The 57,671-nt window shown below is 46.9% G+C and carries 59 protein-coding genes (2 of these 59 cut by a window edge); 26 read left to right on the top strand and 33 right to left on the bottom strand.

From position 1 onward, the window contains the following. The 12 genes from flhB to JSU04_14095 form a co-directional block, all read right to left on the bottom strand. Positions 1-209, bottom strand: the start of a protein-coding gene (gene flhB / locus JSU04_14040; protein MBS1971425.1) for a flagellar biosynthesis protein FlhB. Its footprint begins 856 nt before the window's first position; the window shows 209 of its 1,065 coding nt (coding positions 1-209); its start codon is at positions 207-209; its stop codon lies off the left edge, out of view. Positions 210-223: 14 nt separating this feature from the next. Continuing rightward, positions 224-991, bottom strand: coding sequence for a flagellar biosynthetic protein FliR (fliR, locus tag JSU04_14045; protein ID MBS1971426.1), 768 nt, complete (start codon positions 989-991; stop codon positions 224-226). Between the two features lie 23 nt (positions 992-1,014). After that, positions 1,015-1,287: a flagellar biosynthesis protein FliQ gene (fliQ, locus tag JSU04_14050; GenBank protein MBS1971427.1), complete on the bottom strand. Its 273-nt coding sequence runs from the start codon at positions 1,285-1,287 to the stop codon at positions 1,015-1,017. Positions 1,288-1,296: 9 nt separating this feature from the next. Continuing rightward, positions 1,297-2,037: a flagellar type III secretion system pore protein FliP gene (gene fliP / locus JSU04_14055; GenBank protein MBS1971428.1), complete on the bottom strand. Its 741-nt coding sequence runs from the start codon at positions 2,035-2,037 to the stop codon at positions 1,297-1,299. Further along, positions 2,034-2,720, bottom strand: a complete 687-nt coding sequence (locus JSU04_14060; GenBank protein MBS1971429.1) for a flagellar biosynthetic protein FliO — start codon at positions 2,718-2,720, stop codon at positions 2,034-2,036. Before JSU04_14060 ends, fliP begins: the two co-directional genes overlap by 4 nt. A gap of 14 nt (positions 2,721-2,734) precedes the next feature. Then, complete coding sequence (gene fliN / locus JSU04_14065; GenBank protein MBS1971430.1) at positions 2,735-3,139, bottom strand: flagellar motor switch protein FliN; 405 nt, start codon at positions 3,137-3,139, stop codon at positions 2,735-2,737. A gap of 12 nt (positions 3,140-3,151) precedes the next feature. Then, complete coding sequence (fliM, locus tag JSU04_14070) at positions 3,152-4,156, bottom strand: flagellar motor switch protein FliM (GenBank protein MBS1971431.1); 1,005 nt, start codon at positions 4,154-4,156, stop codon at positions 3,152-3,154. Between the two features lie 9 nt (positions 4,157-4,165). Next, entirely contained in the window at positions 4,166-4,762 is a 597-nt protein-coding gene (locus tag JSU04_14075; protein MBS1971432.1) for a flagellar basal body-associated FliL family protein, read from the bottom strand. A gap of 201 nt (positions 4,763-4,963) precedes the next feature. Next, positions 4,964-5,503, bottom strand: coding sequence for a GNAT family N-acetyltransferase (locus JSU04_14080; GenBank protein ID MBS1971433.1), 540 nt, complete (start codon positions 5,501-5,503; stop codon positions 4,964-4,966). 22 nt (positions 5,504-5,525) lie between these two features. Further along, on the bottom strand, positions 5,526-6,476 hold the full coding sequence (locus JSU04_14085) for an HNH endonuclease (GenBank protein ID MBS1971434.1): 951 nt from the start codon (positions 6,474-6,476) through the stop codon (positions 5,526-5,528). 323 nt (positions 6,477-6,799) lie between these two features. Beyond that, positions 6,800-7,450 carry a hypothetical protein gene (locus JSU04_14090; GenBank protein MBS1971435.1) on the bottom strand — a complete coding sequence of 217 codons (651 nt, stop codon included), beginning with the start codon at positions 7,448-7,450 and terminating at the stop codon, positions 6,800-6,802. Positions 7,451-7,510: 60 nt separating this feature from the next. Continuing rightward, positions 7,511-8,329 carry an inositol monophosphatase gene (locus JSU04_14095; protein ID MBS1971436.1) on the bottom strand — a complete coding sequence of 273 codons (819 nt, stop codon included), beginning with the start codon at positions 8,327-8,329 and terminating at the stop codon, positions 7,511-7,513. Positions 8,330-8,483: 154 nt separating this feature from the next. Here JSU04_14095 and JSU04_14100 point away from each other — a divergent pair, with 154 nt between their 5' ends. Next, on the top strand, positions 8,484-9,290 hold the full coding sequence (locus JSU04_14100) for an SPOR domain-containing protein (protein ID MBS1971437.1): 807 nt from the start codon (positions 8,484-8,486) through the stop codon (positions 9,288-9,290). A 53-nt stretch (positions 9,291-9,343) separates the two neighbouring features. Here JSU04_14100 and JSU04_14105 read toward each other — a convergent pair whose 3' ends face one another. From JSU04_14105 to JSU04_14120, 4 genes are all read right to left on the bottom strand, one after another. Further along, positions 9,344-10,099, bottom strand: coding sequence for a hypothetical protein (locus JSU04_14105; protein MBS1971438.1), 756 nt, complete (start codon positions 10,097-10,099; stop codon positions 9,344-9,346). 192 nt (positions 10,100-10,291) lie between these two features. After that, positions 10,292-11,137 (bottom strand): hypothetical protein, encoded by an 846-nt coding sequence (locus JSU04_14110; protein ID MBS1971439.1) that lies wholly within the window; start codon positions 11,135-11,137, stop codon positions 10,292-10,294. 90 nt (positions 11,138-11,227) lie between these two features. Beyond that, positions 11,228-11,800: a hypothetical protein gene (locus tag JSU04_14115; GenBank protein MBS1971440.1), complete on the bottom strand. Its 573-nt coding sequence runs from the start codon at positions 11,798-11,800 to the stop codon at positions 11,228-11,230. Continuing rightward, positions 11,800-13,164, bottom strand: a complete 1,365-nt coding sequence (locus JSU04_14120) for a hypothetical protein (protein ID MBS1971441.1) — start codon at positions 13,162-13,164, stop codon at positions 11,800-11,802. The genes JSU04_14115 and JSU04_14120 overlap by 1 nt, the downstream gene beginning before the upstream one ends. A 99-nt stretch (positions 13,165-13,263) precedes the next feature. On the opposite strand from JSU04_14120, the gene JSU04_14125 reads away from it, so the two are divergent. The 4 genes from JSU04_14125 to JSU04_14140 all read left to right on the top strand — a co-directional run bounded on the left by JSU04_14125 (position 13,264) and on the right by JSU04_14140 (position 17,371). Further along, positions 13,264-15,537: a UvrD-helicase domain-containing protein gene (locus tag JSU04_14125; protein ID MBS1971442.1), complete on the top strand. Its 2,274-nt coding sequence runs from the start codon at positions 13,264-13,266 to the stop codon at positions 15,535-15,537. 71 nt (positions 15,538-15,608) lie between these two features. Beyond that, the gene (locus JSU04_14130) at positions 15,609-16,205 is read left to right on the top strand and encodes a hypothetical protein (GenBank protein ID MBS1971443.1); all 597 of its coding nucleotides are present in this window, start codon (positions 15,609-15,611) and stop codon (positions 16,203-16,205) included. 100 nt (positions 16,206-16,305) lie between these two features. After that, positions 16,306-16,923, top strand: coding sequence for a hemolysin III family protein (locus JSU04_14135; GenBank protein MBS1971444.1), 618 nt, complete (start codon positions 16,306-16,308; stop codon positions 16,921-16,923). A gap of 76 nt (positions 16,924-16,999) precedes the next feature. Further along, positions 17,000-17,371 (top strand): LEA type 2 family protein, encoded by a 372-nt coding sequence (locus JSU04_14140; protein MBS1971445.1) that lies wholly within the window; start codon positions 17,000-17,002, stop codon positions 17,369-17,371. Here the strand turns inward: JSU04_14140 and JSU04_14145 are convergent. Continuing rightward, on the bottom strand, positions 17,368-18,555 hold the full coding sequence (locus JSU04_14145) for a KamA family radical SAM protein (protein ID MBS1971446.1): 1,188 nt from the start codon (positions 18,553-18,555) through the stop codon (positions 17,368-17,370). The genes JSU04_14140 and JSU04_14145 overlap by 4 nt on opposite strands. 257 nt (positions 18,556-18,812) lie before the next feature. Between JSU04_14145 and JSU04_14150 the strand changes: the two genes are divergently transcribed. Next, a complete protein-coding gene (locus JSU04_14150; protein ID MBS1971447.1) occupies positions 18,813-20,237 on the top strand; it encodes a hypothetical protein in 1,425 nt (474 codons plus the stop codon). Between the two features lie 264 nt (positions 20,238-20,501). On the opposite strand, the gene JSU04_14155 is transcribed toward JSU04_14150, so the two are convergent. Next, positions 20,502-20,921, bottom strand: coding sequence for a hypothetical protein (locus JSU04_14155; GenBank protein ID MBS1971448.1), 420 nt, complete (start codon positions 20,919-20,921; stop codon positions 20,502-20,504). Positions 20,922-21,202: 281 nt separating this feature from the next. Between JSU04_14155 and JSU04_14160 the strand changes: the two genes are divergently transcribed. Beyond that, complete coding sequence (locus JSU04_14160) at positions 21,203-21,439, top strand: helix-turn-helix transcriptional regulator (protein ID MBS1971449.1); 237 nt, start codon at positions 21,203-21,205, stop codon at positions 21,437-21,439. A 21-nt stretch (positions 21,440-21,460) separates the two neighbouring features. On the opposite strand, the gene JSU04_14165 is transcribed toward JSU04_14160, so the two are convergent. The 5 genes from JSU04_14165 to JSU04_14185 form a co-directional block, all read right to left on the bottom strand. Continuing rightward, positions 21,461-22,099, bottom strand: coding sequence for a carbonic anhydrase (locus JSU04_14165; protein ID MBS1971450.1), 639 nt, complete (start codon positions 22,097-22,099; stop codon positions 21,461-21,463). A 109-nt stretch (positions 22,100-22,208) separates the two neighbouring features. Continuing rightward, complete coding sequence (locus JSU04_14170) at positions 22,209-23,624, bottom strand: hypothetical protein (GenBank protein ID MBS1971451.1); 1,416 nt, start codon at positions 23,622-23,624, stop codon at positions 22,209-22,211. Positions 23,625-23,647: 23 nt separating this feature from the next. Then, on the bottom strand, positions 23,648-24,298 hold the full coding sequence (locus JSU04_14175; protein MBS1971452.1) for a co-chaperone GroES: 651 nt from the start codon (positions 24,296-24,298) through the stop codon (positions 23,648-23,650). Beyond that, complete coding sequence (locus JSU04_14180; protein ID MBS1971453.1) at positions 24,261-24,533, bottom strand: DUF507 family protein; 273 nt, start codon at positions 24,531-24,533, stop codon at positions 24,261-24,263. The genes JSU04_14175 and JSU04_14180 overlap by 38 nt, the downstream gene beginning before the upstream one ends. After that, a complete protein-coding gene (locus JSU04_14185; protein ID MBS1971454.1) occupies positions 24,530-24,808 on the bottom strand; it encodes a DUF507 family protein in 279 nt (92 codons plus the stop codon). The genes JSU04_14180 and JSU04_14185 overlap by 4 nt, the downstream gene beginning before the upstream one ends. A 9-nt stretch (positions 24,809-24,817) precedes the next feature. Between JSU04_14185 and JSU04_14190 the strand changes: the two genes are divergently transcribed. Then, entirely contained in the window at positions 24,818-27,139 is a 2,322-nt protein-coding gene (locus JSU04_14190; protein ID MBS1971455.1) for a PBP1A family penicillin-binding protein, read from the top strand. On the opposite strand, the gene JSU04_14195 is transcribed toward JSU04_14190, so the two are convergent. The 5 genes from JSU04_14195 to JSU04_14215 all read right to left on the bottom strand — a co-directional run bounded on the left by JSU04_14195 (position 27,136) and on the right by JSU04_14215 (position 30,833). Next, the gene (locus JSU04_14195; protein ID MBS1971456.1) at positions 27,136-27,705 is read right to left on the bottom strand and encodes a hypothetical protein; all 570 of its coding nucleotides are present in this window, start codon (positions 27,703-27,705) and stop codon (positions 27,136-27,138) included. The two genes, JSU04_14190 and JSU04_14195, sit on opposite strands and share 4 nt — an antisense overlap. Positions 27,706-27,796: 91 nt before the next feature. Continuing rightward, positions 27,797-28,249, bottom strand: a complete 453-nt coding sequence (locus JSU04_14200) for an NUDIX domain-containing protein (GenBank protein ID MBS1971457.1) — start codon at positions 28,247-28,249, stop codon at positions 27,797-27,799. Positions 28,250-28,251: 2 nt separating this feature from the next. Then, complete coding sequence (locus tag JSU04_14205; protein ID MBS1971458.1) at positions 28,252-29,232, bottom strand: MBL fold metallo-hydrolase; 981 nt, start codon at positions 29,230-29,232, stop codon at positions 28,252-28,254. Between the two features lie 69 nt (positions 29,233-29,301). Continuing rightward, positions 29,302-29,586: a 2Fe-2S iron-sulfur cluster binding domain-containing protein gene (locus tag JSU04_14210; GenBank protein ID MBS1971459.1), complete on the bottom strand. Its 285-nt coding sequence runs from the start codon at positions 29,584-29,586 to the stop codon at positions 29,302-29,304. Further along, a complete protein-coding gene (locus tag JSU04_14215) occupies positions 29,586-30,833 on the bottom strand; it encodes a hypothetical protein (GenBank protein ID MBS1971460.1) in 1,248 nt (415 codons plus the stop codon). The genes JSU04_14210 and JSU04_14215 overlap by 1 nt, the downstream gene beginning before the upstream one ends. Before the next feature lie 75 nt (positions 30,834-30,908). Between JSU04_14215 and JSU04_14220 the strand changes: the two genes are divergently transcribed. From JSU04_14220 to lspA, 9 genes are all read left to right on the top strand, one after another. Next, positions 30,909-32,618 (top strand): ABC transporter ATP-binding protein/permease, encoded by a 1,710-nt coding sequence (locus JSU04_14220; GenBank protein MBS1971461.1) that lies wholly within the window; start codon positions 30,909-30,911, stop codon positions 32,616-32,618. A 233-nt stretch (positions 32,619-32,851) separates the two neighbouring features. Next, positions 32,852-34,159: a radical SAM protein gene (locus tag JSU04_14225; GenBank protein ID MBS1971462.1), complete on the top strand. Its 1,308-nt coding sequence runs from the start codon at positions 32,852-32,854 to the stop codon at positions 34,157-34,159. Between the two features lie 31 nt (positions 34,160-34,190). Next, a complete protein-coding gene (locus tag JSU04_14230) occupies positions 34,191-34,358 on the top strand; it encodes a hypothetical protein (GenBank protein ID MBS1971463.1) in 168 nt (55 codons plus the stop codon). Between the two features lie 18 nt (positions 34,359-34,376). Beyond that, the gene (locus JSU04_14235; GenBank protein ID MBS1971464.1) at positions 34,377-36,254 is read left to right on the top strand and encodes a CHASE2 domain-containing protein; all 1,878 of its coding nucleotides are present in this window, start codon (positions 34,377-34,379) and stop codon (positions 36,252-36,254) included. Then, the gene (locus tag JSU04_14240) at positions 36,247-37,779 is read left to right on the top strand and encodes a sigma-54-dependent Fis family transcriptional regulator (protein ID MBS1971465.1); all 1,533 of its coding nucleotides are present in this window, start codon (positions 36,247-36,249) and stop codon (positions 37,777-37,779) included. The genes JSU04_14235 and JSU04_14240 overlap by 8 nt, the downstream gene beginning before the upstream one ends. Before the next feature lie 171 nt (positions 37,780-37,950). Continuing rightward, positions 37,951-39,063: a hypothetical protein gene (locus JSU04_14245; GenBank protein ID MBS1971466.1), complete on the top strand. Its 1,113-nt coding sequence runs from the start codon at positions 37,951-37,953 to the stop codon at positions 39,061-39,063. Between the two features lie 205 nt (positions 39,064-39,268). After that, positions 39,269-39,799 (top strand): hypothetical protein, encoded by a 531-nt coding sequence (locus JSU04_14250; GenBank protein MBS1971467.1) that lies wholly within the window; start codon positions 39,269-39,271, stop codon positions 39,797-39,799. Between the two features lie 102 nt (positions 39,800-39,901). Then, positions 39,902-42,682, top strand: coding sequence for an isoleucine--tRNA ligase (gene ileS, locus JSU04_14255; protein MBS1971468.1), 2,781 nt, complete (start codon positions 39,902-39,904; stop codon positions 42,680-42,682). Beyond that, positions 42,682-43,194 carry a signal peptidase II gene (gene lspA / locus JSU04_14260; GenBank protein ID MBS1971469.1) on the top strand — a complete coding sequence of 171 codons (513 nt, stop codon included), beginning with the start codon at positions 42,682-42,684 and terminating at the stop codon, positions 43,192-43,194. The genes ileS and lspA overlap by 1 nt, the downstream gene beginning before the upstream one ends. A gap of 51 nt (positions 43,195-43,245) precedes the next feature. On the opposite strand, the gene JSU04_14265 is transcribed toward lspA, so the two are convergent. Next, a complete protein-coding gene (locus tag JSU04_14265; protein MBS1971470.1) occupies positions 43,246-44,676 on the bottom strand; it encodes a cyclic nucleotide-binding domain-containing protein in 1,431 nt (476 codons plus the stop codon). Between the two features lie 100 nt (positions 44,677-44,776). On the opposite strand from JSU04_14265, the gene JSU04_14270 reads away from it, so the two are divergent. After that, positions 44,777-45,559 carry a prolipoprotein diacylglyceryl transferase gene (locus JSU04_14270; GenBank protein ID MBS1971471.1) on the top strand — a complete coding sequence of 261 codons (783 nt, stop codon included), beginning with the start codon at positions 44,777-44,779 and terminating at the stop codon, positions 45,557-45,559. Here the strand turns inward: JSU04_14270 and JSU04_14275 are convergent. After that, positions 45,500-46,984 carry an MCP four helix bundle domain-containing protein gene (locus JSU04_14275; protein ID MBS1971472.1) on the bottom strand — a complete coding sequence of 495 codons (1,485 nt, stop codon included), beginning with the start codon at positions 46,982-46,984 and terminating at the stop codon, positions 45,500-45,502. The two genes, JSU04_14270 and JSU04_14275, sit on opposite strands and share 60 nt — an antisense overlap. An 86-nt stretch (positions 46,985-47,070) precedes the next feature. Here JSU04_14275 and JSU04_14280 point away from each other — a divergent pair, with 86 nt between their 5' ends. After that, a complete protein-coding gene (locus JSU04_14280) occupies positions 47,071-49,137 on the top strand; it encodes a S9 family peptidase (GenBank protein ID MBS1971473.1) in 2,067 nt (688 codons plus the stop codon). On the opposite strand, the gene JSU04_14285 is transcribed toward JSU04_14280, so the two are convergent. After that, positions 49,100-49,804, bottom strand: coding sequence for a hypothetical protein (locus JSU04_14285; GenBank protein ID MBS1971474.1), 705 nt, complete (start codon positions 49,802-49,804; stop codon positions 49,100-49,102). The genes JSU04_14280 and JSU04_14285 overlap by 38 nt on opposite strands. 236 nt (positions 49,805-50,040) lie before the next feature. Between JSU04_14285 and JSU04_14290 the strand changes: the two genes are divergently transcribed. The 4 genes from JSU04_14290 (at position 50,041) to JSU04_14305 (ending at position 53,051) form a co-directional block, all read left to right on the top strand. Beyond that, entirely contained in the window at positions 50,041-51,501 is a 1,461-nt protein-coding gene (locus tag JSU04_14290) for a DUF1254 domain-containing protein (protein MBS1971475.1), read from the top strand. 150 nt (positions 51,502-51,651) lie between these two features. After that, complete coding sequence (locus JSU04_14295; GenBank protein MBS1971476.1) at positions 51,652-52,398, top strand: hypothetical protein; 747 nt, start codon at positions 51,652-51,654, stop codon at positions 52,396-52,398. Positions 52,399-52,448: 50 nt separating this feature from the next. Next, positions 52,449-52,682, top strand: a complete 234-nt coding sequence (locus JSU04_14300) for a DNA gyrase inhibitor YacG (GenBank protein ID MBS1971477.1) — start codon at positions 52,449-52,451, stop codon at positions 52,680-52,682. 96 nt (positions 52,683-52,778) lie between these two features. Then, positions 52,779-53,051: an HU family DNA-binding protein gene (locus tag JSU04_14305; GenBank protein MBS1971478.1), complete on the top strand. Its 273-nt coding sequence runs from the start codon at positions 52,779-52,781 to the stop codon at positions 53,049-53,051. 80 nt (positions 53,052-53,131) lie between these two features. Here the strand turns inward: JSU04_14305 and JSU04_14310 are convergent, their stop codons facing one another. After that, positions 53,132-53,863: a matrixin family metalloprotease gene (locus JSU04_14310; protein MBS1971479.1), complete on the bottom strand. Its 732-nt coding sequence runs from the start codon at positions 53,861-53,863 to the stop codon at positions 53,132-53,134. Beyond that, a complete protein-coding gene (locus tag JSU04_14315; GenBank protein ID MBS1971480.1) occupies positions 53,863-54,465 on the bottom strand; it encodes a hypothetical protein in 603 nt (200 codons plus the stop codon). The genes JSU04_14310 and JSU04_14315 overlap by 1 nt, the downstream gene beginning before the upstream one ends. Before the next feature lie 64 nt (positions 54,466-54,529). On the opposite strand from JSU04_14315, the gene pfkA reads away from it, so the two are divergent. From pfkA to JSU04_14330, 3 genes are all read left to right on the top strand, one after another. After that, a complete protein-coding gene (gene pfkA, locus JSU04_14320; protein ID MBS1971481.1) occupies positions 54,530-55,504 on the top strand; it encodes a 6-phosphofructokinase in 975 nt (324 codons plus the stop codon). Between the two features lie 360 nt (positions 55,505-55,864). Next, positions 55,865-56,986 carry an ABC transporter substrate-binding protein gene (locus JSU04_14325; protein MBS1971482.1) on the top strand — a complete coding sequence of 374 codons (1,122 nt, stop codon included), beginning with the start codon at positions 55,865-55,867 and terminating at the stop codon, positions 56,984-56,986. 8 nt (positions 56,987-56,994) lie between these two features. Further along, a protein-coding gene (locus tag JSU04_14330; protein MBS1971483.1) for a branched-chain amino acid ABC transporter permease crosses the window boundary here: on the top strand, positions 56,995-57,671 show its 5' portion. 226 nt of this gene lie beyond the right edge of the window; 677 of the gene's 903 nt are visible here — the first part of the coding sequence; its start codon is at positions 56,995-56,997; the stop codon falls past the right edge of the window.

Genomic DNA, 57,671 nt, shown 5'->3' on the forward strand with positions numbered 1-57,671 from the left:
GTCACGAGCTGTGGACCGAATGAGTAATTGAATACTTCATAGATGTTTTGAAAAAAGAAACGACTGAGAGCATAAATGCCCCCAGCAAACGTCAACAATAGCAAGCACGACGCCAACTCTTTCGTTTGCGCCACTTGACCACGTCTACGGAAGTCTTCCCTCCGGGCGTCCGTCGCCTGTTCCGTCTTCTCTTCTTGGTCCTCTGCCACCTAAATGTTCCTTCCTAGAACGCTAAGGCTTTCATTACCAACAACATCTTCGTCTGCGTTAAATCCAAAATCCCGTTCATCTCCATGACGAGTAATGGAATACAGATAAACATCAAAACAAAACCCAACATCAAAGTAACCGGCATACTGGTTACTAAAACGTTGATTTGGGGTACGGCTCTTCCCAAAACCCCCATGGCGATGTTTGTGATCAAGATCGCGCCGATAATCGGAGCGCACATTTTGATGGCCATGACCATCATGTCTTGAACAAAACCCGCCATCTCAGCCATTGGCCCTACGTTGAATTTCAACTGTGCCAAAGGAATCAGCTCATAACTTTGAGCAATTCCCGTCACCAACATGTGGTGGCCATTGACTGCGAAAAAAATCAAAGTCGCGATCGTATTGTAAAACTGTTCCACCGTATTGCTGTTTTGACCCAGCATCGGATTAAAAATCTGTGCTTGGCCCAAACCGATAGAAACCGAAATCAACTCTCCCGTCATGCCCACCGCGAAGAAAAACAAACGGGTCAGAAAACCTAAACTCAAACCGACAGCCACTTCACGGGCTGACAACAGAACCAGATCCTCAGTCAAACGAGCGGCTTCCGCGCCCGAGATGTGAATCGCCGGCATGACCACCATCGAAAACACAACCGCTAAAAGAATCTTAATCGGAACGCTGATATTACCCGAGCCGAAAACCACAGACGAAACCACGAACGCAATCATCCTCAAGAAGATGAGTCCGAACATGATCACTTGTGCTTCCGACATCGTATAGAACAAATGCGTCCCCTTTATTCCCGTACAATCGTTGCAATATTCTCAAACAAACTCACCGTGTAGTTGCTCATCACGTCCATCATCCACGGACCCGCGAGCACAAACACCAGCGCCACGACGATCATCTTCGGAATGAATGTCAGTGTGGATTCATTGATCTGAGTTAAAGCTTGGAAGATACTTACAGCCAAACCGATGACCAACGTGCTCAAGAGCATCGGCGCCGCCAACATTGCCGTCGTGCGAAGTGCGTCTTGTCCTAGCTTGATAATAATCTCTTCAGTCATCGCCTACTCCTACCCGAAACTCTTCACCATCGAACCGATGAGAAGACCCCAGCCATCGACCAAAACAAAAAGCATAATTTTAAACGGCAGTGAAATTACTACCGGCGGCAACATCATCATCCCCATTGCCATTAAGACACTTGAAGCAACGATATCGATCACTAAGAACGGCAAGAAAATGATAAATCCGATCTGGAAAGCCGTTTTTAATTCAGACACAACGAAAGCCGGAACCAAAACGATCGTAGGAACGTCCGCACGAGTTTTTGGCGCTTCGATTTTCGCGAGCTTTACAAACAAAGCCAGATCTTGGTCGCGTGTCTGATGGAACATAAACTTCCTGAGGGGCGCCAGCGAGTTTTCAAGAGCCACGTCCTGGGAAATTTTTCCAGCCAAATACGGCTGCACACCTGTTTCGTTCACTTCTTTAAAGGCCGGACCCATCACAAAGAAGGTCAGGAACAAAGACAAACCCACCAACAACTGATTCGGTGGCATTTGCTGAATACCCATCGCTTGGCGCAAGAAGCTCAAAACGATGATGATACGAGTAAAACCCGTCATCATGATCAAGATCGCCGGAGCCAAAGTCAGCACCGTCATGATCAAAACTAATTTAATGGCATTCACGACTTCATTTGGGTTGTCAGTTGTTTTGAAACCCAAATTCACTGTTGGCAAAGTCACTTGTTGTGCCATCGCCCAGGAGCCAAAAAGAACAATACCTGCCATCAGTAAGAATTTTTTCACTGGAAAGACCTCATGCCTTTCAACTTCTTAGAAACGACGTCTTTTACTCCGCGGATCGAAAACTCTTCTTCGTCTTCAGTTTCCACCGTCGCATCGGGAGCCGTCTTAACTGACGGAGTGTATTTCGTAGCAGGCACGTTCGCGAAAGTATCTGCGAAGTTACCGCTATGAATTTCTTCTGGAACTTCGTCATCCAACAAAGCCAAAGACTTAATCATATTGATGTTTTGATCTGTTACACCGATCAGGATGCTTTCACCCGCAACGCGAATGATTGCCAAAGATTTCTTTGGACCCAAATAGTGCTGAGTCAAAACTTTGATTTCGTTATTCTTACCGGCGGCAAAACTCGTTTTAGAGTATTTGCGCATGTAAATGTAAGCGCCTGTACCAAGGACACCCATCATCGAAACGATCAGAATCAATCTGAAGATAGGAGAACCTTCCTCTGAAGCTTTCTTGGGGGAATTCAGATTCAAAGGAATTTCTGATTCTTTCTTGTTCTCAACAACAGCATCTTTATTCTCAGTCGCGGCACCAACTGCTACCGGAGCCGATTCAGCTTTCGCCGTCTCAGTCACAGCTACTTCCGTCGCTGCTGGAGCAGCCGCAGACTTCGCCGTTTCTTTTGCAGAAACTGCCAAACTTACCATTAATAAAGATGTAACTAGTAACAAGCGCATGAATACCTCGTTAATTATTTCAACTGCTCAATACGTTCGGTCGGGCTAATGATATCTGTCAGACGCACACCGAATTTTTCATTGACCACAACGGCTTCACCGCGGGCGATGAGTTTTTCGTTGACGTAGACTTCCATCGGCTCACCTGCCAATTTCGCAAGCTCGATCACGCTACCTTGAGTGAGATTCAACAACTCGCTCACCGGCATTTTTGTACGGCCCAATTCCACAGTCACACGAAGTGGAATGTCCAAAATCAATTGCAAGTTTTTATCTTTCGGTCCGGCGCCGCCGCCGCTCATGCCGCCAGCACCACCGCCTCCGCCGCCTGCGTCGCCCCCGCCTTTACCAGCGAGCGCGTCGTTCATCGCGGCTGCTTCTTCTGCGAGCTGATCCGCTAGATTCTCTAAATCGTTCATGATGGCTTCCCCCTATTTCTCTATTTGACGTGTGACTTGTACTGCCACCGTTCCGTGATGAATTCCGTAGTAACCTTTAAACTTTTTAACATTTTCAATTTGAATATCGATTTCGCCGGTCGCATCCTGATCGAGAGGAATCACGTCGCCGACTTTCATGTGCATCAGATCTTGTAAAAGAATCTCAGTTTGACCGAGGTTTACTTTCACTTCGCAGTTTGTCTCTAACAACTGCTCTTTGATGATCGCCGTCCAAAGCTTTTTATCTGTTTGATCAGATTCAACTTGGAAGCCGGATTGAAGTTTTTGTTTGATAGGCTCGATGGTTGCGTAAGGCACAACCACTGAAATAGTTCCCGTCGCATTTTCCAATTCCACGTCGAATGTCGAAGCGATAACAACGTCTGTCGGTGGAACGATACCGACGAACTGAGGATTGACCTCAGTTCGTACGAAAGAACAATCGATCTTTTCAACCGATGCCCAAGCATTTTCCAAATCATTGATCGCAAGTTCCACGACCTTTTTAACGATCGAAAGTTCGATCTGCGTAAATTCCTTACCGTCGATCTTTGTATAAGGACGGTCAGCACCACCGAAGAAGCTATCTACCAAAGCATAAGCCAGCTTACTTTCGATCACCATCAAAGCCGAACCACGAAGAGAACCAAAACGCAAAACCGACATACACGTTGGCATCGGTAAGGTATTGATAAACTCACCGAATTTTAAAAACTCAGTGCTTGTCAGGGTGATCGATGCAATCTTACGCAACGTTGATGACAACGAGACGCGGAATGCACGCATGAATTTCTCGTAGATAACTTCGAGTTGCGGTAAGCGACCGCGGATAATACGGTCTTGGCTCGTTAAATCGTAGTTAACGACGTTCTTACCTTCTGTCGCTTTAACCGAACCGGAGCTCTCCGTTTTCGGCGTATCCGCGGTCGTCACCTCACCATCTGAGACGGCGGCTAGGAGCGCATCTACTTCACTTTGTGACAGGACCTGATTCATGCTCGACCTCTAGTTATAGATAAATTCAGTAAAGAACACGTTTGAAATCTTTCCTTTTACTAAGAAAGAATTAATAGTGTCCTTGATTTCATTTCTGAGATTGTCTTTACCCTCTCGAGTTGAAACTTCCTCGTAGGTCTTGCTAGAGAGAATGATAATAATGATATCGCGCACTTGAGCCTTGCGCTTGTCGATCTCTTCCTGAACGGCTGGGCCTTTCACTTCAAGTTCGATGCTCACGCTGGCAAGCTTACGGCCTTTAGAGCCCGCGAGATTGATGATGAACTTCTCTAAAGGAATGATTTGACCGACGAATTTCTTTTCTTCGGAGTTTTCCTTTTCGTGTTCTTGGGCTTCTTTTTCGCCCTTGATCACTTGCTCAATTTTTGGTTCTGCAGCTTCTTTTTGTTTGCCTTTATACAGCATGAAGCCCACGCCGGCGACCACCAACATGTTGATAACTGCCAGAGCAATCAGAATGATATTGTTTTTCCCGCCACCAGATGGCGCCGCTGCTGGTTCTGCTGCCGCTGCCGCCGCTTTTTCCTCTGCCACTTCATCCTCCTTGATGAATAGACACACCGATCTCAGTAAGTTATTAAGCAACGTTAGTGCCAACACGACATCGGTCTGGTCGAGTCACCGTTTTGGCATGTCAGATGGAATGTATGAAAGCTGGGAATTTTTTGCCGCCGAAGCTGGACTAAACAACATCCAAAATCCCGATAGGCAGAGTCATCCTTTTGACGGCATTTTTTGCCGCGCAGACGTTGGTCTGGGGCTGGACTGGACATGTGTGGCAGGAATTTAGTTCAACTGCATTTTCATATCAAAAACCTCAATCGGCTGACCGCCAATTGGGACTTCCTTCATGGAACCTACTTGCTGAAATCCAACAGCTTCATAGAATTTCTTTGCGGTCTTTGTTCCCGTCAGAGAAACCGATTGCACTGCTTTTGATTCGCACTCTTTAAGCATGAGCCCAATCATCTGCTTTCCGAACCCTCGACCAATTGCTTCGGGAACAAAATATAATCCCATAAGCTCAGCACAATCACCTTTAATTTGCAGATGCCCAAAGCCAAAAATATTTTCTACCGAATCGGCAATAACCCAAACAATATCAAGATCCATTGTTTGATGCCAACGAGCTTCCTGAAAGTCACGTCCGGACCAGACTGCAATTTGCTCAGGCGAGTAGTCTCGCGAACAGACTTCGCGAATCGATCTTCGGTGAGCACTAATGATTTTAGACGCGTCCTCTTTTCGTGCGCGACGAATAATCAAATCCATAAACTCAAGCGTATTAAAGTCATGAGAAAAGTCAATGGCCGTTCTAAGTAACAAATGCCTTCGATTCAATTGCCGGTCATAAACGCGCTGATTTTTTTTCCTTCGAAAATATTTTACTCAGCCCCCACTGTTTTGCACATAACAAATTATGAGTGCGACAAAGAACTCTTAAGTTATTTTGGTCATCCTCACCACCACAAGCCAATGGCACACAGTGGTCTATCTGAAGCTGATAATGGCTTTCGCACTTCTTACCCGAGACAGGCTCCACATACTCACAGCAATGACTTGCCTTCTGAAGCAACTCTCTTCGAACTTTCAAAGTTATGTATTTTCGCTTCTGCTTAGTGAAGAAGCCTCGCGTTGATCTTTCGGACCGCAAGCCTTGTTTTTCTTTATCAGGTTGAGTTTTCCCCAAAACCCTTTTCAGATGCGCCTCTGCTAAATAATCCATAACTTCAACCCAACTTCCATCTGGCAATGAATGCGACAGAAGGTCTTTAACTTGATTCCATCTCTCCATTTGCTCCAACGATACAGTGAGCTCAAGCCTCACACTCTGATCTCTTTGTGGTTTTACGACCTCATGCATTTGAATGGGCTGATTGAATTCCATCGCCAAAAATTTTTGAGTTTCAAAATTCGACTTATTTTCAATTTTCTCGAGAATCTCAGAGGCTTTTTCGAGACTCACAGAAACGCCGGCTTTCTTCTCTTCTTTCAGACACTTCTGCACTTGAGTTAACTGAGTCAAATTCAAAGACCCGTCCTCGAGCTTCGCCGCCAAATGAGGAATTTGTTTTAACAACCTTGCCGACTGAATACGGCGATAAGCACTGCTTTCCCCGTAACCGAGATGCTTCGTAAGATACTCATACATCGAACCAAATCCAAGATCCGCATACAGCTTCCGCGATTCCATCTCATTGATGTGCCATAAAACCAAGTGCGTGATTTTTCTCTCCGTCTTTGCCAGCTTCTCAAGGCGAACAAGCAATTCGCTATTTGAAATTTTCGTGAGATCCATCTTCCAACTCCTTCTTTCTAATCATCATCTAAAATGACTGACTAAATTCAAAAGAGTTCTATCATAGGTTTTAAAGCCTTAATTTAACCGATTTTCAGAGGGAAAAATGCAAGATAGATATGCTAATTATTAGCATTGAATAGCTCACAGCTTTGTCTATAAAAAGCTGTACGAGAGCAGACGAACCCCGCCGCGTACTAAAAGAACTCCCTTCATTGAAGCTGGTTTAGCGGCAACAAAATCACGTCAATAACTTTATAAAAATATTTAATTTATAACATCACGCTTCTGCACTAAGCAGTTATTCTCTGACGTATGTGGCCTTAAAACACACCAATCGTCTCTTTCAATTTCTGAAAGATCACGGCATCACGCACGTCACCCGAAGAAAACAGCTTCTGCAAGTTCGCTGGCACTTTATAGCGACCGGTTTTCAAGACATCCAACACATATAGCCCGGCGAAATCAGCGCAGGCCAAAGAGCTCGCGTACTGCGGATCGGTTGAACAATACGGTGGATTCGAGCCTATGCAAATCAAAGTATTCGCCATCTCTTTATCCGACTGACAATAAGAAGGACGAGCGCGTACGCAAGCCAAATCATTGGCAAACCGACGGTCCGACAAACAATAAGAAGGCAAGCTGCCGACACAAGCTAAAGAGTTAGAATAATCCGAATTCGACTGACAGTAAGAGGGACGCGCATTCGCACATGCCAGCTTATTGGCATTGTCACCGCTAATACTACAGTAATCCGGCTTCACTCCCGCGCACGCCAATAAATCCCCCGCCGATGTATCAGAGATACAGTAAGTAGGACGAGTGCCGATACAAGCCAGCGAATCACCGTTAGATTTATCATATGCGCAAAATGTTGGCGGAATCGCGCCGTGAACTGAGCGTGGCATCAGAATCACCACAAGAAACAAGATCAAACCGATTTCAACGAAGAACCACCAAGAATGTCGTTTCATAACTCCGCCCTTCTTCAATCACGCGCGGGCGGAAGTTTCGCGAAGCGCTCGGGCGCAGCTCTAGTCCGTTTCTTCGCTCAGATAAGGCGCCAGCGTTTTCTGAAGCTCATCCACGACCTGCGCATTGCCCGCGATGATTGAGTTCTTATAGGGATTATACTTCTTTCCGCGGTAAGTGACCACTTTTCCACCGGCTTCCTCAACAAGTAACATCCCGGCAGCGCTGTCCCATGGCTGAAGGTTTCTTTCCCAGAAACCATCAAACACACCACGCGCTACGAGAGCTAAATCATAGGCCGCGGCTCCGGGTCTGCGCACGCCACGGCACTTGTAAACAATGTCCGAAAAAATTCGCAATTGCTCTTCGATGACTTTTTGTTTTTCGGCAACAAAGCCAGTCGCAAGAAGCGCATCTTTCAATCCCGAAGCAGAACTGATCTGCAATCTTTTTCCATTCATGAAAGCACCCTGCCCGCGAACCGCGGTGTAAGTCTCGCCCATCTTTGGACAATCGATGACGGCGACTTGAATTTCACCGTTGATTTCCAAGCCTAGACTGATGCAAAAAATTGGAAATTGATGAATATAGTTCGTCGTTCCATCGAGTGGGTCGAGGATCCAGCGGCCCTGCGCACCTGCCGAAGTGAGCTGGACTTTGGCCCCTTCGTAGCTCGACTCTTCGCCCAAAAACTCAATACTAGGAAAATTTTTCCTAAGATAATCTGAAATTACTTTCTCAGATTCTTTGTCTGCCTCACTCACCAAACCAGCCTGAAATTTTTCGGAAATGTGCTGTAGGTTGCCTATATATTTGAGTAGGACCTCGCGGCCGAGCCGGCAGGCCTTAAGTCCCACGTGCAGTGCTCGTCCCAAATCTATTGAATTTGCGCTGTTTTCCCCGGATGTTTCCACTACGAAGGCCTTTCCTAGACTGGTCCTTTATTGACCGACTTTTTGCCTAACGCTAACATAAATATAGAGTCAATGGAATGACTCCAATTCAACTTTTAAGTTACCCCAAGGGGATTCATAAATGGGCGCAAAAACGGACGTAATTGTTAAGTTAGTTCTCGTGTTTTTTATTTCGCTGTTGTCATTTTCCATCGGTACCTTCGTCGGTAAGAAGTACAGCGATAATCAACACAAACTTGCTGCCTTAGAACCAGGCAAAGGTGAGCATGGTTCACGCGAAGTCGCTTCTGAAAATGAACATGGTGCTGCCACTGAGCATGGCGAAGCTGCTAAAGAACACGGCACCACTGCTAAAGCCGGTGAAGGCATGAGCGATGAAGAAATCGCAAAACTGGCTGAAGAGTTCGTAGCGGACGATACAACTGCAACAACCACAGCTTCTGCTCATGGCGAAAAAGCGACGGCAGAAACGGGCCATGGCGAAAAAGCTGAAAAGACAGTCGCAAAAGAAGAAACTCCTGCGACCAACGCAAAAACTCGTTCACTTGAAAAAGCGGAGCCTTTGTCTGCAGCGAAAAATATCGCTCACGGCAAAGCTGCCACTGCAGCGGTTGCTGAAGAGAAAAAAGCTGAGAAAGACACTCGCGTTCCTTCCAGCATTCCAAAAGATGTCGGCCAATACTCTGCAGGTAAATTCACAGTTCAAGTAGGCTCTTACGCAAAAGAGGAAGAAGCTCAGAAAATCGCCGGCGATCTGAAATCTAAAGGCTTCAGCGCTTTCTACATCCCTGCGACAGTGAAAGGCCAAACTTGGTTCCGCGTCAGCGTAGGTCTTTTCGCAACTCCTAAAGAGGCGCAAGACTACAGAACAGAATTGATGAGCAAAGCGAAACTCAACACAGCTTTGGTTCAAAAAATCATTCAGTAATTTTAAAGACAATCTAAAAACTCAAAAGCCCCGGCTCAAACCGGGGCTTTTTTTTATTTGAAAGCAGCTGTGAGAGGCAATCCTGAGAAGGTGCCAAGCAGCGTGTAACCATCGCCTGGATCCGTTGAACTCTTCGTGACAATATTATCAGCGCGGCACTCATAAGGTCCGCTGCGAATGAACCAGCATTTGCGATACGGAGACTGTGGCGCTGCTGTCGCAGTGAAGTTCTTGTAGTAAACCGCACCATTCAAGCAGTTATTAGAATCTCTTCCCGTTACTGACAACACAATCGCGCCATAGCTATCTTGGAAGAACGCTGTGAAGTAAGCTCCGTTATTATACCAGTAATTGTAAGCCGCTACTTGCGTGCCGTTATCTTGCAAAGTATCGATAGAAACGTTGGTGCCCGATGGAGCATCAAAAGTTCCCGCATGGAAAACACCTTGATCATAGTAAGAGATCTGCACAGTACCCGCATAGCGATTGTTGCCGGAGTTATACAAGCTCACCGCCAAGTTCACAGTCGTCGGTGCATACAGATATTTCGCAGCATAATTACTAAGAGTCGAAACCGAAGTGATACTCAAAGGCACGACCTGCGAAGTTCCGCACGTTCCTGTGGTTGGTGTTGGCGTCGGAGTCACTGTCGCAGTCGGTGTCGCCGTCGCAATCGGTGTATCCGTTGTGGTTGTCGTTACAGCCGTCGTTGCTGCCGTCGTGTCATCGACAGAGAAAGATGTATTCGAGCACGCATTCAACAAGAACACCGGTAACAAAGTGATAAAGACAGTCTTGATTTGATCCATAAAGCACCCCTTCATGCTTTACAGAAGTGCGAGCCCCGTGCCGCTGGCCAAAACGCAATGGGCCGCCTGCCGCCAGAGTGTGAAATCACTGTGGCGTCTAAGTTTTGAGGCGCCGACAATAAGCGCTTAAGTATTGAGAATCTATGGATAAATTATTGAAAGATTGTGGAGTCCAAAGACTCCACACAAGGCCTATTTCCAAATGTCAGGAACCGCAGCGGCCGTCTCGTCATTTCTGCCAAGATTGCCAAGGCTCCAGTTATCTTCCACAAGTTTCAGCAAGCTATAGAGATTTAACTCCGTCGCAAAAACTCCGGGAGTCACAGCCGTACCGACAATCGAAGTATAGATGTGATTTCTTTTGGCTCCGCCGCTGCTTTCATCAAACGTGGAGATCAAAATGGTGTCCTTCATGAATTTCGGATTAGATATATATTTTGAAAACTTCCCGCTATACCACTTATCAGCGTAAGCCACACCCGTATCATGTCCACTATTTTTATCATTCGGCACATAGAACACATACTCTGGTAAGCTTCCGCTCGCGGCATCTTTATCAAACTGCGTGGCGTTCACGATGTTCTTACAGCGCTTCGGATTTTTCTGAATATTCACGTAGCTAATAAATGGATTGTGCTTTCTTGCATAACCCCGGTGCGACCCGCCGGTAAAGCAATTACCTGGATAATCTTCGGCATACACTTTCCAGGAAATTCCCCGAGCCTCAAGCAGATCGACAACATTTTTCTTATCGAGGTTCACATTTTGATTGTCCGTCACTCCAAGCATTGAGCCGGAGGTCAGCGCAATATAATTGGGCTGCGAGTGATGCGCGTGAGCCGTCAAGTTCGAGAACAAAGCCCCATGCTTTGCGAGCTTCGCAAAGAACGGTTGCCTCATCGTGATATTGTAAGTGGTATTTTCAAAGAGGACGAAGATCGCCCGATCAAAATATTTTCCCTTTTGAGTCGCAGAAAATACGGGAACAGCAGAAAACGTTAACACAAGAATTAAACAATTCTTAAGAAGGTGGTTCATTTTAGCCTCCGAGTTTCGCGTATCTTAGGCACGTGAAAATCGCGGAGTCCATGACAACAAACCCGCTTTGCTAAAGCTCAATGAGAGGTTTTAAAATTCAACGCCCAGACGCAGAAGCATGCCCGGCTGAGGATTAGGATCAAAGTTCTTTCCGGCCATGAGGCGGCCTTCGAAGCTCACGAGCACGTAATGGAAAAGTACACTCTGAACGCCAGCAGAAACTCCGCCCATCATTTGCAAACCTGTCGAGTCTTCGGAGCTGCCACTGCCCGCAAGAGTCGTCGTTACTTTCTCGGAATATCCACCCGCCGCACCTGCGATAAAAAGATCCATCATCTCAAAGTTCATGATGTTCTGCTTCCACCAGAAAAGAAACTCTTCGTGGCTACGGTCCAACGCCAATGTGGCATTTCCCGTCTTCTCATCAAATTTAGAATATTCAAAAAGCACTGTGGAAGGACCATTGCGCACGCCGAATGCTAAGCCAAACGGATGACGGTCTACCATCTGTTGAGTTGCATCTCGTTCCCAACGAATCTCGCCGTTTAAAGGAAAAATATCATAGCGCCAAGGAGTGGAAGGTGCTTTCGCGCCACCAGCCGAAGCCGCCTGCGCGTGAGCAAATCCCAATAGCAAAAGTAAAACGACAAAGAAGGATTTCATTACTCGCCACCAACAGCCACAGGGAAGGGCTTGATCGTCGCTGTTGGATTTTGATGATCTTCATCCGACGGGCGCAAAGAAGCCGGAGCTGCCTTCGCCTTGCCATGAACAGTGCCTTGAGACTTATCAACGATGCCTTCAAGGAAGGCTCTCTCATCACCGTGAATACCGTCCATCGAGGTCTGCAACATTGTGAAGAAGTGTTCAGGGCTGAAGTATTCATTGTTTTTGTACTTCAAGATTTCAGTTCTCAAGCTTGGCAATGTCTTAACAACCGCCGTTGCAACCAACTTGCGGGCTTCGATCGAAGTCAAACCACGTGAAGTCTCAACAACATTGGCAAAACGTTTCAGTGTGCGGGCATAATCTGTTCCTAGGCAGTAAGCAACGCGGTCGCCACCACAAGGATTCTTCGTGCCGTCAAAGAAGGTCGCCACTCTTGCCATCGCCAAGCGCGCGCTGAAGTCGTCTTTATTCGGGAATTTGTAGTTCTCAACTTCTTTTTCAGTCAGATCCAACGTGCGGTCTTTTTCTTCCGAAGGCAATGAGCGCTTCAAGAAGTTCGCATCACCCGTGTAAACCCAAGCCCAGAAATCCGCGAGGCCTTCGTTAATTCCGCGCGAGAACACTCTGTGGTATCTCTCGATTTCGCCATCCGGAGTTTCGACCTTTGAAACATTCAAAGAATCGCCGACAATGGAGCCGCCCAAAACAGCTTCACGAACTTTTTGTCCATGCAGAGGTTTTGTTTCTTTATCAAACATCTCTTTTTCGACAAGTTTGTAATAGAGCGAATGGAAATGCTCATGAGCCAAAATACCGGCATTCACCGCGATCGGCAGATTGTTCTGAGTATAAGGCACCACTAAAATCGCATCTGTCGGGCCGTCATAAAACGCATTGTTCGCATCGAAGTTATCGCCACGGCGGTAGCGAACAGCTACACCCACATCACGCGGCCACGTGTTCACGCCGCCAGCACCGACTTCCGTGTCCAAAGCCGCCAAGTTTTGCAAATGGTTATAGATCACCGTCATCTGCTGAGAAAGTTCATCAGCCGCAACATAGAGATCACTGGATTTAATGAAGCGAGTTTTTGGCTGAGTGCCTGTGATTTTGTTATTAACAACAGCGGGGTAAATATAGAACTTAGCAAACTGACCATTGAGTTCGTACAGAGAGGTAATACCCTGAAGAGTGACCTCTTGAAGGCTGTAATCGCCCCCTTCAGCCGCAACCGGAATACGTGTTTTGACATCTCCGGACACTTTGTTTGTATCCGGTTCGCGGTTACAACCCACACTGGCTGTAACGAGAGCGATTCCTAACAGAGATTGCAAAAGGCTCATTCCAAAAAGCTTCACAAAAAGGTCTCCGGCGACTATAAGTTTCAGGTACCCATTCAGCTATTGACAAACTGCGTTATTTATACCCTAAACCGAGCCGGAATTCCTTAAAAATTTATGGATATTTTTGCAAAAATCACCAACCACCTAAATCCCCCCCAAAAAGAGGCCGTTGAGACCTTAGATGGCCCTATATTGATTCTGGCGGGTGCCGGGTCCGGAAAAACCAGGGTTTTAACCCATAGAATGGCCAATATTATCGCCCGTGGAGCTGCCGGTCCGGACGAAATCCTGTGCGTAACCTTTACCAACAAGGCTGCCAAAGAGATGGAGCACCGGATTTATAAGACCCTTTCGGACATTGGCGCCCCGATCCGTAGCCAGCTTTGGATCAGCACTTTCCATAGTTTCTGCGTCAGAATCCTTCGCCAGCACATCACGCTGCTAGATTATAAAAACGGCTTTGGGATCTATGACTCTTCAGACCAGTTGAGCCAGATCAAAAAGGTCATGAAGGTTCTGAATATCAACGACAAGATGTACCCGCCGAAGAACTTCCAGGGCCGCATCAGCGACGCGAAGATGCTGGCGCTGACTCCGGACGAGCTAAAAAAAGCCGGTCGTCCGATGATGGATCCGAAAACGCTCGAAGTGTACTCGATGTACGAAGCCGAAATGAAAAAGGCCAACAGCCTTGATTTCGACGACTTGTTGTTAAAGACCTACGAACTCTTCCGCATGTATCCGGACATCCTTGAGTCTTACCAGGATAAGTTCAAATACATCATGGTGGATGAGTATCAGGATACGAACCGTATTCAATACCTCCTCGTGCAAATGCTCGCGAACAAGCATCACAACCTTTGCGTGGTCGGTGACGAAGATCAGTCGATCTACAGCTGGCGTGGTGCGGATATTTCTAACATCCTGAACTTCGAAAAAGACTTCCCTGAAGCCAAGGTCGTTAAGCTTGAAGAGAACTATCGCTCTTCAAGCAACATCGTGACGGCCGCGACTCACGTGATTAAGAACAACACTCAACGAAAAGACAAGACGCTCTTTACGTCGAATCCCGAGGGTGATCTGATCCAAGTCCGCGAAGAAAAGAACGAGTACGACGAAGCGCGCTTTGTTGCTAAGACTATTCAAAGCATGATGGATGCCGGCGAAGGCTCGTACAATGACTACGCTGTTTTCTATCGGACCAATGCGCAGTCGCGCGTGCTCGAGGAACAGCTCCGAACTCTCGGCATTCCGTACCGACTTATCGGCGGCGTGAAGTTCTATGAGCGCATGGAGATCAAAGACATTATCTCTTACATGAAACTTTCCGTGAACCCGGCGGACGATGTCGCGTTTAAACGCGTGATCAACGTCCCGACCCGCGGTATCGGTAAAACGACGGTCGATAAACTCGAAGAGTTCGCAATCGAGCAAAAGCTAAGCCTCTCGATTGCGGCACAAAAAGCAATCGACACGAAGCTCTTTAATGCCGGAACGACCGCCAAAATCCGCCGCTTCCTTGAAATCACAGAAGAGCTGCAAGTTTCTGCGGGCCAGTTCAAGCTGCCTGAGTTCTATCACATCCTCTTGGATCGCACGGAATACGTGAATGCTCTGAAGGCCGAAGATTCTCCGGAAGCCCAAGCCCGAATCGAAAACTTAGATGAATTGGATAATGCCATCACTCAGTTCGTGAAAGAACGTGGCGAAGAAAGCTCACTCCTGTCCTTCCTTGAGGAGATGGCCTTGGTGGCCGACGTGGACTCACTCGATTATGAGGCCAATGCCGTCACACTGATGACTTTGCATATTTCCAAAGGTTTGGAGTTCCCTTACGTTTTTGTCGTCGGACTTGAAGAGAACCTCTTCCCGAGCAACCGTGGCGTCGATGAATCGGGCAACGAAGATGTCGAAGAAGAGCGCCGCTTGGCTTATGTAGGCATGACCCGCGCGCGCCAGAAGCTTTGGATGACATACACCCGTGTCCGCCGCGTTTGGGGACAGGAACAGTTCAATCCACCTTCGAGGTTTATTAAAGAAATTCCGCAAAAGCTCGTTGAATTTAAATCGGCTATCGATGCTCCACGTTTCTTGTCACGCTATGGTGCCTCAGGCGGCGGCGATTATGACGACGCGGTCACACATTCTCCTAAGTTCCGTCAAAGCAAGACGGATTATGATTCACAAAGCTTCCCGGACTACGATGAGGGCGGAGGCAATGGTGGCAGCGGTTACCATAAAGGCATGCGCGTGCGTCATCCGACCTTTGGTGTCGGCTCGGTGTTTGCGACGGAAGGTTCGGGCGATGATCTCAAAGTGAGCGTTATGTTCGCAGATCAGACGGTGAAAAAGTTTATTGTCAAATACGCTCGTCTGGAAAAAGTTTAGTCTTGACTGTGCCCACGGCTGTGACAAAGTTTTTGTTATTCATTTTTAAATAACAACTAAGGAGTCATGCAGTGAGAAAATTCGTTCAAAATGTAATTGCAGCTACGATCGTGATCGCTTCTGCTTCAACTGTTTACGCACAATACGGATCTCGTGGTTACACAGGTTCTTCTTCTTACGGATCATCAGTGAGCTTCGGCAGCCCGAACGAAATCATTATGAACCTTGGCTTGGTTGGCACTAACGGTAGCTTGAAATCAGGAAAAGAAACAAAGAACGGTTCTAGCCAAACCAATATCACTGTGGGTGCGAACTACCTTCGTACAATCAACTCAAATGTTCAAGCCGGTGCTCAAGCGCAAATCATTTCTACAAGCGGCGGCGGCACAACTAGCGAAACTCAGCTCACTCTTGTTGCTTTGGGCGTTTATAACTTTGATACAACTTTTAAAGATGCTTTCTTCGTTCAAGGTGGTCTCGGTATCTACCCTGTATGGAAAGACGATGGCTCTGGCCATGAAAGCAAATTTGGCTTCATGATCGGTGGTGGTAAACGCTTCCCTCTTTGGGGCAACGTGAACTACATCCCGTCTGCTTCATTGGTGAAGCGCGGCGACTTGGATATCGGTTTCGACGTTCAGTTCTTGAACTTCTCTGTGATGTTCTAAAGGTGATGTTCTAACACGGAACTGGATCTAAATCCGGATTTAAAAAGGGACCCCTAGAGGTCCCTTTTTTATTGCTTTAGAAAAGTGCTAAATTAGAAATATGCAGTACGGAGAGCGCTTTAATACCATCAGCCACCTTATTGCCACCGGCTTTGCCGCGATTGGCTCCATCTTTGCCCTTTACCTCGCCAGTGAAAAACACAATATGGTCGAGCTTCTGTCAGTCGCAGTTTACGCGATCACAACCGTGGGCCTCTACAGCGCTTCGACTTTGTATCACAGCTCGCACGGCACGATTAAAGATCTCTTTCGCAGAATGGATTACATCGGCATCTATTTAAAGATCGCCGGCAACACGACTCCTTTTATGATCATCCTCATGCGTGGAATCTCCGGTTGGGCGACGTTGGCTGTGATCTGGGGCCTTGCCCTTGTCGGCATTATCCATGAATTCAATCTTGGTAAGAAAACTCGCCGCTATTCGCTGATCATTTATGGTGTGATGGCATTGGCCGTTTTGCCTGTTCTAAAAAATCTTGTCGATGCTTTACCAATCCAAGGTTTTGCGCTGATTGTGGCGGGTTACATTTCTTATGCGATCGGGTTCTATTTTTACATGAACGACACTCGCATTAAGCACGGGCACGGGATTTGGCACATCGGAGTTATAGGTGGCACCCTGTTTCAGTACTTGTGCTTAATCCTTTACGTCGTCTAAAGTCGTCTGAATGACGAAATATCTTTTACCCCTTCTTTGTGTTTTTCTATGCTCATGCTCTAGCCTCATGGAGAAAATGCTAGAGAAACCAAAAGTGAGTCTTGCGGGGATCTCCGTCAAAGATGCCGACATGAATGGCGCGACGCTTGTATTTAATATCGCGGTTGAAAATCCCAACAGTGTTGAAATCAAAGTCGATAAAGTGAATTACAAAGTTTTTCTGAACAATAAAGAAATCACTCAAGCCTCCACCGACAAAGCTATTAACATCGCCAGTAAGTCCACAGGCAATATCGATTTGCCACTGCCGATTGAGTACCGAAAAGTTTTTAGCGACCTTAAAGAGTTGCTCTTTTCGGAGTCTGCGTCTTATAAAATCGAAGGCAACGCAAAGATGAGTTTGTTTTCAATTCCGTTTTCTAAGGAAGGTAGCGTAAAGCTGCGCTAGCTCTTAGCGCGTTTGAGTGATTCCCACTCTTCTTGATAAACTTCGAAATCGAGCGGTTTAATAATTCGATCCACCGGAGGGTTCACGTAGTCCGCTTCGACTCCGTCCCAGCCACGATAACTGCGCTTTTCAAGTGAAGACGCAGTTTCAAAATTAGGAACGTAATAAGTCTTGCCGCCACCATCAGGGATATCCACAGACAGATTCGGCATTGCAAGGCCCGACAGATTTCCCCAAAGCTCTTTTTGAATCTCAAGAGAATCTTCGATGCTCGTGCGCAAGTGATCCGTCCCGCGCGAAGGATCGCACTGGAACATGTAATAAGGCTTCGCACGCAAATAGAGTAATCTACGAGATAACGCCTGCACGATCGCGGGATGATTGTTCACGCCGTTTAGTAACACCATCTGATTCATCACCGGAATGCCGTTATCAACAAACATCTCAACAGCGGTCGCCGCTTCTTCAGTGAGTTCGCGCGGATGATTGAAGTGCGACATCAAGAAGACCGGCTTATGCTTCTTTAAGATTTTTACCAGGTCGTCGCTCACGCGCATTGGACACACCACGGGCATGCGAGTTCCCACACGAATAATTTCAACGTGATCAATCTTACGCAAATCAAACAGCGTGCGATCCAGCTGAGCATCGCTGACAGTCAGCGGGTCTCCGCCTGACAAGATCACTTCACGAATGCCCGTGTGAGACTTGATGTAAGCCAAAGCCTCTGTGTACTCGTCTTGCTTAATAAAGGCCTGCTCTTGGCCCGTGAAATGCTTACGAGTGCAATAGCGGCAGTACACGCTGCAAATATCAGTGATCAAAAACAGTGCGCGATCCGGATAACGATGAATGATTCTGGGTGCGGGATTATTTCGGCGCTCTCCCAAAGGATCGAGCATCGCCTGCGTCGGTGTCGCAAGCTCCAGAGTGTTCGGCATCAGGATTCGGCGGATCGGATCCGCAGGATGGGCTCCGGCGAGGCTCGCATAATACGGAGTCGTGCGGATGTTAAACATCTCCGCGCCCTCACGAAAGGCCTCGCGCTCTTCGAGGCTTAAATCAAACGTCGCCGCAAAGTCCGCCTGAGTTTTCAGGCTCTTTTGCAACTGCCAAGTCCACCGGCTCCAATCAGAAGCGGCGATATGGTCAGGTTTTGGAGCTCGATTAAACTGCAGTTTCATGGGCGCTTTCGGTCCTTTGCGTGGAGGTCGTTATAACAAACCTAAGATCCTTAAACCACAGTGATTTTCGCGTTTTCCTAAACTGAGACACCAGAAGTTCAACAACTGACTAAGCCCGTTTCACGCCGAGACAGAGCTTTTTCACCAGAAAAACCAAAGGCTTAGGGCAATTCCACCACTCGGACCCGTTGGCGTGGGTCTCGCTTTACATACTGTTAGCAACAAGGGCCAAGATGGCTCATTTTTAGGAGGATGATATGAAAAAACTCACAGATACCCAAAGAAAGTGGGCTCTGACGGCGTGTTTAGCTTCCGTACTTAGCTTTAACATGGTGTTAAGCCTGTCTGGTTCCGGTTATGGCTCCATCAGCTTTGCTTCGAAAGATGAGCCACGTTATGAATCGATGATTTCCAATAAAGGAGAAAAACTCGAAATTAAGTACGTTAAAGACGAAGATGGTAAAACCATCGCGTACGTACCTGAAAAGCTTGAGAGCGGCTGGTGTTATCAGTGCGGCGAGAAATATCTCTTGCCAAAAAATTTCGATGCAAACACTGAATCATTAGAAGCAGCTCTTCGTAAAGCGATGAATGATAAAACTGATAAAAAAGAAATCTCGCAAAAAGAATCTTCTGAAGAAGATTTAGATGCAAAACCAGCAAAAAAAGTTGCTGAGAAGTCCCGCGCGCGCGTTCAAAAAGAAGAAGACGAAGTTGCGGATGAACCACAAGAAAATCCTGATTTCGCAGCTCTTCGCGAACGTTGCGATAAGAAGGACGATGGCGACGAAAAAACTCGTTGCTACGCAAGTGGCTTGACGAAGCTCTTGAAAAACAAAAAGAAAACTTATGACCGTGAAGAAGTTTTGGACCTCTATCGCTCAGAAATCGAGCCGGGCCTCAGAACGGCTTTGATGGACATCTCTGACCTCGTTCCAAACAGAAGAGCTTTCGGTCGTAATAACCTCGATATGGACTTCGGCGATGATAAATCAACTCGTCGTGAAGATGCTCAAAAATTGATTGAAGATATGACGGCGCAAATCACTGGCCGCTACAACTTCCTGCGTGAGCGCTTGACGAAATTGGCTGCAAACTCTGTGTTGAAGACACAAGAAAATGCACAAATGAAGTTGAAACAAGCTGATCAAATTAAAAACTCAGATCCACAAACAGCCTTACGCTTGCAACAAGAAGGTATGGCAGGTCTCCGTGCGGCAAACCAAGTTGCTAACGACTTCGGTGGCTCATTGTATGACAGTTTGGAAAGCGCTCAATGGAGCAACTATATTACAGGCAATCAGTTCGAAAGCTTGTACTACACAAACTACGCTGACGTTGTAAACCAGGCGATCCGTGGTTTGGCTCAGAACCCATTGAATTATGTTTTGCCAAACGTCACTTTGACAGATGGTACGACAATCGTTGATCAAAACGGTCAAACATACACAGTGACTGCTACGAACAACCCGCACAACACGACAATCCAAAGCGGTGGCCGTAACATCACAGTCATGATGAACAACTTGACGCCGGCAAACGTCGTAAACTCAATGACTCCACGTCTTGCTACAAACGGCGTAGGTCAGCAAGGTACCGCAACGATCCAAGCAATCCAAGGTGTGTCAGCTCCTGTGAACCAGGGCAACATTCCAGCGATCCGCGGCGGTCGTGGTTACTAATTGAATTGATTTTAAAATTGAAAGTGTGAGTGTCATCCTCGCCGAGCTCAGGAAGAGCTCGGCGCCTCTATTTGTGCCGGTCCGTGGGTTTACACTTTTAAAAATATCCTCCGGAATGAATCGTCTATTATACGACCTTCTCGTATTATATACCATTTCAACTAAGAGACCTCTTTTCTCTCTGCTGAGTAAAAAACAAAACCCACATCCTTCTAAGACGTGGGTTTTGCAATTTAAGCAGACTTTCTTATACGAAGTCCGTAATTAAACGGCTTTCAAGAAGTAACCAGTTTGTTTTGTCGTCTTTGTAGTCGTCGTCGTTCCGGTCTTCTTCATTTTCATGTAGCGTTTGAAATCTTTTGAGTAAGCTTTTTTGAAAGTCGTCTCGTGCTTATTGAACATTTTATCCAACCAGGTGTAGTAGCAAGTGTACATGTGGTTAGACAAGAAGTTGCAGTACCAAGAGAATGGCATCTGTTGAGTGAAGTTGAATCTCTTAGAGAACGTCACGATCTCTTTATTGAACATGCCCCACCACTTAGTTGCTTCTGTCTTGTGTACGAAGTTACCAACCCAGTATGTACGGTTGCCATGTGTGAAGCCCACTTCCCAGCCGTTTCCTACGGGTTTGAAGTATGATTTGAAAGTGTGTGGGCCATATTTGTATGTTTTTGTCTTTGTCATCGTTGCCTTCCTTTTTTGTTGGCGTTGAAACAGACTTCATCTTGAGCCCGAAATTTTTCGCGCTAAACAACTTTTTTATGAGCCCAAAACTGGAAGGTTTCAGAAAAAAAACTGGGCTGTGGTCCCACTTTTTCTCGGTCTGCATTAGGACCTTTCTCCCCCAGATTGTTGTTCGATTCTATGAAAAAACTATATGTTCCAAGCCGTTCACTGTTCCGTTGGCCCTAAGATAGAGCTTCTCAAAAAATCCCGTGGACTTAAAAACACGTTTTTGATTATAAATGAACCCTATGTCGGCACTGGCGAACTACCTGGAAACAATCCGGGTCGAAAAAAACATCACTCTTGAGGAATCTGCAAGAAGGTCAAATATGACTCCGGAAACCTATAGACAAAGAGAAAAGCAGCCCGAGAAGGTGCCGCTTTATATGTTGGCTTCTATGATGAACGCCCTAGATATGAAAGGCGAAGAATTCGTTGAATTCAGTGTCCTGACGTCCCAACATCTGTGGGACTAGAGCCTTTGAACCTGGTTCGTTCTAAAGCTCAATAAACTTATTCGACTTCTCTGAGTATTCCAAAAGCTTGCCGTCTTCGAGATCAAAGTACCAACCTGACAACGACAAATTGCCCTCGTTCAAACGCTTTTGAATGAACGGGAACGTCTTCAAGTTTTTCACAGAGACCTTCACGGACTCGAGCTCACAACATTGACAGAACTTCTTGAAGTCATGGATAGGAACTTGCTGAAGGGCTTTTTCACGCGCCTCATCGGCAATGGTCACCCATTTACGGACAAATGTTCCTTGATCTGCCTGACTTGGGCCGGCCGCCAGCGCGGCAATACCACCACACTGTGCATGACCAAGGACAATGACATTCTCTACTTTGAGTACGTTCACAGCAAACTCGATCGCCGCACTCGTACCATGGTGACCGCCGCCCTCTTCATAGGGAGGAACAAGGTTCGCCACGTTGCGAATCACGAACAAATCCCCAGGTTCTGCCGATAATAAGATCGCAGGGTCTACACGCGAATCACTGCAGGCGATCAGGAGCGTCTTGGGACTTTGCCCCTCGCTGCTGAGATTCAGATAGAGATCCTTTTCAAGTACAAAGTACTTGCGGCGAAATTTTCTAAATCCATCGATAAGGTCGAGTTTTTTTGTAAGTGACATGTCTAAATTACCCGTTAAATTACCCGGGAGTTTTCACTCCCGGGTCCCGCGCCATTGCCATTGAGCCTAAGATGCTTTCACAGTTGTCGTACTAGATGAGTGCAAAATATCAAAAGCTAATAGCGGCTTTCGAAGCAAAGCCATAAGTGCTCGCGTTTTCAAGATTGTCTGTGCCATTCTTGAACGCCGCGCCTGGGAACAAGAGTCCCAGTTGATTCACCCACTGAATTCTTTCAGTGGGTTTGTAAACTAATTCAATATCCCACTCTAAGCCGAGATCTTTTTTGAAATCAGCTACACCGGTTGGGTTCGTCATCAACTGAGCGTAAGTCAAAGTGTTGTTGAGGTCCAAACGGTCGTTCCAAGCGTAAGAAACTTTTGGAGAGATGTAGATCGCATTGCTGATATATTCATCGTCCAAAGAGTTTGAAACACCGTGGTTAGCGGTCTCTTTGTATCTATTCGTCGTGAGGAAATCCTTTTGACCCAAACGATGGTTGAACATCAACATCGCAACGTCATAGTTACGGCTGAATTGGTAACCTTCAAACGCATTTGCGGTTGAAGGGTCATCACCGGTTGCCATACCCAAACGGATGTTCCAGTCAAATTTAGAGTCTTTGCGTGGGAAATAAAGTTCCGCTGCGATTCCGTAACCATTCGACTTGATATCTTCGCCCGTCGCATTTTGGGCGCCGACGTTACCACTTGTGAAACCTGCTTCCAATTTGAAAGCAAATTTTTCCCACTCACGACCGAGGATAAAGCTAGTTGTAGAAACGCTGTATTCACCCGTCTTTGTCTGACCAGTTGTCGGTGCGCTGTTTAAAGGAACATCGTTCGCACCAAAACTTGCTTTACGCACTTGTTGCATCAAACCGATCATAGAACCGGATTCTTTGCTCTCGTATTGCAAGTGGAGGATCATGTCTTGAACAGTATTTCCCTGAGAAACATTTTCGTCGTAGACACGGCCAATGATCGGCATCATGAAGAAATTATCGACGATGAACTTGTAACCAACCATGTCTTCCGTATCGCCCCAGTGGTCGAACATGCCATTACCCGCATTGTGAGTAATACCAAGACCGAACTCAAGAGGTGCACGACCCAAAACAAGCGCGCCGTATTCTTGATTTACGTTCAAGTACAACTGAGAAACGCGCATTTGTGTTGAAGGATGATTTCTAGAATAGACATTGGTTTGGCCGGCAGTATTCGTTGAATCCCAGCCTTGACCCCACATTTGACCGAATTGAGCATCCGCATACGCTGGATCTTGATTCGCCAGAACATCAAAACGAGAAACGATGTTCACACCGTCTGTTGCAATGATTTTTGGGTTCAAAGAAAGATAGTTCAAACCATAGGATTTCATTCCGTACGGAGTCGCCAGAGTCGGACGGTCTACTTGAGTCCACTCAAAACGGTAAGTCCCTTTCCAATCGATGCTGAGAGCGCTGGCTGTTGAAGCCACCACCGAAGTCAAAAGAGCTGCTGCAGAAAGAAGTGCTTTATTTTTCAACGTCATATTCACCTTTTTTGAAATTAACCAACGACACCGAGAACATCGCTCTCGCGAAGAATCAGAACATCTTGATCTTGAACTTTTAATTTAGAACCCGCGTACTCAGAGAAAAGAACTTTATCGCCGACTTTCAAATCCATCGGACGAACATGACCTTTTCTGTTGCGGTGGCCGCGGCCCACAGACACAACAAAACCCTGCAAGTTGCCAGAAACATCCGCTACGGTGTCAGGGATGTACAAACCACCTGCAGTCATTTTCTCAGCACCCGTCAATTGCACCATTACACGGTCATCCAACGGAGTCACAAAATTGCTGAGATCTACTTTTTTAACTGTAGGAGCTGAGAAAGGTTTCGCAGGAGTCGCCTTCATCGCAGTGGCTTTAACAGGCGCTGCCTTCGCCGCTGTTTTCTTAGCCGCGGTTTTCACCGGAGCTGTTTTTTTAACAGACGCCTTTTTAGCGACGGGCTTTTTTGCAGCCGCTTTTTTCGGTGCAGCCTTTTTAGGCGTAGCCTTGGCAGGTGCAGTTTTCTTAGCAACTACTTTTTTCGCAGCGGCTTTCTTAGCCGGAGTCTTCTTTGCAGGAGTTGCTTTTTTAGCAACAGACTTTTTCGCTACAGGCTTTTTTACTTTACCTTTGGCCACGTTTAGCCCTTTCTTCTTCGTAATATTTTTTATACATCACGTCCCACTCCGGAGTGCCTTCCATCACATTTCGTTTCAAGGAAGCCACTTTTTCGCGGGCCCGTTGATCGAGAGCTTCGTCTTCTTTGACAAACTCAGCGATGGCCAGCTTTGCGGCACGCAAGGCTTGGTCATCGTCTGAGAAGTCCACGATGTCATCACCCCAAACGCCGTCGGTTACGATGTGTGCCAGATGATTCTGGCGATCTGCTGAAATCACAAGATCACCTTTCTCTCTTTTGCGAGTTTCTGTTTTAGAATGGGAAACATTTTAAAACGCTGAAACTCGCCTGGATTGCTCTTTTCGAGCTGGTCTAACATCGCATTGACGTCCTGGTCTAAAGCCGCTTCTCGGTCATAATCTTCTTTAATGATTTCCACGACTCGAGCAAGCACAATCTTTTCATCTTCTTTAAAAACAACAAGATTTTGCTTTTTCCATTGAGCCAGAATTTTTTCAGCTAGGACTTGAATTTGTTGGGAGGATAATTTCATAATGGTGTCATGCCTCGCCCAGGATTAAAGAACATTTTCCTCGTATTTACAATCTTTGTGACGCTCACAATCATCACTCTTGGTGCGGGTATTTCTTACGCTTTCTTCACACTCGAAGATGAGATGAATCAGAAGCTCGAAGCCAAGCGCATTCTCCTCCCGACGGAGTACTATGCCGCCCCATATCGCTTCTACACTCCCTCACTTCAGACTGTGGATAAGTCTGAACGAGTGCTTCAAGCTCAAAACTACCGTGCCCGCGACTATCAACAGCGTCTCTTGCCAGGAGATTACCTCAAGGCAAATGCTCCTGAATGCCGCGCCCTGTTTCGAATTGGCGAGGACGTGAATTTTGCTTCTTGCTTGGCCTTTGTGAAGAAAGACATCGATCCTGGCCAGGCGCAGAATGATATTCGCATCTTGCTCTTTGATCCTGAAGGTAAAATTCAGCAAATTTTTAAGGCATTTCCTCTCGAAGTTGTTAACGAAGTGCATCTTGAAGCCCCTCTGGTGGCCCAATACGTAGGCATCGATCCGATCATGCAGGAGGAAGCTCCTCTCGGTAAGATTCCTCCGTACTGTTCCAATGGCGTGATGGCGATCGAAGATCCGCGCTTCTTAGAGCATCAAGGCGTCAACTATCGCGGGATTTTCAGAGCCATCATCAAGAACGTGACCTCGGGCCGCATGGCTCAAGGCGGAAGTACGATCACACAGCAACTCGTAAAGAACTACTTCCTGACGAACGAAAAGACCATCAAGCGTAAACTGCAAGAGTTCGTGATGGCCTACATGCTGGAATCAAAATTCACCAAAGATCAGATCCTCGAAACTTACCTGAATATTATCTACATGGGACAGAATGGTCCGTTTCAAGTTCGTGGCTTTGGTTCTGCGGCACGATTCTATTTCAACAAAGACATTTCGACTTTGAATTTGAGCGAGTGCGCATTGCTCGCAGCTGTTGTGAATGGCCCGGGTGTTTACAATCCGTTCAAACAACCGGTGAAAGCGTTCAGCCGCCGCGGTCTTGTGCTGGATAAAATGGTTGAGCATCAATTCATTACAGCCGCCGATGCCGAAGCGGCGAAGAATCTGCCTCTGCCAACGGCTCAGCCGCGATTGGCAACAGAGACAGCGCCTTACTACCTCGATGCCGTTCGTAAGCAATTGCAGGCGCAAAATATTGATATCATCGGCGCTAAGATCTACACCGCGATGGATCTCGAGTCCCAGCAATTTGCGCAAGAGGCTTTGAAAAACCATCTCTCCAAATTGGAAGAGCAGAACAAGATGGTGAAGTCGCAAAAAGAAAAAGGCGTGACTCTCGAGGGCGCGATTCTTTCTGCCGAAGCCAGCACGGGTCTTATTCAAGTGGCCGTGGGTGGGCGCAATTACCGTCTGACTCAGTTTAACCGCGCGATTGATGGTCACCGCCAAGTGGGTTCAACGATGAAGCCCTTTGTTTATTTGGCGGCGCTTGAATCAAAAGACAAAGATGGCAAGGACTTCACCCCGATCACTCCGGTGAAAGACGAAAAGTTCACGATCAAGTACGAAGGCCAAACATGGTCACCAAACAATTATGGCAGCGAATACTTCGGCACGGTTCCGATGTTCTTTGCACTGAAGAGCTCGCTGAATGCAGCGACAGCGTCCATTGGTTTGGAAGTCGGACTTGATAAGATCATCAACATCACTGAGTCCCTTGGCGTGACTTCAACGATGAAGCCATTCCCTGCTGTGACTCTGGGGGCGTTTGAACTTTATCCGAAAGAAGTTCTGCAGGCTTATTTGGCTCTCTCGAAAATGGGCCAGAAGACAGATGTCAGCTTCGTCGATCACGTTGTGAATATGAAGGGCGAAGAAGTTTTCAAATTCACTCCTCACTCTGAACAAGTTCAGGATGCGGTTGCGGTTGCGAGTCTCGTCAGCATGATGAAACAGACGATTGCCTCAGGAACAGCGAAGTATGTCAGCGCGAGCGGCTTCAACCGCCCGGCGGCCGGTAAAACGGGAACAACTTCTGAAAGCCGTGACGTTTGGTTCTCTGGCTTTACTCCTTATCGCACAACCATCGTGTGGATTGGTTACGACACCAGCACTCAGAATAAACTTACAGGTGCGAGCGGTGCTGTGCCTATCTGGACAGACTTCATGAAGCGCGTGACCGCCGAAGATCCACCGGATGATTTCCCATGGCCCGAAGGCACTGTGAAAGTCACTTTTGATGAAAAGAAACTTCAAGAGATGAACACGCCGATGAAAGAGCCCATGAGTGTCGACCTCATTTTCAAAAAAGGCACGGAGCCTGGGATTTTTGGATTTTAATAACCCATCTCACTGCAATCAACGTCGACCTCTTCATCCAATTTATCACTTGGATCGATGAAACAGCCTCCCGGAGTTGTTACGCCGGCATCATTGCATTCAAACTCACGCACGACATAGCCATCACTGATCTTGCCGGTAACATCACGACCGAAAAGAACTCCGCCGACATCTAAAGAACGTCCGTCTTTTCCTGCGAGCACAAAGGTTTGGGTGTAATTCACATCCCAGAACTGACGCCCAAAGCACTCAGATCCATCGGCATGAATGACATGAACCTGTGAGCACTTTTTAACGCCCCACTTTTTCTCAGACACGGGGATCGACATGATCGCATCATCACCGCCCGCAGAGTTGTAATCATAGTTTGGCAGTGCCAGCACGGGAACTTCGTAAGTCCCTTTCTGCTTCGTCGAAGAATCGGTATAGTCGATTTGAATGGTGTTGTTGCCATTTCCAGCATCATAGCGAATGTCGTTTTCTTTCGTATGACAAGTCAGGGTAGCAGAGCCGGCGTAAGCTGCGGTTGAAAGGCAAAGCATACCAAGCGCGATCAATGTCTTCATGGAGTCTCCTTTTAATGAAGGAGCTAAACTACCCGGTCGCCAGAAATTTTCAGCGACAAAACCAAGAAGAGATTTGAATTTCTCGTCAAATCTAAGCTTTGATCGGAAAACCCAAAAGCCCCAGGGCTTCAAGGTAAGCGGCCTTCTTCCAATGAACAATCCGGTCATAGGCTTGTTGCGGAGTAAACCAAGCAAAGCGCGCAAACTCGTCACGCTCCTTAATACTTTCGGCAACAATTTTCGAACCATCGAGAACAAAGTAAATATGTTGCTGCCCAATGAAATGGGTCTTCTTGAAAAGACCTTCCGGAAAATTGTATGCAATCCATTCCTCAGTCTGACGAAGAATGGTGATTTTACGAATGCCGACTTCTTCATCCATCTCGCGATGAAGAGCTTCGACAATCGTTTCGCCGTCTTCCATTCCGCCTTGTGGAAACTGCCATTGACCGGCCTGCCCCTGGCGCTCACCTAAAAGGACAAGACCATCTTGTGCCAGAAAGATTCCGCACACACCCCGTCTGTATTTATCTTTGGATTTCATAGTTAGATCTTAACTGTCAGGCCTTCGTATGCAAAGTCCCATTGAACCGCACTGAGCGTTTCGCTGTTTTCTTTCGCCGTATTGAGACGCCAGTCATAGTATTCCAGTGTTTGACGTTTTAACTCTTGCACCTGCTGAATTGTCGCACCTGGATCATGATGCGCGAAAAGAACTTGTTTAATGCCTTCGCGGAAAGCGATGTCGAGTCCCACTTGAGCAGCACTGTGACCCCAGTTGGCTTTTTCTGCAAGCTCTGGGAATGTGTACTGAGCATCGTAATACATCAAATCCACTCCTTGGTAGAGTGGCAGATCGGGCCCCAGCTCTTCACGTGACACGCGAGTTCCCTCGGTATCCACACAGTGAGAGTAGACCTTGCCGTTACTTTCAATACGGAAACCCCAACAAGGATCTGGATGATCTAACTTGTAAGGAGTGACTGTCATATCATCAATTTCAATCGCCTGACGAGGTTGCAAAACATGGAAGTGAATCTTCGCAGCCAGTGATTCAAACGGTACTGGGAAGTATGGCTTCATAAAGACGCCGCGGATGAGCTTTTCCATTTCTTCTTGAACGGCATAATAGTGAATTTGTACACCAGGAACAAAGTGTGGAGTGAAGAAAGGCAAACCGATCACATGATCCCAGTGAAAGTGAGTCATGAAAATGTGGAAAGGACCTTTGCTCGCGCCGGCTTTACCACTCATGATCTGCTCACTCAGAGAACGAATGCCGCTACCGCCATCAATGATGAGTCTGTTCTTGGGACTCTTCACTTCCACGCAAGTCGTTGCCGCCCCATAACCGCCCAAATGGGAAGCGCCCAAAGAATCAATGTACTTTGAAACAGCAGCAGACTCACGATGACCAGCATTGAAAAACCCGCGCAAGAGTCCTTCGATATGATTGGTCCAATCCGATGGAGATGGGGATGATGGCAAAGAACCGCGCACGCCCCAATACTTCATTGTTAACGACATATGGGATTAGAATGACTGGGGATGAGATTGCTTGCAAATAAAATTTGTTGACCGTCGACAAGACTCTACTCAGGTATTTGCCTTGTCGTAATTCACTCTCAAAAACTTGGACTTAGGTTGAGCCATACATGTTTTAAATGTTCGATCCTTCGATTGTTCGTTCACTCGGCCTTCGATCGAATCGACCTCTCCTTGTTCAAGAAATGCGGAGCACGTTCCACAAATTCCTTCCAAACAAGAATATGGCGGATTTATTTGAAGTCTCAACGCCGCCTCAAGAACAGATTGGTACTCTGTCATTGTGGTTTCATGCTCTTGACCGTTGATTGTGAAAACTACTTTTACATCAGACATTAGAATGAAAAGGCCGTACCCACGAGCATTGTAAACACGTGCTGAGTAACGACCACCTCCTCTGTTGTTTGATTGATTTGTTGAATCGATTTACCACGCCCACCGGTGTAGTAACCACCAAAAGTATAATCGATTTTGTCTCCGGAGGTGAATGCCAAGTTCGCACTGAAACCAAGTTGATCCACTTTATCCGGCTGAGCACCCGAGATTGCCGTATCCGGATTGGGATGTGATGAAAAGTTCGTAAACGCGCCCATACGTACTTTCAACCAAGGCATCACTCGCTTCTCGACTCCCGCAGAGACGTTCCAAATCGCCCGATGCTTCCAATGAGTTGCAATCGTCGGATCGTTAAAATCGTTGTATTCCATGGCTTGATAAAGACTCGCATCGGCAGACACGTTTAAGTCTTCGCTTTCATGATAAGCCACACCAATAGAAAGTTTGCCGGGAATATTCACATTGGTTTTTTCATCCGGGCGATTCACCGTAGTGACCGCATAAGGATTGGTATCAACCTTCGAGGAAAAATAAGAACCGCTGCCTTTAACTGTCAAATTCGGTGTGCGTAAGCTCGTCCCGAAAGACCATTTATCCGAAAGTTTCCAGTGATAACCCAGAATCGCAACAATGGCGTTTTCAACCAAGGTCTTCTCAGAGCTGAATAACACCGCTTCGCTGGCGGTTGGAAAACTGCTGTCATTCAGAGAACGCGTGTAGCTTCGCGCCGTGTAGTACATCGTTAGACCCAAGGACTCCGTTTCTGAGATTGGCTTTGCCACTGCGGCCCCAACCCACAAGGACTCATCGACATAAGACAACGTGGTGGTATTTTCAGTGCTGGCGCGCAAGTCGCCTTTATAACTATCAAAGTCAGGTACCACGATAGAAAATGCGATCGTATAGCCATCCCGGCGAATCACGCTGCCGGTGGAAGAAGGAATCGCACGAAAAAAGCCCTGATTGATTCGCAGAGGTGCTTTTGTGAAGTCCTCTTCTTTGCCAAAGGTTGTATCAAATTTTTTGTAGATACCTACTGCGGCTGAAAACGAATGCCCTTGCAAGAAGGCCAACCCCGCGGGGTTATAGTAAGCCAAGGCCGACGCATCGCTATTCATTGCGGTGTAAGCTCCACCCATTCCCGCAGCCTGATCGCCGATCAAAATGGAGTTATAATTTGAAAAGGCGGCCATCGCTGGCTGAGCCAACAATAAGAGCAACAAACCGTTGAAGTATTTTAATGACATTCCCTTGCGTCTCCACTAGCTAGTACTGCAAAATTAAATGATTATTGACGACAAAAGTCCACCAGAAGGTTCTCAATGAACTCTCAAACTGCAAAAACATCTCCGATCCGCACTGTTCTAAAAGAACTCGTGCTGCCTTATTGGACACGTTCGGAAGATCGATGGCGCGCTCGTGGACTTTTAGCACTCACTCTCGTGCTCATCATGGGTATGGTTTACGCCTTAGTTTTGCTGAATCGCTGGAACCAGGCGTTCTACGATGCTCTTCAGAATCTTGATAAAGCCGAATTTGTCAGCCAGCTGTGGCGTTTTTTCTTTATTGCGCTGTTTTACTCCGTGATCATGGCCTACAAGTTTTATGTCCTGCAAAGTCTCGCAATCGGCTGGCGCAAATGGATCACCGAAAAGAGCTTGCACCGCTGGCTGAGTGAAAAGAATTTTTACTACTGGCAGTTCAACGGACATCAACACGACAATCCGGATCAGCGTCTTTCCGAAGATATTCACGAACTCACCGATCTGAGTCTTGAGATTTCCGAAAAGGTCCTCCGCGAGTTCATAACTTTTGTGTCGTTTATCGGCATTCTGTGGGGTCTTTCAAGCTCCTTCAAATTCACGGCCTTTGGTTATGATATCGAGCTTTATCGTTACCTTGTTTGGGTTTGCTTGTTTTACGCGGCGATCGGTACTTTCATCGTTCACAAAATCGGAAATCCGCTCTCGACACTGAACTTCATGCAGCAGAAACTCGAAGCCGACTTCCGTTACTTCTTAGTGCGTCTGCGTGAAAACAGCGAGAATGTGGCTTTACTCAACGGTGAAAAAGCCGAACAGCAAAAGCTTTCGACGAAGTTCTTCCAAGTCGTGGGTAATTTCAAAGCGCTCATCTCTCGCCAGAAGAAACTGATTCTAACGACGAATATTTACGGTCAGTTGGCTTATATCTTTCCGTTTGTGGTTGCATCACCAAAAGTGTTCACCAAAGAGATCACTCTCGGCCAGCTTTTCCAAATCAGCAGCGCCTTTGGCCAAGTTCAAGGGTCGGTCTCTGTGTTTGTGGATATGTATGCGAAGATCGCGCGACTGCATTCGGTCGCTCTGCGTTTGGGCGGATTCTTAAGCTTGCTCGAAGAAAATCGCGAGCTTCGCGAAAAAGGCCTGAGTGGAAAATTCCATGCGACCGATGGTGCGGATCTTACGACCGAAGACCTTCGCGTTCTGACTCCTCAACAGCAGACTTTGCTGACAGGTATGAACTTGAAGCTCGCTCCGGGAACGCGTTTGCTAATCACTGCGCCGTCTGGAAAAGGCAAAACCACTTTGCTTCGGACGCTGAATGGCATCTGGCCTTTCATTGATGGACAGATTCGTTTGCCTCGTCACAGCCATCGCCTCGTGCTGACACAAAAAGCGTATCTACCGATCGGAACTCTGCGTGCGGCTCTTGCCTATCCTCTTGAGGCGGAAGCCTTCAGTAATCAAGACATGGTCTCAGCTCTTGCCAGCACGAAACTAAATTCGCTGATTCAGCACCTCGATGAAGAAGACAACTGGTCACAGCGCCTTTCTTCGGGCGAACAGCAACGCCTGGCTCTCTCGCGCGCCTTCTTGCAAAAGCCGCAGGTTTTATTTTTAGATGAAGCCACTTCGGCCCTTGAAAAAGACACCGAAGCCGAGATCTATCACGCTCTGGTTGCGGCTTTCCCGCAAATGATTCTTATCAGTTTCAACCACGAAACGGGCCCGCTGACAGCATTCCATAACGAGTCCTTAAGCCTCTCTTAATGCGCCGTGACCCGGAAAAGCGACCTGGTACCTTTTCGACAATCCGGTAATAGTTACATTGTGGCCCTATGAGGGGTTTTGTTGGGACCTTTATGGCATATTGCTAAGTTTCTGTTTTTACTTGGTTTTCATCTGTGGTGGCAAAAGGAAAACTGGCCCTTGAATTGCACATTTTCACCCTTGGAAGTGGATGGTGACATAAGGTCACCAGATAGCCACTATGGGGAAGATTCATGGAACTGCGACGCTACAAAGACATTCTAGCGCTGAAATCAGAAGAGGGCACTCTTCTGGCGTTCCATTCGCGCAATATGGAAGTCGCACAAATTTCCGAAGACGCTTGGGTGAACATGAGCCCGACAACCTTGCTGAATTCGACTCCTTCTGAAGCCGTCCTCAAAGAGTGCGAAGCCATCGCTGAGCTCAAAACTTGGAACCAAGAAGAAAACGCTGAGGTTAAAACCAGCAAGATCAGCAACAACATCCGTTTCCTGACAATCAACGTGACTCAAATCTGCAACCTCCACTGCTCATACTGCGCAGCCGGTGGCGATGGAACTTTCGGCGATAGCATCGCCAAAATCTCTATCGAAAAAACTTTGCCGCAGATTAAATTCTTCCTCGATCGCCTGCCTGCGGGCCTAAGTTTCAACGTGAGCTTCCTCGGTGGTGAGCCTTTACTTTACGCTGAAGGCCTCGAGATGATCGCAAAGTACATTGCTGAGATCGCACCTGAGCGCACTGTGAACTACACGATCATCACGAACGGCACGCTGTTAACAGATAAGAATGTCGATCTACTCGCGCGCATGAAAGCAACAGTAACCATCAGCTTGGATGGCCCTGCAGAAATCAACGATCGCATGCGTCCGACAAAGAACGGAACTTCATCAACGGCAATGATCGTGAAAGGCCTTGAAAAAGTCCTCGCACGCAAATCTGAATTCAGCCACGTGATGATCCACGGAGTTTTCGACAGCCACAATATGGAGCTCGTGAAAGCTTACGAGTTCTATTCTCAGTTCAACGTGGACAGCTACGATTTCTCATTCTCGGTTTCTGACAACAACCCGCGCGCGACTCAAGAGTACATGAAACAAATGACTCAAGTTGCAGCTTTGGCCTATGCAAAAGGCGGAGAAGTGGCTCTCAGAAAGATCCGCGCGTTTGAACAACATTTTCAGTCTTTGGATCAACAACGCCGTACCGAGAACTATTGCGGTGCCGGCAAGTCTTTCTTGATGATCGATGCCCGCAATCAGATTTACACATGCCCTTGGGATGTGAACGAAAAGAAAGAACAAGTTGGCCAAGGAACGGAGTTAAACGAAAAGGCTTTGGAAGCGTACCAAAAGCCCATCCTCGAGCAGAACAAGTGTGAAAACTGCTGGGCGCGATTCCTGTGCGGCGGCGGCTGCATGTTCGCCCATAAGCATGGCTCAGGATCTAAGAACGTTAAAGATACGCAATTTTGCGAAAGAACAAGATTTATGGTGGCGCTGGCACTGATCTACTACGAAAGGTGTCGAAGCGCTGCTTGAACCACAACCACTAGGACATGACGGAGCAACAATGATGAAATTCCTAACTCTACTAAAGGAAAAGATGATGGAAAAATTAGAGAAAAAACACATTAAGAAGCTGAAGCCACAAACATCTCAGCCTTCACATTTCGGTGCTGGTAACGGCGGCAATCCGTGCCCTCCAGTTGGTGGCGATATTTTGGTACCAAACAACTAGTTCGAGGACTGACTAACGATGGCTCTCCCTCCTTCGCTGACTAAAACAAAAGGCCCTTTCAAAGGTGGAATCCTGTATTCCGTCTTGCGCCTTGTTTTGGCTTGCGCGATGGGGATTTTCATCAGTCAGCTCAAACTCGATTCTTGGGAATCCATGCTCTACGACATGCGCATTCGCTTGTTGCCGGAGCCAGCTCCTTCGGGTCAGATCGAAATGATTTTGACCACATCGCGGACTGTAGAAACCCTCAAAGGGATTCCTACTGCGAAGGAGCAATTGGAACTCCTTAAGAACCTCGAGCGTGAAGAGCCTCTGGCGGTTCTTTACATTCAAAACCTCGGTGAGCTTGAAGGCAGTGCGGAAGATAAGAAAGCCTTCGCCGTTGAGGCATTGAAGCTCAACAACCTGTACATGGTCAGCCAGGATCTCGAGATGAAAGGCGAAGAAGGAAAACTCCGCTTGCCGGAACCTCTCGATACGATCGAGCTCTTCCCTGGCCCCCGCACAAGTGACGGCGACGTGCTTGCGCAGGATAAAGTGACTCGTCGTATGATGATTACTTATCAGGATCGTCAGATGATTCATCCGTTCATCGCAAGCCTCGTAAATCCGGAGATGTCTGAGAAGAAAAATATCCGTGGCTTGTTTGAGTTCTTTGACTCTGAACAGGTGTATATCAATTACCGCAAAGCCGGCACATATCCTATGACGACCTTTGAAGACGTCATGGATAAACGTTTTGAGCCGGGCCACTTTAAAAATAAAATCGTTCTGATCGGTAACGATCACGGCGGCTCCGTGCGTGACTACGTGAAGACGCCTTTCTCGAAGGACGCGAAGGCTATGACCCTCGTCGAACTTCACGCCAACATGCTTGATACTTTGATTCAAAATAAAGCGCCGATTCAGGCGACTCCTTGGTTGAACGTGCTTGTCACGATGCTGACTTCGATCATCACCGTTTACGTGCTCTTCACGATGAAGCCAATCCGAAGTCTTACGATTCTGGCGGCGACCGGCGGTGTTTTGCTCGTATTCAGTGCGATTGCCTTCTGGCCTGCGGGTTATTGGGTAAAAATGGCGCATCCATTCCTTGCAATTTTCTTATGCTATTACTTCTTTATCCCCTACCGTTTGATCATCGAGAATCGCCGTAGCTGGGAATACTTCCAGAAGAACAAATTGCTTTCTCAAGTTGAGGAATTAAAGGGCAATTTCATTTCGATGATGTCGCATGATTTGAAAACGCCGATTGCCCGCATTCAAGGCATGACCGATGTAATTCTCAAGGACCAACAGCCCTTGAGCACTCAGCAACGCGAAGCCGTGGATACGATCCGTCATTCTGGCGATGATCTTTTGAAGTTCATCAACGCGATTTTGAACTACGGGAAGATCGAAAGCCAAGGTGTTGAGCTTCACATGCAAAGTCGGGACGTTAATTCATTGCTGAAAGACGTCATCCATAAGCATGAGTTCTTGGCTAAGGTAAAACGTATTCCAATCAAGTTTGAATCCGAGCCACTGTTCCCGATCCAGGTGGATCCAGAGCTCATGAAGCAAGTGTTCTCAAATCTGATTGAGAACGCGATTAAGTACAGCCCTGAGGAATCTCAGGTGCATGTTCACAGCGAAGAGATCAACGGCAAAGTGATCGTTCGCGTCCAAGACAGCGGACCTGGAATTCCAGAGGACGAAGTGAACAATATTTTTATGAAGTTTTTTAGGAGCAAGAATGCGAAAAGTTCTCCGATTAAGGGATCGGGACTCGGTTTGTATCTTGCTAAATATTTTACAGAATTGCACCAAGGCAGACTCTTTGTTGAAAGTACCTATGGAAAAGGAAGTACTTTTACTGTAGAACTGCCTCTGGAACAGGGGAGGTCACATGCTTAGAGTTTTGGTGGTCGATGACGATCAGGGGTTAAGACTCTCAGTAAAAACAGCGCTCACTTCTTCGAATCGTTTCGAAGTTGAAGAAGCTTTTGACGGCTTGAATGCCATCGAAAAAGTAAAAGCACCTGAGAACTCAGGCGCGAAGAAATTCGATGTTGTTATTCTTGATGTCGATATGCCACGTGTTAACGGTCTGGAAGCTCTCAGACTGATCAAAGAACACGATCCAGGTATCATCGTATTGATGATCACGGCGCATGCAACTTTGGACCACGCGGTTCAAGCGGTTAAAGATGGTGCTTACAACTATCTTTCAAAGCCTGTTTCCGGCGATGAGCTTTTGGCTCTCGTGGATAAAGCGGTTTCTGCTCACACTATGATTTCAAACATCGCGGCGTCTGCGCCTGTGTTGGTTGAAGCAGGCCGTAAAATCATCGGCAATACACAGCAAATGCAAAAGGTATTCAACATCATCCATCGTTTGGCGAAGGTTGATACCCCTGTTTTGATTCGCGGTGCTTCTGGTTCTGGTAAAGAGCTCGTTGCTAAAGCAATTCACTACAACTCTGCTCGTAAAGACGAAAAGTTCGTAGCCATCAACTGTTCTGCAATCCCTGAGAACTTATTTGAGTCTGAACTCTTCGGTCACGAAAAAGGTTCTTTCACTGGCGCTGATCAGCGCAAAATTGGTAAATTCCAGTTTGCTGAAGGCGGAACATTATTCTTGGATGAAGTCGGCGATATGCCACTCATGATGCAAGTTAAGATCTTGCGCGTGCTTCAAGAGAAGATGTTCACTCCTGTAGGTTCTAACCGTGAGATTTCTACGAACGTAAGAATCGTGGCGGCGACCAACCGTCCTTTGGAAGACATGATCAAAGCCGGCACCTTCCGCGAAGACTTGTTCTATCGCTTGAACGTTGTACCTATATTCTTGCCTGCTTTGGCAGATCGCAAAGACGATATCGAAAACTTGATCAACATCTTCATCAAGAAGTTCAATGCGGCCCATGGCAAACGCATCTCTGGAGTTGCTCCAGACGCTTTGTCAGCGCTCAAAAAATACCAATGGCCGGGGAACATCCGTGAGTTGGAAAATGTGATCGAGCATGCTTTTGTTCTTGAGACGAACAACGTTATCACGTTGGCGTCACTCCCTGAGGCCGTTTTGGCCGCAGCGGGCGTTAACTTGATCGATGCATTGTCACAAACGACGACTGTTGACATAAAACCAGGGGTTTCCGTGTCTGCGGACCTCGGTGATGATGAAGATTTAGGCGTTGTTGATGGCGAAGACCTCGAGCTCGACAGCGAAGAAGGCGAAGTTGCAACTGTGTCTATTTCAGGTGGCAGTCTTGACTTCAATGCTCAAAAGGAAGCTTTCGAGAAAGAATTCATCATTAAGGCTCTGAAGACCTTCAAAGGCCGCATCAATCAAACGGCTTTGCATGCTAACATTCCGAAAAAGACCTTGCTCCGCAAGATCGAGAAATACGGGATTATTGCAAAGGACTACTCTAACTAATTGAGGGTCCAATACTGGGACTTTTAAAACCCGGTCGGGAACGATCGGGTTTTTTTATGCCCAAAAAGTATTCAACGTCTGACAAACCATTAACTAAATATTCATTAGCCCTTCACATAGTTTCTATGTACCGTTAAGTGGTCAAAAACCATAACAACAAGGATGGCTATTATGAAAACTCTATGGACACTATTGGGTGTGCTTCTTGTGTCTGCAAGCGCGCACGCGAATTCTCTAGGCTACGACTTCCGCGGTGACTGGCAAAGTATCGATTACAACGATAAGGCCGGTCTTCCTGATTACACTCGCTTCTATCTGAAAACGGGTCGTTTGTATTTCAAAGGCAATGTGAATGATCGCTTCAGCTACGATCTTCGCTGGGGCTTCTATAAGCCGGCAGTGGATACCGTGAGCACAACTTCTGGTGCACCATCAAATTCACGTCGTGACGGCTTAAACAGCTCGGTTGAGTACGCGAATATCACTGACAAAATGAGCGATATGTTTGCTTTAACTGTCGGTAAGTTTAACACAGAGATCGGTGGTTTCGAGGGAGCAACTTCCGGCGCGGACTTATACATGGTTTCTCCGTCATACGGACACTCAGCAGTGACGACTTTGGATGGAAAGAACTATGGTATCAACGAAAGTGGCACAAGAAATCTTCTCTATATGTCTGGTGCAAAAGGTGATTTGAGTTTTGGCGATCAACATCTTTACATCTTGGCTGTGAATAATATCTCTGACTCTTTGGAAGGCACAGCATTTAATCAAAATCGTGGCATGACTGGTTTGATCTGGAAAGGTGGCTTCATTGATAAGACTCTGACTGGTCTTTTGAGCTATCACACTGTGAATCCACAAAATGGCAACAAAGATGACAATCATCAGTTCATCTCTGCAGGTGTTAAATACGAAGATGCTACTTGGGTAGGCAGTCTCGAGTACAATACGACAACTTATAAAGATGGCGCTTCTGGCAACAAAGATTCCGTTTATTCTGCTATCGCGAAATTTGGCTACAAAATGGAAAGCTGGATCCCACGTTTAGAAGTCTTCACTTCTGAAGAAAAAACAGAGACTTTGGCAACAAACGGGACTAATAAATTCATGGGTTACGGTGCAATTCTTGAGTACAAACCAACTCCTGAAAACGTTCGTTACCACTTGGCTATAAACAGCATCACATCTAAACCATTTGCAACGGCAACTCGTACTGATGACGATCAAACTCGTATGGAAATTGTTTTGGGTGCACGTTTGTACGGCGACTTCTTGAAATAGTGGAAGCCTTGCCTAGCAAGGAAAAAATCAATGTTTTTCTAATAAGCCGGAGCAAAATCTCCGGCTTTTTTGTTGGTGTGTTTTTATCAAGAAAAATACCGGCAGTTATCGCGTTGTGTATAAAAATATATTTCCTAAATTTCGCGGTCATTGCCGGACTCGATAATTGACTGAGTATCGCAAGAACAATATCTTTCTGTCCCTCATGACAATGAATCCCCTACCGCCTCAGGCATACACCAAAGACACGCTGACAAAAGCCTACATGTGGCTCGTGCATCAGAGTGACGCTATCAAGGAGCTCGCAACGACTCCTGATATCTTGGTGAGCTTGTTTCTGAAGGCTCAACGCAACGGGGACGAAGCTCTGGATACTCCAAGCATCCAAAATTTCAAAAAAGAGCTTAAAAGTTTAGCAGGTATGATGGGCGAACTTGATGGCGGCAAGCCAGCGGGAGCCGTCTTTGCTCAACCTTTGCCACAAGCGGCTCCACAAATGGTTCAGCCGATGCATCAACCGCCTCCTCAGGCAGCACCGCAAGTTGTTGTACAACAGGCTAAACAGGTAAATATCCAGAATAATCACATGTCTATGGATCTTGCCGGACAGATGGATGCGAAGAGCCGCTCCATGATCGCAGAGGTTCGCGAGCAATTAAATTTGAGCTCAGACCTCGAAGTCATCCGCCTTTTGGTCTCTTTGGGTTATCACAAAGCTAAAAGCCTATACTCCTGAGAGCTTTTGACCGCCTGCTTCTAATCGCAAAACTCCAGTTAAATGGCTTAAATATTTGGCATTTTTCGAATATACTAGCGGCTTCAATTTGAGGAGGCCCTGGTGTCTAGCACACTTCCTGATTACAAATCCACAGTGCGATTACCACAAACAGATTTTCCTATGAAGGGAAACCTTCCCACGAAAGAACCAGAAATTCTGAAACAGTGGGACGATAAGAAAATCTATCAAAAGATGTCGACGAAAAACGCCGGCAAAAAACCTTTTGTGTTTCCGGATGGTCCTCCTTATGCCAACGGTTCAATTCACTTGGGTCATGCGCTCAATAAGAATTTGAAAGACATCATCGTTAAATACAAAAACATGAAGGGCTTCCCGACTGTTTTCATTCCAGGTTGGGACTGTCATGGTTTGCCAATCGAGCACAAAGTTTTAAAAGACTTGTCTGCGAAGAAAGTCACAAAAACTGATCAAGAGATCATGGCTCTTTGTCGTGCGGAAGCTCAACACTGGGTGGATCATCAACGCGTGCAATTCCGTCGCTTGGGGATCTTGGCTGATTGGGAAAATCCATATCTGACAATGTCTTCTGACTACGAAGCTGAAGAGGTTCGTGAGTTTGCTCGCGCCTTTCAAAAAGGTGATATCTATCGCGGCGAAAAACCGGTTTACTGGAACTGGACTTTGAAAACTGCTTTGGCGGAAGCCGAAGTGGAATATCACAACCACAAGAGTCCTTCGATCTACGTCAAGTTCAACATCACTGACAAAGCGACATTGGAAAAACTTGGCAACCCGAGCAAACCAACAAGCATGGTGATCTGGACGACGACTCCTTGGACGCTTCCGGCGAACTTGGGGATCTCTTTGCATCCTGAATTTGAGTACAGCGTTTTCGATGCTGGCTCTGAAAACTTTGTGATCGCAAAACCGCTCAAAGAATTCTTCGAGAAGGATACGGGCGTAACTTTGACTGAAGGCAAGATCGTTAAAGGTAAAGATCTTGAATTCGGTAAAGCTCGTCATCCGTTCATCGATCGCGATTCATTGATCATCTTGGGTGAGCACGTCACTGCGGATGCTGGTACTGGCGCGGTTCATACGGCTCCAGGACACGGCGTGGATGACTTTAACGTCGGTGCTCGTTACAAACTCGGTGTTTTGAATCCGGTGAACGATGCCGGTGCTTACACAGATGAAGTGCCTGAATTCCAGGGCATGAACATCTTTAAAGCAAATCCTTTGATCGTTGAGAAGTTGCGCAACTCGGGCCACTTGATCGCGATGAAAGAGATCGAGCATAGCTATCCTCACTGCTGGAGAACGAAGACGCCCTTAATTTACAGAACAACTCCGCAATGGTTTATGGGCTTGGATTTGGAATCTTCGCAAATCCGCAAGAAAACCATGAAAGAGATCGAAAAAATTCAGTTCATCCCTGAATGGGGCCGTGCTCGCTTCCAAGCCATGATGGAAAACCGTCCTGACTGGTGCGTGAGCCGTCAACGTATCTGGGGTGTGCCAATCCCGATCCTCAACTGTAAAGCAACGGGTGAACCGTATGCGAATTACGATGTGATGATGAAAGTCGCTGATATCATCGAAACACAAGGTGGTATCGAGGCTTACTATCGCGTTCCTGCGGATGAAATCGTGGGTACTACTTGGAAAAATTCTGAACAAGCGAAGAAAGATCCTAAGTTCGGCTCTGAAGGTTTCCGTCATGGCCGCGACATCTTGGACGTTTGGTTCGACTCTGGTATCTGCCACGCCGCTGTTCAAAAGCGCCGCCCTGGTATGGGTTTCCCAGCGGATATCTATCTTGAAGGCAGTGACCAGCATCGTGGCTGGTTCAATACTTCGATGCTGTCTTCAATGGCGACGAACGGACAAGCTCCTTATAAGGCGCTCTTAACTCACGGTTTCGTGGTGGATCCCCAAGGCCGTAAGCAAAGTAAGTCTTTGGGCAATCAAATCGATCCGAACGAAGTGTCGGCGAAGTCTGGTGCTGAGATCATCCGTCTTTGGACTGCCTATGAAGATTACGGTAAAGACGTCAGCTGCGGCAAAGAAGAACTCGATCGCGTGACTGAGACTTACCGTCGTATCCGCAACACGATGAGATTCCTGTTGGGTGCGGTGAATGACTTTGATCCTTCAAAAGACATGGTTCCGTATGAAAAACTCACGGCGATCGACCAATGGGCCTTGCATGAGCTTTATGAACTGACGGAGAAAGTGACTCAAGCGTATGACTCTTACGAGTTCTACAAAGTTTATCACTTGCTCAATAACTTCTTTACGGTGGACTTGTCCGCAACGTACTTGGACGTGTTGAAAGACCGCTTATACACTTGGAAAGCCGATGGCCTTCCTCGCCGCGGTTCTCAGACGGTGCTTTTCTTGATCACAGACTATCTTGTGCGCATGATGGCTCCGATCTTGTCGTTCCTATCTGAAGAAGTTTATGGCTACGTTAAAGGGAATAAAGCAGAGAGTGTTTTCTTGTTGGACTTCCCTGAAGCTCCGATGGAATGGAACAATCCTTCGCTAAACCAAAAGTTTACGGGCTTGCTGAAAGTTCGTGGCGATGTGCAGAAGGTTCTTGAAAACCTTCGCGCCCAGAAAGTTATCGGGGCCAGCCTCGAAGCTTCTGTCACGATCAAGGCTGAAGGCGATCTTTTAAAAGACTTGAAGAGCTTTAAGGATTTGCGTGAGTTCCTGATTGTCTCTAAAGTAGAAGTTGTCATGGGTTCTTACGAAGTTTTGGCTGAGAAGGCTCCTGGCGAAAAATGTGTGCGTTGCTGGACTTACTCGCCTGATATCAGTCAGGCTCCGGCGACCTTGGGTGTTTGTCCGAAATGTGTTGAGGCACTAACATGATGAAGAAGAAGTATTTGTACCTGGCTGTTATTACCGGACTCCTTGTAGCTGCTGATCAGCTCGTGAAAATGTATATCCATACACAGTTTCACTTGGGTGAATCTCTCGTGGTGATCCCGAACTTCTTTAACCTAACTTACGTGCGTAATTTCGGCGCGGCTTTCGGCTTTTTAGCTGAAAGTCACCCGACCTTCCGCGAAGCTTTCTTCTTGGCGATGCCGCCGATTGCATTGGTCATCATCTTGATGATCATGCGCGGAGTGAAAGACAACGATACCAAACAGATCGTCGCATTGTCTGCGATCTTTGGTGGTGCGATCGGTAACTATGTGGACCGCTTGCGTTTCCGTTATGTCATCGACTTCTTGGATTTCCACTTGAACAACAAATACAGCTGGCCGGCATTCAATATCGCCGACAGCGCGATTGTCTGCGGTGTGGGATTACTGCTCTTCATGATGCTCATGGAGACGCGGCAGAAAAAAGCTCAAGAGAGCGCAGCGAAGGCCTAAAACCTTCGCTTTTTTTATATCTTTCGCCGACTGAATTGGTGAGAAATCTTTTTAAACGAAGAAGTAATGGAAAGAGGGCTTATGCTCTTTACGGCCCGTTTCGATATTGAAAAGACTGATCACTTCGGTTTTGACGCCTTTTTTGACGTTGAAAATTGTGAGGTCTGAATTCTCGATAATTTGGTGGAGGCCGCGGCCGGCTCCACCTTTGTTGGCGTTGAGGGATCCCGCTTTGCCTTGGTAGCAGCTCTCTAAGTAGCTGATGATGATTTCTTTTGTGAGAGCGCCGAACGGGTCTTCAACTGATACGGCGATCATTGTGCCATCAAATGCGTAGCGGAGATTCGACTCTTGGCCTTTGACGAGATTCACTTCTGTTTTGCGTGGCAAGTGATTGAAGAGGGCCTGACCCTTGCCGTCTGTTGGCGCATCGTAGATTGCGTTCATCAACATTTCTTCGGCAACGAGATAGACTCGATCCAAAATAGACGAACGGATACCACTTTGTTTGAAATGAGCGACCATGTCGTCTTTGAGTCCTTCACGTTCTTTGCTGGCTTTTACGCACTTCAACTGAACGTCGGCTCCCCAAGAAAGATACTTTTCAATACCGAAGATGTTCTTATTAAGAACTTTCGTCAGAGTCGTCAAAAGACTGCGAACCGTAAAGCTGCGGTCTTCAGGATCACGGGACATGATATTGTCGACGAAAGGAAGACCCTTCATCGTCTCGATATTTTCAGTCACATTTGGATTCGTCAGTAATACCAGGTGAGGGCTTACTTTATCCTTATGGGCTTGAACGAGAATATCCAAGAAAGTCTCTTCGCAAAGAATCGCATCGTATTTGCGCTCTTTAACGAAGTTCTGAGCTTCTTCCTTATTATTCGCGATATCCAAACGGACGCCGGTTCCACCCACGGCCATACGAGCCACGACTTGCTGTTTTTTATCGGACTCAACAAGAAGGACGTGCTTATCGCCGACCTCTTGAAGATCTGCCTGCACACGTTGAAGTTCGCGGTTTGCGATCTCAAACAAGCGCGCTTTTTCGTTGGTCTTCATCAGACGCTCAACGAGAATCGAGGAGTAAAGGCGATAAAGAAGAGCATCAAAATGATCTTTGTCTTTAGGGTGGACGTGGTCAAAGTCTGAGGCTTGAACGGTGAAGCACTCCACATCGTCCGCCGCACGAACAGATGTCGTCGCCGGATTTTCGCTGATAACGCTCATTTCACCAATAACTTCGCCGACCTGGCCTAGTTCTGCGACGACTTCGCCTGATAGAATGATTTCAACTTTGCCCGAGCGGAGGAAATAAAGAGATTGATTCGGTTGGCCCTGACGGAGAATAAATTCGCCCTTTTTAAAAGATTTGCCAGTCATCATGGTAGATACTTGCAAAAGCAAATCTTCACTGAAGCTTTTGAAGAAAGCGAACTGTTTAATTTCTCGCGCAACTTCCGCGGGATGTAATCTCATAGAAATCATTATGAATTTTGATTTCTGGGTTGACTAGTTTGCACTTGAATAATTTTGGAATTGTTTGAAAATTAAGTCCTAGGTCCATCAAGGAGTAAATTTGTACCCTATTATCCACTTAGCCGAAGGTCTGGATATTCCGACCTACTTTCTGGTCATAAGTCTGGTCGTCTCTGCCGGACTTTTTTGGATTGTTCGCCGGAGCGAAGTCTACAGCCTTCCTAAGAAAAATGTTCTGGATTTGAGTTTGTTGCTCATGTTGTCTGCCTTATTGGGTGCGCGGGTTTTCCACGTCGTTTATGAGAATTTCGATTTTTATCGCCAGTATCCGGTTCGCATTTTCTATCTTTGGGAAGGCGGCTTCGTCTTTTACGGCGGCATGATCTTGGCTTTCATCGCAACCTTCACATATCTTCACTTCATTCATGCGCCCAAAAAAGGCGACTACTTCGATGCCTTTGCTCCGGTCTTGTCCTTCACTTATGGGTTTGGCCGTGTTGGCTGTTTCATGGCTGGTTGTTGTTACGGAAAAGACTGCGATCTTCCGTGGGCTGTCGATCATCGTCACCCGACGCAGCTTTATGCCACGTTCTGGGAAATCGGCGCGATTTTACTTTTACTAGGTCTTGAAAAAATCCCTCGCAACAAACGCCCAAAAATGCTCTCCCGCCCGGGGGACTTATTTATTCTTTGGATGTTCTTGCATGCAGTTGGCCGGATTTTGATGGAGCACTATCGTGAAGACTTCCGTGGAGAAGAGATTTTCGGACTTTCTGTCTCCACAGTCTTTAGCTTTGGTTTGTTACTTGTATCAGCGGCTCTCTTAGGCGGCTTTGCGCGACGCTGGATCGTTTCCGCCCAAAACAATGGTATTCAAAAGTAAAACAGCATTTTGCATCTGTTTCGCTTGGGCTGCGATTTCTTCCGCAGTTCCAGCGATCTCTTCAGATGAAGCCGCATTGGACTGCGAAGACTGATCCAAGTTATTCATGGCTTTATTGATCTGAACAATGCCGCCACTTTGCTCTTGGCTAGTGGTTGAGATCTCCTGATTTAAATCAGCGACCTTCTTAACGGAAACGACAATCTTAGAAAGAACTTCGCCCGAACGATCGGCAATCACTGTACCGTTTTCAATTTTACTGACGCTCTCTTTGATCAGACCGGTAATATCTTTTGCAGCTTCGGCGCTCTTGTGAGCCAAAGTTCTAACGGCCTCTGCGACGACGGCAAAGCCTTTTCCTTGCTCGCCAGCACGGGCGGCTTCCACAGAGGCATTCAAGGCCAGCAAGTTTGTTTGGAAAGCAATGTCTTCGATCACAGTAATAATCTCTTCGATCTTTTTAGAAGACGCTGAGATATCATGCATTGAAGAGATTAAAGAGTGGATTTCCTTTTCACCCTCTTGGGCTGAAGTGCTCGAAGTCTGTGACAACGCAGAGGCCTGGCTTGCATGATCTGATGCCATTTTAATCATGCTGGTCATTTCTTCGAGCGATGCAGCCGTTTCTTCTAAAGAAGCAGCGGTCTCGACTGACGCTTGAGATAAGCCACTCCCTGCTTCAGACAGCTGGTTGATTGCTTGAGAAATCTGCTGACCGGATTCTTCGAGAATCTTCGCGGTTCCGCCAATGGCTGACGAAAGGCGGTGCGCAATAATCGCCATGATTGTGAATAATAGTAAGCAAGAAATCGCGCCTACACCGATCATCATTTGCGTTACGCGCGCTGTGAGCTCCTTCTGCTTAACGTTTTTTTCAGCCGACATCGTTTGGTAGTACTTGATATTCTTTTCGATAGATTTACGCAGCTCGATCGACATCTTATGCCAAGGACCGTAATCAATCAAAGTCCGCGCTTGTGCTTGTGCCTCAGGAGTCTCAGTGCCCAGCTTTGTGATCATCTCCTGAGTCGTATCGATGAACTCTTTTTTGTGTGTAGCCACATAAGAATAGTTTTCTTTCTCCTGATCATCGAAAGAGCCCGACTCATACTTGGTTTGAACTTCTTTAAACTCATCGAAAGCTGCTTGTGCCTTGCCGAGGAACTCTTTTTTTCTTGTCGCGTCCGTTGAGCCAATCGCAGCCCAGCAGAAATAGCCGATGCTCGCACGGAGCGTTGTCATACGCCCGAGGTCATCCATTGCTGGAATTACATCCGAATAGGCGTCATTCAGCATATAACTGACTTCACCTAAGCCTTTATAAGAACCGCCAACGACAATAATGAAAGCAATAACAGGCAGGAATGCGGTGAACAACAATTTGCCTTTAAGACCACGAAACCAAGAAGCACTCGAAATGTTCATTTATAGATTCTCCAGTTCATTATATGAATCGGCACGATACGTAATTTCTTGATTAAAAATCCGTCAAATAAGATCCTTTTTGTTCTATGAAAACAACATCATATGGAAATCCACCAAAAGCTTCAAAGTATCCTCAAACCTTTAACCACCACGGCGATCAGCGTGTGGATCCTTATTTTTGGCTGAAAGACGTCAAGCACCCAGAAACTAGACCTTATTTAGAGGCTGAGAATGCTCACACTGAGGCGTTCTTCGCAGACTATAAAGATTTCGAAAGTAAACTGTTCGAAGAAATGAAAGCAAGAATTGTGAAGGACGATTCTTCGCCGCCGGCAAAGAGCGATGACTATTATTACTACACCCGTACTGAAGGCGATAAAGAACAAGCCATTTATTGCCGTAGCAAAGGCTCCCCGACTAGCCCCGAAGAAATCGTTCTTGATTGCAATGAATTGGCGAAAGGCCATAAAAGTTTTTCTTTGGGCATTTACGATGTCAGTTTGAATCACGAAATTTTGGCTTATGCTTCTGATACCGATGGTTCTGAGCTTTACACTCTCTATTTCAAAGATCTTAAGAGTGGGACGCTCTATCCAGAAGTTATTAAGAATCTCTACTACAGCAGTGCCTGGGCGAAAGATAATAAAACTTTCTACTATGTGACTCAGGATGAAAACCAACGCCCTGATAAACTCTGGCGCCATACTCTCGGCACACCGGTTGAAAAAGACGAAGTGTTGTTCGAAGAAAAAGACAATCAGTACTTTATCTCTTGCGGGCTTTCAGAAAACGAGGAATATATTTTCCTCAACCGCCACAGCCATGCGACGTCTGAGTTTTATTTCATGTCCTCGAAAGACCCAAAAGCGCAGTTACAACTGTTCTCGAAGCTTGAAGAGAAAGTCGAGTACGACGTCACTCACCGCGGAAACTACTTTTACATCATGACGAACAAGGATGCACAGACCTTCAAGCTCTGCCGCACTCCTGTAGGCCGAACCTCGAGTGAAAATTGGGAGACCATCGTTGAAGCGACTCCTGAGCGTACTTTGAAATCAATTGCGGCCTTCCAGGATTTCATGATTGTTTCTGCTACCGAGCAGGCTTTGCAGACTCTTTACAAGTTTGATTACGATAGCTTTAAAATGGAACCGATCGAATTCCCGGATCCGATTTATCAGGTGGGCCTTGGTTCAAACCTCGAGTTCGCAACAGACTGGGTGCGATTGAATTACAGCTCATTAGTACAACCAAATCAGACTTACGATTTGAATATGAAAACCAAAGAGAAGATCGTGCGCAAGATTCAGAAGATTCCTTCTGGCTACGATGCGGACGAATACACCTCAGAGCGTGTGTGGGCAGTGTCTCATGACGGAATCAAGGTTCCGGTTTCTTTGGTTTATAAAAAATCTCTTCGTAAGAACGGGCCCCAGCCGACATTGCTGTATGCTTACGGCTCTTACGGTTATTCAATGCCGACAGCATTCAATGCGCAAAGAATCAGCTTGCTGGATCGTGGTTATATCTACGCCATCGCCCACATTCGCGGTGGCGCGGATATGGGACGTCAGTGGTACGAAGAAGGTAAGTTTTTGAAAAAGAAAAATACCTTCTACGATTTCATCGCAAGTGCTGAGCACTTGATTCAACACAAATACTCAAAACCAAAAACTCTGGCGATCATGGGCGGCAGTGCCGGCGGTATGTTGATGGGGGCGGTGGTGAATATGCGCCCGCAGCTTTTCAATGCGGCGTTGGCGATCGTTCCATTCGTGGATGTTCTAAATACGATGTTGGATTCGAAGCTGCCTTTGACTCAGATGGAATACCAAGAGTGGGGAAATCCTGAAGCGTCTAAAGAGTACTACGATTACATCAAGAGCTATTCACCGTATGATAACGTGAAAGCGATGGCATATCCGAACTTGTACATCAAAGCGGGTCTGAACGACCCACGCGTGACCTACTGGGAGCCTGCAAAATGGTGCGCAAAGTTGCGTGAGATGAAAACAGATCACAACGTTTTATTGCTTGAAACGGACATGCAATCAGGTCATGCGGGGGCTTCGGGACGTTTTGAATATTTAAAAGAAATTGCCCGTCAGTTCACATTTATCTTGGCAACCAGCACACCGGAACTCTGCAAGTAGCTTCGGTCAGGCAGCTCGCCCCGGCTTTGAAAGTGTCCAGACGACACTGATCGCTGGGGTAAGAGTGGCGATTTAATTCAGTCGCCACTTCCGTCGCGGTTTTTTCTAAAGAAACCCGTTCTTGATTGGAGGTGGCATATTTCTGCGATAATTGAAGAAATCCAAGACCCGCAAGTTGAATGCGCTGTTGGATCAAATCCGCGCCCAAGCTCGGCTCGAGAGTTTTAAAATATCTCGGTAAGCAGATCGACGCCGCAAAGAAATCAGCTTGGCCTTCGACGGAGGTCCATTCCGCCCCGGGAATATCCTGATAAGGCTCTCCACCAATCATATGGCCGATTTCATGACAGAGGATGAGAGCATAAATATCTTCGGTCATCTCCGGAGTGCGCACCATACCGCCGAAGATTCTGACATAAACGAAGTGTTCGTCTTGTATAGCCCCACCGCCGAAATAGGGGCTTTCCCATTGAAGCTGTATCACGAGCGGCTTTGAAGTTTTAGTGAGCACTTCATTGAAGTGTTGTAAGAAGAGTCTTGAGGAAACTTGATTGGCTTTGTCGAGGGTCACAGGGCCAACATTCACAGCATCGACCGGCAAACTAAAATAGTCCCCCGCGACCGCAGACAGTGAAATCAGAATGGTAAATGTCAGTATCCATTTCATCGCGAAAACCTCGGTAAGGTTATATCTCCTCCCCGACAAGAGGGGATAATTAATTGAATTCTTTGAATTTATTTCCCAGAAAAGCCAGTGGCTTATGGTGGAAGCATTTCCTTAAATGACGACATGTTTCGCTTGGATTTGACAGGATCTTCAAGAGGGCAAAACCTATTCTTCTTACGAACAAAATAAAATTTAGGCTCCTGGTTCTCACAAAGTTTTTTATCTTTGGAGGGTCTATGAAATCCGGTTTCATGTTGGTTCTTAGTTCTCTAACCGTTTTGGCTCTGACAGCCAGCGCCGCCAGCGGAAAAAAAATCGATAGTGTGGAAGATCTCGGCCGGGATGCCTATATCTGGGGCTATCCTGCGGTCTATCTGAATAAAGTGCGCGAAGCGATGCTCAGTAAAACCAAGGCCGGCCTGGAATCTATCAATCACTTTTATCACTCAAGCAAAATTCCCGACCCATTCGTCGGCCACTTTGTGAATGTGAATCCCGAGAATCTCTACAGTTGGGCATGGGTTGATCTTAGTAAAGAACCTCTGATCATGACCCACCCGGCAATCAGTGACCGGTACTATTCGGTGCAATTTGTCGATGCCTATTCCACGGTCTTTCATGCGATTAGCAATGTCAGCTATGGCGATAAAGAAGGAACTTTTATCATAACGGGACCGAACTGGAAAGGTGACGTCCCAAAAGAGATTCACCAAGTGCGAGCCTCAACGCCTGAAGTACTGATCGTGGCGCAGACGTTTGTGAAAGATGCCAAAGATCTTCCGAAAGTTGCGAAACTTGCCAGTGAACGCCAGTTGATTCCGCTTTCGAGCTGGCAAAAAGGCATTCAAGTCGACCCCTTTAAGGGCGTCTATCCGACGGAGCCCCTGAAGATAAATAAAAATATCGCCGCCGATGGCATCCACTTCTATGAAGACCTCCGCCGGATTGCGGAAAAGAATCCACCACCTACTCGCACCAGCGCGAAAGAGTTCGATCGCTTTAAATCACTCGGTTTGCAAAATGAGGAGACTCTGAAGTCTGTCCTAGCTAATGAAACGACAAAAAAAATGGTGGAGCACGGAATCTTCGAAGGAGAGAGGGAAATTCAACAGCGTCTCGCGACCGGCTTTGGCGCGAAAATCAATGGCTGGAGCTATGAATTGAAAGCTCCTCCGTTTACCGATGACTATCTGATAAGGGCCGCTGCCTCGCAGAGATATCTTTTTTCGCCACCTCCTGAAGAGAGCGTGCAACTGGCTCTAGATTCCGATAGCGAAGGCCGCCAACTCACCGGAAGCTACCGCTATGTACTGCACTTTGAGAAAGATGATTTTCCACCGGCTCGTTACATGTGGTCGCTCCGAGTGCACGAGCTAAAAAGTAAGAACCTCGATGACCTAACTCGAGCTATTTCTTTCTTGAACGACAAGTCGTCGCAACTCAAATACAATATGGACGGCTCGATGGATCTATTGCTGCAAGAGGAAAAACCGGCCAAAATTTATCGTTCAAACTGGCTTCCTATCACAAGCAATGCAAATTTCTACGTGGTTTTGACCCTGTATAACCCTAGTAATTCGGTGTTAAACCGCAAGTACATAGCGCCTTCTTTGACTCGAGTGGATGAGGATTCTATTCCTAAACAGCGCGTGACTCACACGATGATGGCGAATGCGACAGAGCCTGTCTCAAAATGAGACGAGCCCAAAAATGGCACTCTTCTCAAGAGTTTGACAGGTAATTATTCCTTACTTCATCCTTATTTGTCTCTGTCTGTGGCACGGGCTCTGCTATTGAACTCTAGTGAAGAAGTTTAATAACAATGGCCACTCTCTACAGAGGACATTATGAAGAAGTTCATTTTCTTAATTGCTGGTTTCTTAGTTTCCGCTTTTGTCGTTGCTTGCGGTTCAGGCAGCAGCGATAACAACGGTGGCGCTGTCATCCAATGCCCGGCTGGAACTACTTTCCAAAACGGCTACTGTGTTGGCGCTAATGGTGGTGTCGTACAAACCGGATCGGTCGGTTTCTACTCCGAAAACTGGTACAATCGCTCTATGACAGTTACTTCCGGCAGCGGCATGAGAGAGTTCCTGAAAAACGCAATGGGCGTATGTGACCGCGAGCATGCTAGTGGCGGTCTCGCAGACTGCTCTTCATGGTTGTCGGGCGCATTTGACATCGTCATGCAATCTCCGAACACACAAACAAACGCAGTTCAAATGACTTTCAGAGCAAAACCAAAAGTGAGCCCTTATGGTTACTACTCATACTCAATTCCATCGGGCGGTCAGTTAGCGGGCGCATTGTTGGGTTTCCCGGTTGTCACAAACCCAAGTGCTGTTCGAAATCCTTTGCAACTCAACATGACGGTTTCTGTAACGAACAACTATCAAGGCTTTGAAGCTCGCGGCTATGGCGACTTCTACACAAACTCCAACAGAAGCTTGATTCAAGTTCAAATTGCTAAAGGAAAACTTGAAGATTCAAGATTCGACTATCGTATCGCTTACCGTGGCGAAATTATTGTTACGGGAACTTTTGTCCGCTGCAACACCGCAGATTGCGGATTGTCTGCTCCTATTGGATATTAATTCAAAAGGATGTTGGTGGGCTCGAATCCTGCCACTAGACTGGTTCTTACATGAAAAAAGAAGATCAAAAACTTTCTACTTCTAAACGCAAAATCAAATGCCCACAATGTGGGCGTTTGACGTTTTTCTCCTCTGAAAATCCCTTTCGACCCTTCTGTTCTGAGCGTTGCCGTATGCTCGATCTTGGACAGTGGGCTGATGAATCTTATCGCATCCCGATTGAACAGAGTAACGTCTCCAGTGAACTCGAGATTCCTGACGAAGACGCCGATAATTTTCAATAGTGCTCACTTTTTGATGTTGACGAAATCTTGTTTTTGTCTTTTCATTGTGCTCATTAGAGGAAGAGTTAAACAACATTGACACAATGAGGAGTCAAAATGAATAAAGCTCAATTGATCGAAAAGATCGCTACTGAAACTAAAACTTCTAAAGCTCAAGCTGAAGCAATCTTGGATTGCGCTATCGAGAACATCAAAAAAACTGTTAAAAAAGGTGATGATGTTAAGTTGGTTGGTTTCGGTACATTCACAAAAGCTAAGCGTAAAGCTCGCACTGGCCGTAACCCACAAACTGGTAAAGCAATCAAAATCCCAGCTTCTTGGGCTCCAAAATTCCGCGCTGGCGCTGAATTCAAATCAATGGTTAAGTAATTAGTTACTGACTAATGATTAAAAAAAGGATCGCGAGAGCGATCCTTTTTTTTTGCTTTGAACCGTATGTGCTAAAGAATTCAGGCGGCCTTTCTCAAGCCACCATAAATTGCCAGAGGCAACAACATCAGAGCCAGCACTACAGCAAACATCCCACCGCTCGGTGGACGTGGTGAACCCACGGTCGTCACTAGTCCACACCCCATCATCTTGTCTTGTCCCAGCTCATTTCGGGGATACAAATAGCTCACGCCATCAATGTCATCCTGAGCGAGAGCCAAGTGAGTTTTTGCGCTTGCATTATAATACATCAAAGCATTCGGATCTTGAGAGTGCCCGAGCCCCAAAATGTGCCCCACTTCGTGAGCAATAATCACGAGCAAAAGAGAGCGATCAAATCCTGAGATATTCGCACTACCTCCTGACACATTCAGATAGAGCAATCCCGTTGCAACGTAATTTCCTGATGGAGTCGGCAGAGCTGCTGCGGGAACATAGTTCTGGTCAGCTCCGGTCACACCTTGAAAGTTGGGTTCGCAGTACACGGTCGTTGGATTTCCCGTTACGGTACTTGTCGTAGATCCATTGTAAGAGATCTTCACTCTGCTCGTGGCAACGTTGTTCCAAACTTTGACGGCATCGGTGATCAAGCCCGGAATGTCCATAGAAGCGGGACAGTTTGCGGTGTTCACGTTGAATAAGATTTCTGGATCTTGCCAGCCTAAGAAATCAGGATTCGTCGTCACAAGTGTGAACGCTGAACAGAACCACGGGAGCAGGATTATTGGGATGAAAATAAAAATATTTTTCATTAAAAGCCTCCGCCAAAGCGATAGTCATAAGTGAGCATCAGGTCTTCACTGCGTTTGTCAGACATTGCGCCTTCGATAATCACATCCAGTCCAAAACGCGAGTTTTCGAGATTCCAAGCCAGCCCCGTATTGAGTGTCACATTTTGCACCGTCACGCTTTTTCCCGGCAGACCAAATGTTGCAGTCCCCGTTCCGTTACTCAGAACAGTCGTCCCGCCTTTTCCTTGAATGGTATAGCGAATCAGACCGGGCCCGACGAACCACTCCCAACCGGAAAAGCCACGGTCCGCAAAGTTCTGTCCGAACGGAAAATACAAATGCATCATCGTATTTTTTGCAGAGTCAGCCGCCGATTCGCGAGCAATCGGTGTGATACTGAAACGCCCTGCTAAATACCAGTCATAGGTAATAGCGACGTCGTACTTCAAATTGAGTGCATACATGCTGGTGCCGAGAAAACCTGCATCCCCAGAGGGTTTGTTCGCAACACGATTCAAAGAGTTTTGCGAAAAATAACCAACGCCTCCGTAAAATGCCTTGCTCTTAAATGCTAACGCGGGCGCGCAAAGGGCCAGGGAAGCTGCGAAGATCAGAAGCTTCATGAAAATCACCATCCTTGTGACTGAAACACTCTTATGTTAGCCTCATTTCACCGAGGAATTCATCATGAAAAAAATTGGCGTATATACATCTGGCGGAGATGCTCCTGGTATGAATGCTGCCATTCGAGCAGTGGTTCGTATGGGAATTGCGAAAGGTCTTGAGGTCTACGGAATCTATCAAGGTTACGTCGGCATGATCGAAGGAAATATTTCGCAACTACAACTGCGTGATGTTGCCAACATCATTCAGCGCGGAGGCACGGTTTTAAAAACCGGCCGCTCTGCCGAATTCATGAAACCGGAGTACCGCAAAAAAGCGGCCGACAACCTCCGGGCTCATGGCATCGAAGGCTTGGTGTGTATTGGTGGTGACGGTTCTTACCGTGGAGCCCATGCGCTCTGGGAAGAACATAAAATTCCTGTCGTCGGTATTCCTGGCACTATTGATAACGACATTTTCGGCTCGGATAACACGATCGGCTTTGACACAGCGGTAAATACCGCTCTCGATGCCATCGATAAAATCCGCGACACCGCTGCCAGCCACGACCGCCTGTTCATCGTTGAAGTGATGGGCCGAAACTCTGGTCATATTGCTTCGCATGTGGGCCTTGCCGGTGGTGCGGAAGAAATCTTCACACCAGACGCCAACACCACTGTTGATAAAGCTGTGGAAAGAATCAAAGAATCCATGAAACGCGGAAAAACGAGTTCGATCATTGTCGCAGCCGAGGGGCAAAAGCCCGGCCGTGCTTATGATTTAGCCGAAGCGATCCGTAAAAAATCGGGCCTTGATGCCAAAGTCTGCATTCTCGGTCACATTCAGCGCGGTGGTAGCCCGACTGCGAGCGATCGTATCCTAGCTTCACGCATGGGAGCTGCCGCAGTTGAAACATTGCTAGCGGGCCAATCCGACGTGATGGTCGGTACGGAAGCGGATAAGTTGATCACGATGTCGCTCGAAATTGTGACGAAATCCGAGAAAAAGAGCTCGAGTTCGATGGATCTCGTGAATCTTGCGGTGGCGTTGTCGATTTAATTCGCTTTGTGGTGGCTCCGCACTTCTTCCTGCATCCTGCAATCAGGGCTTCCGCCCCGAACCCCGCTTCCTGACGGCCGTCCGGGCCGTCAGGCTCTCGTAACAGAGACATTCTTACTTGTTCAGTACTTGTATTCTGTATTCATTCCCTCCTGAGCACGATGCTCAGGAGGCCCCGTTCTCATGGATGGACGGCCCTCGCTGTTCCCCTCACTGGGCGGACGAGCCAAAAACCAAAGGGGCGAGCGTGCACTTCTCGAACGAAACTCGTCATTTCCTCTTCTTCACGCCGTAAATAAAAATTGACCGAACCTCTCGTGATTGCAATCATTTGCAATATAGAAACAGGAGTCTAAAAATATGAAAAAAATGATCATCGCTCTCCTCATGGTTTTGCCGTTGATGGGTGCATGTACTAAGAAAAGCAACGAGATCCTTGTCGGAGAATACGGTTCTTTGACTGGTAACGACGCGACTTTCGGTCTTTCTACGAACAAAGGCCTGCGCATGGCCTTTGAAGAAGTGAACGCTGCCGGCGGTATCAATGGCAAAAAAATCAAGCTCATCACTATTGATGACCAAGGTAAGAGCGATGAGGCTGCTGCGGCAGTCACTCGTTTAATCACCCAGGATAACGTTGTTGCCATCATCGGTGAAGTTGCCAGCGGCCGTTCTAAAGCCGGCGCTCCGATTGCGCAAAAGCACCAGATCCCGATGATCACTCACGCTTCGACAAATCCAACTGTGACTCAAGTGGGCGATTATATCTTCCGTACTTGTTTCATCGATCCATTCCAAGGTTTTGTTGTTGCCAAATTCGCGAACCAAAACTTGAAAGCGAAAAAAGCAGCCGTTCTTCGTGACGTGAAATCTGAATACTCTGTTGGCTTGGCGGACGTGTTCGTGACTGAGTTCAAAAAAATGGGCGGCGAGATCGTCACTGATCTTAGCTATCAAGGGAACGATATCGATTTTAAAGCGCAATTGACTCAAATCCGCTCTAAAAATCCGGATGTGATCTTTATCCCTGGCTACTACACTGAAGTCGGCTTGATTGCACAACAAGCTCGTCAGCTTGGCATCAAAGCCGCTCTTTTGGGTGGCGACGGCTGGGACTCTGCTCGTTTGAGCGAAATTGGTAAAGATGCTATCAACGGTAGCTACTACTCAAATCACTACACGACTGAATCAACAGATCCATTGGTTGTTGATTTCGTTAAAAAGTTCAAAGAGAAGTACAACGAAACTCCGGACGTCATGGCTGCTTTGGCTTACGATGCCGGCAAGATTTTGGCAGCGGCAATGGCTCGCACGAAAGAAGTGACTCCTAAAAATATCCGTGACGAAATTGCTAAAACCAAGGACTTCCCTGGTGTGACTGGTAAAATCAGTTTGAATGCAGACCGCAACGCCGATAAGAGCGCTGTGATCGTGCAAGTTCAGGGTCCTGAACGTAAATTCATCACCACTATTGCTCAGTAAGGATCAGCATGCAGGATTTTATTCAGCACTTGATTAACGGTATTAGCCTCGGAAGTATTTATGCACTCATCGCTCTTGGCTATACAATGGTGTATGGAATCCTGCAGATGATCAATTTCGCCCACGCAGACGTTTACATGGTGGGCGCGTTTACCGCATATTACGCGGCGAAATGGATGGGCCTGGAGAATTCTCCCGGCCTTTCGACTTTAGCGATCTTATTAGTTTCAGCTATGGTTGTTTGTAGCCTCTTGGGTCTTGCCATTGAGCGCTTTGCTTATCGCCCTCTCCGTAACTCTCCGAAGCTGAATGTTTTGATTACCGCTATCGGTGTGAGTTTGCTTTTAGAATTTTCTGGCCAAGTGATTTTTGGCGCCGATCCCAAAGTCTTTCCTGAAGTCATGAAAGATTTTGTGATCAGCAGTTTCGGCGGCATCGATTTGAAATCCTCCGATGTCACCGTTCTCGGAGTCAGCCTCATTGCCATGGTGGCTTTGACCTTCATCATTCAAAAAACTAAAACCGGTCGTGCAATGCGCGCGGTAAGCACCAATGCTCCTGTGGCAGCAATGCTCGGTGTGAATACAAACAGAATTATTTCTTTTACCTTCATCGTGGGTTCGTCATTGGCGGCGATCGGTAGCATTCTGGTCGGCATGAAGTACCCTAAGATCGAGCCACTCAT

The sequence above is a fragment of the Bdellovibrionales bacterium genome, assembly GCA_018266295.1.
In the GTDB taxonomy this organism is placed as follows: domain Bacteria; phylum Bdellovibrionota; class Bdellovibrionia; order Bdellovibrionales; family Bdellovibrionaceae; genus JACMRP01.

Bases quoted from the DNA above. Each gene is read 5' to 3' on its own strand.
- fliR (MBS1971426.1), bottom strand. From the start codon at position 991: ATGTCGGAAGCACAAGTGATCATGTTCGGACTCATCTTCTTGAGGATG.
- fliQ (MBS1971427.1), bottom strand. From the start codon at position 1,287: ATGACTGAAGAGATTATTATCAAGCTAGGACAAGACGCACTTCGCACG.
- JSU04_14060 (MBS1971429.1), bottom strand. From the start codon at position 2,720: ATGCGCTTGTTACTAGTTACATCTTTATTAATGGTAAGTTTGGCAGTT.
- fliN (MBS1971430.1), bottom strand. From the start codon at position 3,139: ATGAACGATTTAGAGAATCTAGCGGATCAGCTCGCAGAAGAAGCAGCC.
- fliM (MBS1971431.1), bottom strand. From the start codon at position 4,156: ATGAATCAGGTCCTGTCACAAAGTGAAGTAGATGCGCTCCTAGCCGCC.
- JSU04_14085 (MBS1971434.1), bottom strand. From the start codon at position 6,476: ATGGATCTCACGAAAATTTCAAATAGCGAATTGCTTGTTCGCCTTGAG.
- JSU04_14090 (MBS1971435.1), bottom strand. From the start codon at position 7,450: ATGAAACGACATTCTTGGTGGTTCTTCGTTGAAATCGGTTTGATCTTG.
- JSU04_14100 (MBS1971437.1), top strand. From the start codon at position 8,484: ATGGGCGCAAAAACGGACGTAATTGTTAAGTTAGTTCTCGTGTTTTTT.
- JSU04_14105 (MBS1971438.1), bottom strand. From the start codon at position 10,099: ATGGATCAAATCAAGACTGTCTTTATCACTTTGTTACCGGTGTTCTTG.
- JSU04_14110 (MBS1971439.1), bottom strand. From the start codon at position 11,137: ATGAACCACCTTCTTAAGAATTGTTTAATTCTTGTGTTAACGTTTTCT.
- JSU04_14115 (MBS1971440.1), bottom strand. From the start codon at position 11,800: ATGAAATCCTTCTTTGTCGTTTTACTTTTGCTATTGGGATTTGCTCAC.
- JSU04_14125 (MBS1971442.1), top strand. From the start codon at position 13,264: ATGGATATTTTTGCAAAAATCACCAACCACCTAAATCCCCCCCAAAAA.
- JSU04_14135 (MBS1971444.1), top strand. From the start codon at position 16,306: ATGCAGTACGGAGAGCGCTTTAATACCATCAGCCACCTTATTGCCACC.
- JSU04_14140 (MBS1971445.1), top strand. From the start codon at position 17,000: ATGCTAGAGAAACCAAAAGTGAGTCTTGCGGGGATCTCCGTCAAAGAT.
- JSU04_14145 (MBS1971446.1), bottom strand. From the start codon at position 18,555: ATGAAACTGCAGTTTAATCGAGCTCCAAAACCTGACCATATCGCCGCT.
- JSU04_14150 (MBS1971447.1), top strand. From the start codon at position 18,813: ATGAAAAAACTCACAGATACCCAAAGAAAGTGGGCTCTGACGGCGTGT.
- JSU04_14155 (MBS1971448.1), bottom strand. From the start codon at position 20,921: ATGACAAAGACAAAAACATACAAATATGGCCCACACACTTTCAAATCA.
- JSU04_14160 (MBS1971449.1), top strand. From the start codon at position 21,203: ATGAACCCTATGTCGGCACTGGCGAACTACCTGGAAACAATCCGGGTC.
- JSU04_14165 (MBS1971450.1), bottom strand. From the start codon at position 22,099: ATGTCACTTACAAAAAAACTCGACCTTATCGATGGATTTAGAAAATTT.
- JSU04_14185 (MBS1971454.1), bottom strand. From the start codon at position 24,808: ATGAAATTATCCTCCCAACAAATTCAAGTCCTAGCTGAAAAAATTCTG.
- JSU04_14190 (MBS1971455.1), top strand. From the start codon at position 24,818: ATGCCTCGCCCAGGATTAAAGAACATTTTCCTCGTATTTACAATCTTT.
- JSU04_14195 (MBS1971456.1), bottom strand. From the start codon at position 27,705: ATGAAGACATTGATCGCGCTTGGTATGCTTTGCCTTTCAACCGCAGCT.
- JSU04_14200 (MBS1971457.1), bottom strand. From the start codon at position 28,249: ATGAAATCCAAAGATAAATACAGACGGGGTGTGTGCGGAATCTTTCTG.
- JSU04_14205 (MBS1971458.1), bottom strand. From the start codon at position 29,232: ATGTCGTTAACAATGAAGTATTGGGGCGTGCGCGGTTCTTTGCCATCA.
- JSU04_14210 (MBS1971459.1), bottom strand. From the start codon at position 29,586: ATGTCTGATGTAAAAGTAGTTTTCACAATCAACGGTCAAGAGCATGAA.
- JSU04_14215 (MBS1971460.1), bottom strand. From the start codon at position 30,833: ATGTCATTAAAATACTTCAACGGTTTGTTGCTCTTATTGTTGGCTCAG.
- JSU04_14220 (MBS1971461.1), top strand. From the start codon at position 30,909: ATGAACTCTCAAACTGCAAAAACATCTCCGATCCGCACTGTTCTAAAA.
- JSU04_14225 (MBS1971462.1), top strand. From the start codon at position 32,852: ATGGAACTGCGACGCTACAAAGACATTCTAGCGCTGAAATCAGAAGAG.
- JSU04_14230 (MBS1971463.1), top strand. From the start codon at position 34,191: ATGATGAAATTCCTAACTCTACTAAAGGAAAAGATGATGGAAAAATTA.
- JSU04_14235 (MBS1971464.1), top strand. From the start codon at position 34,377: ATGGCTCTCCCTCCTTCGCTGACTAAAACAAAAGGCCCTTTCAAAGGT.
- JSU04_14240 (MBS1971465.1), top strand. From the start codon at position 36,247: ATGCTTAGAGTTTTGGTGGTCGATGACGATCAGGGGTTAAGACTCTCA.
- JSU04_14245 (MBS1971466.1), top strand. From the start codon at position 37,951: ATGAAAACTCTATGGACACTATTGGGTGTGCTTCTTGTGTCTGCAAGC.
- JSU04_14250 (MBS1971467.1), top strand. From the start codon at position 39,269: ATGACAATGAATCCCCTACCGCCTCAGGCATACACCAAAGACACGCTG.
- lspA (MBS1971469.1), top strand. From the start codon at position 42,682: ATGAAGAAGAAGTATTTGTACCTGGCTGTTATTACCGGACTCCTTGTA.
- JSU04_14265 (MBS1971470.1), bottom strand. From the start codon at position 44,676: ATGAGATTACATCCCGCGGAAGTTGCGCGAGAAATTAAACAGTTCGCT.
- JSU04_14275 (MBS1971472.1), bottom strand. From the start codon at position 46,984: ATGAACATTTCGAGTGCTTCTTGGTTTCGTGGTCTTAAAGGCAAATTG.
- JSU04_14280 (MBS1971473.1), top strand. From the start codon at position 47,071: ATGAAAACAACATCATATGGAAATCCACCAAAAGCTTCAAAGTATCCT.
- JSU04_14285 (MBS1971474.1), bottom strand. From the start codon at position 49,804: ATGAAATGGATACTGACATTTACCATTCTGATTTCACTGTCTGCGGTC.
- JSU04_14290 (MBS1971475.1), top strand. From the start codon at position 50,041: ATGAAATCCGGTTTCATGTTGGTTCTTAGTTCTCTAACCGTTTTGGCT.
- JSU04_14295 (MBS1971476.1), top strand. From the start codon at position 51,652: ATGAAGAAGTTCATTTTCTTAATTGCTGGTTTCTTAGTTTCCGCTTTT.
- JSU04_14300 (MBS1971477.1), top strand. From the start codon at position 52,449: ATGAAAAAAGAAGATCAAAAACTTTCTACTTCTAAACGCAAAATCAAA.
- JSU04_14305 (MBS1971478.1), top strand. From the start codon at position 52,779: ATGAATAAAGCTCAATTGATCGAAAAGATCGCTACTGAAACTAAAACT.
- JSU04_14310 (MBS1971479.1), bottom strand. From the start codon at position 53,863: ATGAAAAATATTTTTATTTTCATCCCAATAATCCTGCTCCCGTGGTTC.
- JSU04_14315 (MBS1971480.1), bottom strand. From the start codon at position 54,465: ATGAAGCTTCTGATCTTCGCAGCTTCCCTGGCCCTTTGCGCGCCCGCG.
- pfkA (MBS1971481.1), top strand. From the start codon at position 54,530: ATGAAAAAAATTGGCGTATATACATCTGGCGGAGATGCTCCTGGTATG.
- JSU04_14325 (MBS1971482.1), top strand. From the start codon at position 55,865: ATGAAAAAAATGATCATCGCTCTCCTCATGGTTTTGCCGTTGATGGGT.